51 protein-coding genes (1 of these 51 only partly in view) are annotated in these 57,534 nt (G+C 65.9%); 34 read left to right on the forward strand and 17 right to left on the reverse strand.

Annotation, left to right across the window (positions count from 1 at the left end; translation table 11 throughout):
- On the reverse strand, positions 1–995 hold a 995-nt coding region (locus ACFTZB_RS03820; protein WP_378430167.1), incomplete at its 3' end, for an MFS transporter.
- Positions 996–1,134: 139 nt separating this feature from the next.
- Positions 1,135–2,061 (reverse strand): LysR substrate-binding domain-containing protein, encoded by a 927-nt coding sequence (locus ACFTZB_RS03825; protein ID WP_378430168.1) that lies wholly within the window; start codon positions 2,059–2,061, stop codon positions 1,135–1,137.
- A gap of 122 nt (positions 2,062–2,183) precedes the next feature.
- Between ACFTZB_RS03825 and kdgD the strand changes: the two genes are divergently transcribed.
- Genes kdgD through ACFTZB_RS03840 form a run of 3 tightly spaced genes read left to right on the forward strand, consistent with a single transcriptional unit; the run spans position 2,184 to position 5,964 of the window.
- The gene (gene kdgD, locus ACFTZB_RS03830) at positions 2,184–3,098 is read left to right on the forward strand and encodes a 5-dehydro-4-deoxyglucarate dehydratase (protein ID WP_378430169.1); all 915 of its coding nucleotides are present in this window, start codon (positions 2,184–2,186) and stop codon (positions 3,096–3,098) included.
- A 2-nt stretch (positions 3,099–3,100) separates the two neighbouring features.
- Positions 3,101–4,705, forward strand: a complete 1,605-nt coding sequence (locus ACFTZB_RS03835; RefSeq protein ID WP_378430170.1) for an aldehyde dehydrogenase (NADP(+)) — start codon at positions 3,101–3,103, stop codon at positions 4,703–4,705.
- 50 nt (positions 4,706–4,755) lie between these two features.
- Complete coding sequence (locus ACFTZB_RS03840) at positions 4,756–5,964, forward strand: mandelate racemase/muconate lactonizing enzyme family protein (RefSeq protein ID WP_276137122.1); 1,209 nt, start codon at positions 4,756–4,758, stop codon at positions 5,962–5,964.
- Positions 5,965–6,025: 61 nt separating this feature from the next.
- On the opposite strand, the gene ACFTZB_RS03845 is transcribed toward ACFTZB_RS03840, so the two are convergent.
- The 4 genes from ACFTZB_RS03845 to ACFTZB_RS03860 all read right to left on the reverse strand — a co-directional run bounded on the left by ACFTZB_RS03845 (position 6,026) and on the right by ACFTZB_RS03860 (position 12,194).
- A complete protein-coding gene (locus ACFTZB_RS03845; protein WP_378430171.1) occupies positions 6,026–7,897 on the reverse strand; it encodes a glycosyltransferase in 1,872 nt (623 codons plus the stop codon).
- Complete coding sequence (locus tag ACFTZB_RS03850; RefSeq protein ID WP_378430172.1) at positions 7,894–9,813, reverse strand: hypothetical protein; 1,920 nt, start codon at positions 9,811–9,813, stop codon at positions 7,894–7,896. The genes ACFTZB_RS03845 and ACFTZB_RS03850 overlap by 4 nt, the downstream gene beginning before the upstream one ends.
- Positions 9,810–11,006, reverse strand: coding sequence for an NAD-dependent epimerase/dehydratase family protein (locus tag ACFTZB_RS03855; protein ID WP_378430173.1), 1,197 nt, complete (start codon positions 11,004–11,006; stop codon positions 9,810–9,812). Before ACFTZB_RS03855 ends, ACFTZB_RS03850 begins: the two co-directional genes overlap by 4 nt.
- A 267-nt stretch (positions 11,007–11,273) precedes the next feature.
- Entirely contained in the window at positions 11,274–12,194 is a 921-nt protein-coding gene (locus ACFTZB_RS03860) for a DUF389 domain-containing protein (protein WP_378430221.1), read from the reverse strand.
- 354 nt (positions 12,195–12,548) lie between these two features.
- On the opposite strand from ACFTZB_RS03860, the gene ACFTZB_RS03865 reads away from it, so the two are divergent.
- Complete coding sequence (locus ACFTZB_RS03865; protein ID WP_378430174.1) at positions 12,549–13,007, forward strand: SulP family inorganic anion transporter; 459 nt, start codon at positions 12,549–12,551, stop codon at positions 13,005–13,007.
- A gap of 58 nt (positions 13,008–13,065) precedes the next feature.
- On the opposite strand, the gene ACFTZB_RS03870 is transcribed toward ACFTZB_RS03865, so the two are convergent.
- The 3 genes from ACFTZB_RS03870 to ACFTZB_RS03880 form a co-directional block, all read right to left on the reverse strand.
- A complete protein-coding gene (locus ACFTZB_RS03870; RefSeq protein WP_378430175.1) occupies positions 13,066–13,860 on the reverse strand; it encodes an enoyl-CoA hydratase-related protein in 795 nt (264 codons plus the stop codon).
- 190 nt (positions 13,861–14,050) lie between these two features.
- Positions 14,051–14,362 carry a DUF202 domain-containing protein gene (locus tag ACFTZB_RS03875; RefSeq protein ID WP_378430176.1) on the reverse strand — a complete coding sequence of 104 codons (312 nt, stop codon included), beginning with the start codon at positions 14,360–14,362 and terminating at the stop codon, positions 14,051–14,053.
- On the reverse strand, positions 14,359–14,754 hold the full coding sequence (locus ACFTZB_RS03880) for a YidH family protein (RefSeq protein WP_378430222.1): 396 nt from the start codon (positions 14,752–14,754) through the stop codon (positions 14,359–14,361). The genes ACFTZB_RS03875 and ACFTZB_RS03880 overlap by 4 nt, the downstream gene beginning before the upstream one ends.
- A gap of 83 nt (positions 14,755–14,837) precedes the next feature.
- Here ACFTZB_RS03880 and ACFTZB_RS03885 point away from each other — a divergent pair, with 83 nt between their 5' ends.
- The 5 genes from ACFTZB_RS03885 (at position 14,838) to ACFTZB_RS03905 (ending at position 20,314) form a co-directional block, all read left to right on the forward strand.
- On the forward strand, positions 14,838–15,362 hold the full coding sequence (locus ACFTZB_RS03885; RefSeq protein ID WP_378430177.1) for a MarR family winged helix-turn-helix transcriptional regulator: 525 nt from the start codon (positions 14,838–14,840) through the stop codon (positions 15,360–15,362).
- Positions 15,363–15,512: 150 nt separating this feature from the next.
- The gene (locus ACFTZB_RS03890; protein ID WP_378430178.1) at positions 15,513–16,859 is read left to right on the forward strand and encodes an MFS transporter; all 1,347 of its coding nucleotides are present in this window, start codon (positions 15,513–15,515) and stop codon (positions 16,857–16,859) included.
- Between the two features lie 5 nt (positions 16,860–16,864).
- Complete coding sequence (locus ACFTZB_RS03895; RefSeq protein WP_378430223.1) at positions 16,865–18,082, forward strand: CaiB/BaiF CoA transferase family protein; 1,218 nt, start codon at positions 16,865–16,867, stop codon at positions 18,080–18,082.
- A complete protein-coding gene (locus ACFTZB_RS03900) occupies positions 18,079–19,272 on the forward strand; it encodes an acyl-CoA dehydrogenase family protein (protein WP_378430179.1) in 1,194 nt (397 codons plus the stop codon). Before ACFTZB_RS03895 ends, ACFTZB_RS03900 begins: the two co-directional genes overlap by 4 nt.
- A gap of 52 nt (positions 19,273–19,324) precedes the next feature.
- Positions 19,325–20,314: a LysR family transcriptional regulator gene (locus tag ACFTZB_RS03905; RefSeq protein WP_378430180.1), complete on the forward strand. Its 990-nt coding sequence runs from the start codon at positions 19,325–19,327 to the stop codon at positions 20,312–20,314.
- A gap of 120 nt (positions 20,315–20,434) precedes the next feature.
- Here ACFTZB_RS03905 and ACFTZB_RS03910 read toward each other — a convergent pair whose 3' ends face one another.
- Positions 20,435–21,523 (reverse strand): Lrp/AsnC family transcriptional regulator, encoded by a 1,089-nt coding sequence (locus ACFTZB_RS03910; protein WP_378430181.1) that lies wholly within the window; start codon positions 21,521–21,523, stop codon positions 20,435–20,437.
- Positions 21,524–21,625: 102 nt separating this feature from the next.
- On the opposite strand from ACFTZB_RS03910, the gene ACFTZB_RS03915 reads away from it, so the two are divergent.
- The 3 genes from ACFTZB_RS03915 to ACFTZB_RS03925 all read left to right on the forward strand — a co-directional run bounded on the left by ACFTZB_RS03915 (position 21,626) and on the right by ACFTZB_RS03925 (position 24,570).
- Positions 21,626–22,927 carry an MFS transporter gene (locus ACFTZB_RS03915; RefSeq protein ID WP_378430182.1) on the forward strand — a complete coding sequence of 434 codons (1,302 nt, stop codon included), beginning with the start codon at positions 21,626–21,628 and terminating at the stop codon, positions 22,925–22,927.
- On the forward strand, positions 22,924–24,225 hold the full coding sequence (locus ACFTZB_RS03920) for an amidohydrolase (protein WP_378430183.1): 1,302 nt from the start codon (positions 22,924–22,926) through the stop codon (positions 24,223–24,225). The genes ACFTZB_RS03915 and ACFTZB_RS03920 overlap by 4 nt, the downstream gene beginning before the upstream one ends.
- Positions 24,226–24,366: 141 nt before the next feature.
- Positions 24,367–24,570: a three-helix bundle dimerization domain-containing protein gene (locus tag ACFTZB_RS03925; RefSeq protein WP_378430184.1), complete on the forward strand. Its 204-nt coding sequence runs from the start codon at positions 24,367–24,369 to the stop codon at positions 24,568–24,570.
- Positions 24,571–24,588: 18 nt separating this feature from the next.
- Here the strand turns inward: ACFTZB_RS03925 and ACFTZB_RS03930 are convergent, their stop codons facing one another.
- Positions 24,589–25,254 (reverse strand): zf-HC2 domain-containing protein, encoded by a 666-nt coding sequence (locus ACFTZB_RS03930; RefSeq protein ID WP_378430185.1) that lies wholly within the window; start codon positions 25,252–25,254, stop codon positions 24,589–24,591.
- Positions 25,244–25,801 carry a sigma-70 family RNA polymerase sigma factor gene (locus ACFTZB_RS03935; protein WP_378430186.1) on the reverse strand — a complete coding sequence of 186 codons (558 nt, stop codon included), beginning with the start codon at positions 25,799–25,801 and terminating at the stop codon, positions 25,244–25,246. Before ACFTZB_RS03935 ends, ACFTZB_RS03930 begins: the two co-directional genes overlap by 11 nt.
- 211 nt (positions 25,802–26,012) lie before the next feature.
- On the opposite strand from ACFTZB_RS03935, the gene ACFTZB_RS03940 reads away from it, so the two are divergent.
- Genes ACFTZB_RS03940 through ACFTZB_RS03960 form a run of 5 tightly spaced genes read left to right on the forward strand, consistent with a single transcriptional unit; the run spans position 26,013 to position 29,253 of the window.
- Positions 26,013–26,504: a hypothetical protein gene (locus tag ACFTZB_RS03940; RefSeq protein WP_378430187.1), complete on the forward strand. Its 492-nt coding sequence runs from the start codon at positions 26,013–26,015 to the stop codon at positions 26,502–26,504.
- Positions 26,488–27,609, forward strand: a complete 1,122-nt coding sequence (locus ACFTZB_RS03945; protein ID WP_378430188.1) for a catalase family peroxidase — start codon at positions 26,488–26,490, stop codon at positions 27,607–27,609. The genes ACFTZB_RS03940 and ACFTZB_RS03945 overlap by 17 nt, the downstream gene beginning before the upstream one ends.
- Positions 27,599–28,198 carry a cytochrome b gene (locus ACFTZB_RS03950; protein WP_378430189.1) on the forward strand — a complete coding sequence of 200 codons (600 nt, stop codon included), beginning with the start codon at positions 27,599–27,601 and terminating at the stop codon, positions 28,196–28,198. The genes ACFTZB_RS03945 and ACFTZB_RS03950 overlap by 11 nt, the downstream gene beginning before the upstream one ends.
- A 27-nt stretch (positions 28,199–28,225) precedes the next feature.
- Entirely contained in the window at positions 28,226–28,555 is a 330-nt protein-coding gene (locus tag ACFTZB_RS03955; protein WP_087559871.1) for a helix-turn-helix transcriptional regulator, read from the forward strand.
- Positions 28,555–29,253, forward strand: coding sequence for a cation transporter (locus ACFTZB_RS03960; protein WP_378430190.1), 699 nt, complete (start codon positions 28,555–28,557; stop codon positions 29,251–29,253). Before ACFTZB_RS03955 ends, ACFTZB_RS03960 begins: the two co-directional genes overlap by 1 nt.
- 230 nt (positions 29,254–29,483) lie before the next feature.
- On the opposite strand, the gene ACFTZB_RS03965 is transcribed toward ACFTZB_RS03960, so the two are convergent.
- Together ACFTZB_RS03965 and ACFTZB_RS03970 are read right to left on the reverse strand one after the other, a co-directional pair.
- Positions 29,484–29,765, reverse strand: coding sequence for a helix-turn-helix domain-containing protein (locus tag ACFTZB_RS03965; RefSeq protein ID WP_378430191.1), 282 nt, complete (start codon positions 29,763–29,765; stop codon positions 29,484–29,486).
- A 392-nt stretch (positions 29,766–30,157) separates the two neighbouring features.
- On the reverse strand, positions 30,158–31,843 hold the full coding sequence (locus ACFTZB_RS03970; protein WP_378430192.1) for an FAD-dependent oxidoreductase: 1,686 nt from the start codon (positions 31,841–31,843) through the stop codon (positions 30,158–30,160).
- A gap of 761 nt (positions 31,844–32,604) precedes the next feature.
- Here ACFTZB_RS03970 and ACFTZB_RS03975 point away from each other — a divergent pair.
- The 13 genes from ACFTZB_RS03975 (at position 32,605) to ACFTZB_RS04035 (ending at position 46,363) form a co-directional block, all read left to right on the forward strand.
- On the forward strand, positions 32,605–33,708 hold the full coding sequence (locus ACFTZB_RS03975) for an LLM class flavin-dependent oxidoreductase (RefSeq protein ID WP_378430193.1): 1,104 nt from the start codon (positions 32,605–32,607) through the stop codon (positions 33,706–33,708).
- A gap of 21 nt (positions 33,709–33,729) precedes the next feature.
- Positions 33,730–34,758, forward strand: a complete 1,029-nt coding sequence (locus ACFTZB_RS03980) for a Rieske 2Fe-2S domain-containing protein (RefSeq protein ID WP_378430194.1) — start codon at positions 33,730–33,732, stop codon at positions 34,756–34,758.
- Between the two features lie 57 nt (positions 34,759–34,815).
- Positions 34,816–35,262 (forward strand): RidA family protein, encoded by a 447-nt coding sequence (locus ACFTZB_RS03985; protein WP_378430195.1) that lies wholly within the window; start codon positions 34,816–34,818, stop codon positions 35,260–35,262.
- Positions 35,259–36,137 (forward strand): alpha/beta fold hydrolase, encoded by an 879-nt coding sequence (locus tag ACFTZB_RS03990; protein WP_378430196.1) that lies wholly within the window; start codon positions 35,259–35,261, stop codon positions 36,135–36,137. Before ACFTZB_RS03985 ends, ACFTZB_RS03990 begins: the two co-directional genes overlap by 4 nt.
- Positions 36,130–36,582, forward strand: coding sequence for a Zn-ribbon domain-containing OB-fold protein (locus ACFTZB_RS03995; RefSeq protein WP_378430197.1), 453 nt, complete (start codon positions 36,130–36,132; stop codon positions 36,580–36,582). Before ACFTZB_RS03990 ends, ACFTZB_RS03995 begins: the two co-directional genes overlap by 8 nt.
- Complete coding sequence (locus tag ACFTZB_RS04000; RefSeq protein WP_378430198.1) at positions 36,579–37,712, forward strand: thiolase family protein; 1,134 nt, start codon at positions 36,579–36,581, stop codon at positions 37,710–37,712. The genes ACFTZB_RS03995 and ACFTZB_RS04000 overlap by 4 nt, the downstream gene beginning before the upstream one ends.
- A gap of 10 nt (positions 37,713–37,722) precedes the next feature.
- On the forward strand, positions 37,723–39,459 hold the full coding sequence (locus ACFTZB_RS04005; protein WP_378430199.1) for an AMP-binding protein: 1,737 nt from the start codon (positions 37,723–37,725) through the stop codon (positions 39,457–39,459).
- A 73-nt stretch (positions 39,460–39,532) separates the two neighbouring features.
- Positions 39,533–41,029 (forward strand): aldehyde dehydrogenase family protein, encoded by a 1,497-nt coding sequence (locus ACFTZB_RS04010; RefSeq protein ID WP_378430200.1) that lies wholly within the window; start codon positions 39,533–39,535, stop codon positions 41,027–41,029.
- 237 nt (positions 41,030–41,266) lie between these two features.
- Positions 41,267–42,763: an APC family permease gene (locus ACFTZB_RS04015; RefSeq protein WP_378430201.1), complete on the forward strand. Its 1,497-nt coding sequence runs from the start codon at positions 41,267–41,269 to the stop codon at positions 42,761–42,763.
- A 180-nt stretch (positions 42,764–42,943) separates the two neighbouring features.
- Entirely contained in the window at positions 42,944–43,267 is a 324-nt protein-coding gene (locus ACFTZB_RS04020) for a DMT family transporter (protein WP_378430202.1), read from the forward strand.
- 85 nt (positions 43,268–43,352) lie between these two features.
- Positions 43,353–44,843 (forward strand): APC family permease, encoded by a 1,491-nt coding sequence (locus tag ACFTZB_RS04025; RefSeq protein ID WP_378430203.1) that lies wholly within the window; start codon positions 43,353–43,355, stop codon positions 44,841–44,843.
- Positions 44,844–45,053: 210 nt separating this feature from the next.
- Complete coding sequence (locus ACFTZB_RS04030) at positions 45,054–45,614, forward strand: hypothetical protein (protein WP_378430204.1); 561 nt, start codon at positions 45,054–45,056, stop codon at positions 45,612–45,614.
- On the forward strand, positions 45,614–46,363 hold the full coding sequence (locus tag ACFTZB_RS04035; RefSeq protein WP_378430205.1) for a hypothetical protein: 750 nt from the start codon (positions 45,614–45,616) through the stop codon (positions 46,361–46,363). Before ACFTZB_RS04030 ends, ACFTZB_RS04035 begins: the two co-directional genes overlap by 1 nt.
- Positions 46,364–46,745: 382 nt before the next feature.
- Here the strand turns inward: ACFTZB_RS04035 and ACFTZB_RS04040 are convergent, their stop codons facing one another.
- The 3 genes from ACFTZB_RS04040 to ACFTZB_RS04050 all read right to left on the reverse strand — a co-directional run bounded on the left by ACFTZB_RS04040 (position 46,746) and on the right by ACFTZB_RS04050 (position 50,709).
- Positions 46,746–48,263, reverse strand: a complete 1,518-nt coding sequence (locus ACFTZB_RS04040) for an amidase (RefSeq protein WP_378430206.1) — start codon at positions 48,261–48,263, stop codon at positions 46,746–46,748.
- A gap of 265 nt (positions 48,264–48,528) precedes the next feature.
- Positions 48,529–49,485, reverse strand: a complete 957-nt coding sequence (locus ACFTZB_RS04045) for an SDR family NAD(P)-dependent oxidoreductase (RefSeq protein WP_378430207.1) — start codon at positions 49,483–49,485, stop codon at positions 48,529–48,531.
- Between the two features lie 96 nt (positions 49,486–49,581).
- Positions 49,582–50,709, reverse strand: a complete 1,128-nt coding sequence (locus ACFTZB_RS04050; protein ID WP_378430208.1) for a cytochrome P450 — start codon at positions 50,707–50,709, stop codon at positions 49,582–49,584.
- A gap of 1,945 nt (positions 50,710–52,654) precedes the next feature.
- Here ACFTZB_RS04050 and ACFTZB_RS04055 point away from each other — a divergent pair.
- The 4 genes from ACFTZB_RS04055 to ACFTZB_RS04070 form a co-directional block, all read left to right on the forward strand.
- Positions 52,655–54,004 (forward strand): flavin monoamine oxidase family protein, encoded by a 1,350-nt coding sequence (locus tag ACFTZB_RS04055; RefSeq protein ID WP_378430209.1) that lies wholly within the window; start codon positions 52,655–52,657, stop codon positions 54,002–54,004.
- Positions 54,005–54,122: 118 nt separating this feature from the next.
- Positions 54,123–55,472 (forward strand): flavin monoamine oxidase family protein, encoded by a 1,350-nt coding sequence (locus ACFTZB_RS04060; protein ID WP_378430210.1) that lies wholly within the window; start codon positions 54,123–54,125, stop codon positions 55,470–55,472.
- Positions 55,469–56,806 carry a flavin monoamine oxidase family protein gene (locus tag ACFTZB_RS04065; protein WP_378430211.1) on the forward strand — a complete coding sequence of 446 codons (1,338 nt, stop codon included), beginning with the start codon at positions 55,469–55,471 and terminating at the stop codon, positions 56,804–56,806. Before ACFTZB_RS04060 ends, ACFTZB_RS04065 begins: the two co-directional genes overlap by 4 nt.
- A gap of 112 nt (positions 56,807–56,918) precedes the next feature.
- A protein-coding gene (locus ACFTZB_RS04070) for an FAD-binding oxidoreductase (RefSeq protein WP_378430212.1) crosses the window boundary here: on the forward strand, positions 56,919–57,534 show its start. The gene runs 806 nt beyond the window's last position; the window shows 616 of its 1,422 coding nt (coding positions 1–616); it begins with the start codon at positions 56,919–56,921; its stop codon lies beyond the right edge, outside the window.

Raw genomic sequence — 57,534 nt, forward strand, 5'->3', positions numbered from 1 at the left:
GGGGTTTTGCGAGCCCTGGTCAGGGACCAGCCCAGGCGCAGCAGCGCATCCGAGATCAGGCCACCGCTGATGCCGCCGACGAAACCGCAGATCGCGGGGAGGACGGCGATGAATCCCGCCTCGAGGATGCTCATGCCTCGTTCCTGGACGAGGTAGACCGGGAACCAGGTGAGGAAGAACCAGGTGATGGTGGTGATGAAGAACTGACCGACGAACACGCCGAGCGTCATCCGGTTCGTCAGCAGGAGTTTCATGTAGCGAAGCTGATCGGATCCGGCCTGCTGTTTCTGGCCCGGTTGGTCCATGTCGACCAGCGCGCCACCGGCTTCGATGTACTCGAACTCGGGCTTCTTCAGGCGCGGGTGCCTGCGGGGGCTGTAGACGACCTTCGTCCAGATCAATCCGAGGGCGATGCCGATGCCACCGATGACGGTGAAGACGTGCTCCCAGCCCAGCGCGGTGACGAGCCACCCCATGATCGGGGCGAAGACGACGGTCGAGAAATACTGGGCGGAGTTGAAGATCGAGGCAGCGGTCCCGCGCTCCTTGGCCGGGAACCAGGCGGAGACGATCTTGGAATTGCCGGGGAAGGCAGGGGATTCGGTGAGCCCGACAAGGAAGCGGAGGCCGACCAGCAGACCTACCGCCGTGCCCATGCTGAAGCTGCCGAGGAAGCCTTGCAGGACGGTGAAGGTCGACCAGGTCACGATCGCCCAGCCGTACACCTTCTTCGCGCCGTAGCGGTCGAGAAGCCAGCCGCCCGGAATCTGCCCGATCAGGTACGCCCACCCGAAGGCGGAGAAGATGTACCCGAGGGTGACCGAGCTGATACCGAATTCGTCCTGGATCGAGTCGCCGGCAATCGAGATGGTCGCGCGGTCCGCGTAGTTGATCACGGTCACCGCGAAGATCATCGCCAGGATCGTGTATCGGACCTTGCCGATCTTCAAGGTCGAGGCGATGGTCGACTCGTCGACCGAGCGACTGAGGGTCATGACTGAGGGCTCCTTCGGAGGGGCGTGAAGAATGGTGCCGGCGAATGGACCGTGTCGTGAGTCACATGCGCGAATGAACCGAATGTACAGACGCCGACGTATGCGCGTCCAAGCCCGAAATCGCATCAAGTCATCCAAGTTAGGTATCAGACTCGGCGCCCAGTGGAGCCTGGTCAGCGGGCGTCCCGGCAACTAGCTTCGAGAGCAGGCGCGCCAGGGCCGGATTCTCGTTGTCGATCCGCCACACCAGGTCCAACTCGACCTGGGCGGGACGCGGGGTGGTCAACGGCCGGTATGTGACACCGTCGAAGTGCATCTTGCTCGCCGATTCCGGCACGAGGGCGAGACCCCAGCCGAGATTGACCAGGGCGAGCATGCTGTGGAACTGGTGCATGTACTGGACGACGACGGGGGCAACCGAGGCCTCGTGGAACACCGACGACAGCAGTTCGAAGAAGTACCGCGACTCGATGGGCGTGTACATCACTATCTCGACCCCGTGCAGGTCGGTGACGTCGATCGGCCTGGTCAGGTCGGCCAACTCGTGCCCGACGGGAATGGCGACGACGAGCGGTTCACGCAGCAGCGGGTGCGAGGCCAGGTCGGGCCGCGTCACCGGTGGACGGACCAGCCCCAGGTCCAGCGAGCCCTCCGACAGCGCCTCGAGCTGATCCATGGTCACCAACTCCCGCAGTTCGACCTCGACGTCTTCGATGGTCGCCTGGGCGGAAGTCAGCACGGTCTCGAGGCCCGAGTAGACGCTGCCGCCCGTGAATCCGACCCGGAGAATGCCCGTCCGGCCCTGGGACGTCTTGCGCACCGACAGCGCGACACGTTCGGACTGCTGCAGCAGTCTGCGGGCATCGGCCAGGAACGCCTTGCCTGCCGGAGTGAGTTTGACCGCCCGGCTCGAGCGGTCGAAGAGCAGGACATCGAGGTCCTTCTCGAGGAGCTGGATCTGCCGGCTCAGCGGTGGCTGTGTCATGCGCAGCCGATTCGCGGCCCGCCCGAAGTGCATTTCCTCGGCGACGGCCACGAATTGCGTCAGCTGATTGAGAGAAAACATCCGATACCTTTCCTGTATCAAATGATTCTTAAGAAGTGTTGGACTTGAATAGTACCTAGTTCCTAGCCTTGTGGATCAGTGCACACGAAGCGCACGATTGTCGATGAGGAGACCCAAACGCCATGACCACCGCCTCGCCCCAGGAGATCGCCCGCAAGCTCGGCTCCGGTCTGTTGTCGTTCCCGGTCACGCACCTACGCGAAGACGGGTCGTTCGACGAGGCGGCCTACCGCGAGAACATCGCCTGGCTCAGTCAGTTCGACGCCTCCGGGTTGTTCGCCGCCGGTGGCACCGGCGAGTTCTTCTCCCTCACCCCGGCCGAGGTCGAGCAGGTCGTCACCGCCGCGGTCCGGGAAGCCCCCGAAGGCCTGCCGGTGATCGCCCCCGCCGGCTACGGCACCGCGACCGCGGTCGAGATGGCCCGGTCCGCCGAACGCGCAGGCGCGCACGGAATCCTGCTGCTTCCCCCGTATCTCACCGAGGCCAGCCAGGACGGTTTGGTCGCGCACGTCAAACAGGTCTGCGCCGCCACCGATCTCGGTGTCACCATCTACTCCCGCGCCAACGCCGTCTACACCGAGGCGGCTGTCGCCGAACTCGTCGACAGCTGCCCGAACCTGGTGGGGTTCAAGGACGGGGTCGGCAACATCGAGCAGATGACCCGCATCTACGCGGGTATCGGGGACCGCCTCACGTACGTCGGCGGGTTGCCGACCGCGGAGATGTTCGCTCTGCCGTATCTGGCGCTCGGTGTGACGACGTATTCGTCGGCGATCTACAACTTCGTCCCGCAGTTCGCACTCGACTTCTACAACGCCCTCCGCAGCGGAGACAACGCGTTCGTCGTCAACGCCCTCAACGAGTTCGTGATCCCGTACTGCAACCTGCGCAACCGCAAGGCCGGGTACGCGGTCAGCATCATCAAGGCCGGCATGAAGGTCATCGGCCGGCCCGCCGGCCCCGTCCGCAGCCCGCTCACCGACCTCGATGACGTCGAACTCGCCGAACTCGCCGACCTGATCAAGAAGGTGAGCTGATCGTGACCGCTTCGCACACAATCGAACTCACCGGAGTCTCTCTCATCGGCGCGGACGACATTCCCGGCACCCGGTCCCCGTTCCAGGCCACCGACCCGGCCACGGGCGCCGCACTCGAGCCGATCTACCACGAGGCCGACGAGGCGGCTGTCGCGAGGGCCGCCGAACTTGCCTGGGAGGCCTTCGGCAGCTACCGGCACACCAGCTTCGAGCAGCGAGCCGCGTTCCTCGACACGATCGCGGCCGAACTCGACGACCTGGGTTCGGTGCTGATCGACCGGGTCCATGCCGAAACCGGTATCCCTTCTGCGCGGGTTCAGGGTGAACTCGCCCGCACCACCGGCCAGCTTCGGTTGTTCGCTGCGGTGGTCCGGGAGGGCAGCTGGACCGGCGCCCGACTCGACACCCCGAACCCCGACCGCACGCCGCTGCCGAAGCCGGACCTGCGTCAGCGCAAGGTGCCACTCGGCCCGGTCGCCGTGTTCGCCGCCAGCAACTTCCCGCTCGCATTCTCGGTCGCCGGCGGCGACACCGCCTCCGCACTCGCCGCCGGGGCACCGGTGATCGTGAAGGCGCACTCGGCGCATCCCGGCACCTCCGAACTGGTCGGGCGGGCGATCCGCAACGCGGTCCGTGCTCACAACCTGCCCGAGGGCACCTTCTCCCTCGTGTTCGGCTCGGGTCAGACCATCGGCATTGCGCTCGTCACCGACCCGCGCATCCGTGCAGTGGGATTCACCGGCTCCCAGCAGGCCGGGATCGCCCTCACCGCAGCCGCGGCGGCGCGCCCGGTGCCCATCCCGGTGTACGCCGAGATGTCGAGCATCAACCCGGTCTTCGTCTTGCCCGGTGCCCTCGCCGACCGGGCCGAAGAACTCGGCTCGAGTTTCATCGCGTCGATGACGACCGGTGTCGGTCAGCTCTGCACCAGCCCCGGCCTCGTCTTCCTGGTCGATGCTCCCGGCGCTGACCGGTTCGTCCGGGCGGCTTCCGACGCTGTGCGGGCCGCCACGCCGGCGCCGATGCTCTATCCCGGCATCGCGACGTCGTTCGCCGACGGCGCCCGCCGACTGACGGCGAACGAGAACATCGACACCGTGGCTGTTGCCGACACCGCTCCCGCTCAGGCCGGGTGCTCCGGGGTGCCGCAACTGTTCGTCACGACCGGCGAGCAATTCCTCGACGACCATCAGCTCCAGGACGAGGTCTTCGGCCCGGCTTCGGTGATCGTCCGAGTCGCGGACGTGGCACAACTGACGGCGATCATCGACCGCCTGGAGGGGCAGCTGACCGCCACGATTCAGGCCGCCCCGACCGATCACGCGCACGCGCGCGTCCTGGTCGACCGGCTCGAACTCATCGCCGGCCGGGTGCTGTTCAACGGGTGGCCCACCGGTGTCGAGGTCGGCCACGCCATCGTGCACGGCGGGCCGTTCCCCGCCACCACCGCGCCGTCGACGACCTCCGTCGGCAGCCGTGCCATCGAACGTTTCCTGCGCCCGGTCGCCTACCAGAACGTTCCTGAGGAACTCCTCGCCGACGAACTGCGCACCGGCAATCCACTCGGCATCTGGCGGCGCATCGACGGCGCCGTGACGCAGAGCTGACCGAACGCTCACCACCCCGGCAACGACGCCACCCTGAAGGAGAATGACCGATGTCCACCAATTCCCTCGCGAGCCGCCCGACCAGCGCGCTGGCAGCACCCGACGCCGCGATCAAGGCACTGGCGGCCGGTGCGGCCACGCTCGACCGCATCGAGTCGGTGAAGCTGTCCTCGATCACCCTTCCCTTGAAGAACCCCATCAGCGACGCCAAGGTGCTCACGGGCCGGCAGAAGCCGATGACCGAGGTCGCGTTCCTGTTCGCCGAGATCCGCACCGAGCAGGGCCACGAGGGCATCGGATTCAGCTACTCCAAACGAGCCGGCGGCCCCGCCCAGTTCGCCCACGCGCAGGAGATCGCGCCGGTCCTGATCGGTGAGGACCCCAACGACATCGCCAAGATCTGGACCAAACTGGTCTGGGCCGGAGCGTCCGTCGGTCGCAGCGGCGTCGCCACCCAGGCCATCGCCGCCGTCGACATCGCACTGTGGGACCTCAAGGCCAAACGCGCCGGTCTGCCGATCGCCAAACTGCTCGGCTCCCATCGTGATTCGGTGCAGACCTACAACACGTCCGGCGGTTTCCTCCATACTCCGATCGAGCAGGTCCTCGAGAACGCGTCGGCCTCGCTGGCCAGCGGCATCGGCGGCATCAAGATCAAGGTCGGCCAGCCCGACTGGAAACAGGACATCGCCCGCCTGGAGAAGGTCCGCGAACACCTCGGCGACGAGGTCCCGCTGATGGTGGACGCGAACCAGCAGTGGGACCGCCCCACCGCGATGCGGATGGGTCGAATCTTCGACAAGTTCAACCTGATCTGGATCGAGGAACCCCTCGACGCCTACGACGCCGAAGGCCATGCGCACCTCGCACGCAGCCTCGACACGTCCATCGCCACCGGTGAGATGCTCGCCAGCGTCGGCGAGCACGTGCGCCTGATCGAGGCCGGTGCGGTCGACATCATCCAGCCCGATGCACCGCGTATCGGTGGCATCACCCAGTTCCTGAAGCTGGCCACCCTCGCCGAGCAGAAGCACTTGCAGCTCGCGCCGCACTTCGCGATGGAGATCCACCTGCACCTCGCCGCGGTCTACCCCTACGAGCCCTGGGTCGAGCACTTCGACTGGCTCGATCCGCTGTTCAACGAACACCTCGAAATCCGGGACGGCCGCATGCACCTGTCCGACCGTCCAGGCCTCGGCTTCACCCTCAGCGACCAGGCTCGGGCCTGGACCGTGGGATCAGCCGAGTTCGGCAAGTAAGCACAGACCCGCCGGGCGGCGAAGTGAACCGTCTTCCCTCGCCGTCCGGCGTCGCACCGGATCAACCCCCGGCACGTCGCGGCTGCCGGCGACGGCTGCGGGCAATCGGGATGGTGTCGGGGAGCCGGGGGTGCATGGGTGGGTAGATGAGCGTGAGTACCGCGGCGAGGGTGAAGTAGCTGCGTAGCACGCGGAAGCAGAGGTAGGCGGGGATGTACTTGACCGAACTGGGTTGCCAGATCAGGCAGACGATCACGGTCATGATCATGGACATGCCCAGCAGTGTGGCGACGATCGGCTGCCAGCGCATGGAGGTGAACGTCGAGTGGAACGCGAATCCGGCGATCGCAGCGTAGATGAGCAGCGGCGCGAGCATGGCGCGGCGGGCGGCGTTGACCAGGTTGAAGGGTAGGACGAAGGTGCCGATCATGGTGCGCCGGTCCAGCAGGATCGCCCGATTGCGGGCGGCGAGGTGGTAGATGCTGCGGAACCATCGAGTGCGTTGCTCGCGCAGATGCGCGTAGGAGGCGGGTGTTTCGCTGTAGTACACGGCCTGGTAGTCGGCGACGTTGTGGTACCCGGCGGCCGCGAGTCGCATGCAGATGTCGGTGTCCTCGCCGTTCATCCCCTGCACCATGCCACCGACGCGCAGCACCGGTTTGCGGCGATAGACGGCGAACATGCCGGGGATGCCCATCACGCCTTGGTAGCCGTCCAGGGAAACTTGGAAGAAGCCGTGCCGCATGTAGACCTCGACGAGACGGCACTTGTCGATCCACGTCTCGTGCCTGGCGGGCATCGGGATTCCGCCGACGCAGCCGACATTCGGGTTCGCGAAGTGTCGCATCGCGGTATCCAAGCATCCGGGGCCGATCATGGTGTCGGCATCGATGCGGACGACGAATTCCTCCCTGATGTGTTCGAGCCCCATATTCAGGGCGTGGGCCTTACCCGGGGTGGGGCACTCGAGGACCTCTCCGGTGATGTGGGTGCAGTCGGCGATGGCCGATTCGGCGACGTGGTGGGTTGTGTCGGTGGAGGCGTTGTCGACGACGTAGAGGTGGATGCGATCGGGGTAGGTTTCTGCGCCGGTGTCGACGGAGGCGATGGTGTCGGCGATGCTGTGTGCTTCGTTGTGTGCCGGCACGAGGATGGCGAGGGGCGCGGTGAATTGGTGGCGGCGTGACTTGTTCAGGGCCCGGACCCCCAGCACGGCGGTGGAGGCGGCCAGGATCTGCTGCATGAGGAACACACCGGCGCCGAGGCCGCCGAGGATCGCCCAGTCCTTCAAGACATCGACGACGTGGCCGAAGGCGTGCAGCGCGATGACCGCACCCGCACTTGCGAGCACCAGGCAACCGGCCAGCGCGAAGAAGGCGGCAGGGGGGATGCGGGGGGCGAGGGGAAGCGGACCCTGCGGGGGAAGCTGCGCTTGCCGAAGGACGGTGTGCGGGAATATCGCCAGTGCGAGGAGCCCGGAGATCATTTGCACGCCGAACACGGAGATCGAGATGATGCCGGCGTTGTGGAGCGCCCACGCCACGGTGTCGACCACCACGCAGAACGCGAGGAACTTGCCCAGCAGCGACAGCGCGAGGTAGAGGCGGCGCCACAGGTTCGAGTACGCCCGCAGCGCATAGGTGAGGAAGAAGATCACCAGGAACATCCGGAGCGGGAACTGGACGTCACCGCGGCCCTCGGACAGGAGGACCAGGTCCTTCGGCGCGTCCAGCACATCGGAGTGCGCGAGAAACATCCGCCCGCACATCGCCAGGATGGAGATCCCCACGAACGTGATGAGGAACCCGTTGGTGCCGCTGGCGGGCCGGTCGACGGCGTAATCGGCCGGCGCGCTGTCCACCGACCGGAAGTGGTCGGCGATCGCTTCGGGCTCGTGCACGGGTTCGTGCGCGGGGTGTGCGACATCGGTCATCTCGGCAGGTCCTGGCGCAGCGGTGCACTCGGGGCGACGGTGCCGTCACCGTTGACGGCGAAGCTGCCTTGAGGTGTCACCACCAGCGCGTTCTCCCGACCGAAATCCGGAAGTTGCGTCGTTCCGATGGTGCCGACGTACTGGATCGTCAGTCCGGGGGCGCCGCTGGTGCTCGTGACCGTCCCCACCAGTAGCCCGTCGTCGAAAGCAGGAATGTTCAGCACGGACGCCTCCGGCCCGGAGACGATGCGGCCGTCCTGGATTCGGACGAGGGGGTTCACCTCCGGGCTCTGCCCGACGAGGATGAACGGTGCACCTGGCGCCGGTTGGGTATTCCAGCGAAACTCCGGACTGTATTGCGCGGGAGCGAACTTCGTGAGCGTCGGCACGACGGCGTTGAGCTGAGTGATCGGGTCTACATTCCGGGATTGCGGAAGGTAGATGCCGAAGCCGGGGGCCAAGCCGCGTGGCAGGGCCGTGAAGCCGGCGCCGGGATCGGTCCCGAGTTCGAGGGCCGAGCCTGCCTGCAGCTGGATCGGGTAGCTCGTCACGCGCACATCGCAGCCGCCCAGGTCGCGGTCGCGCTGCACCGACAGTGTCAGGGTGTTCTCGAGCAGTGCGTCCTGCGGTGGTAAAGCGATGGTCACCATGCCCGCCGTCGGGTTCAACGCGCGGCTGTCGACGAGGTGCCCGTTGAGGTCGGCGTTCAAGATCCAAGTGAGGTCGGGCGGCGATGCGGGTAGCTGCATGTCGACGCGGACGGACTGCGGCACACGGCCGGCGGGAAGGTCGGCGAGCGAGTAGCCGATGCGCCACCGCCGGGTCTCGGTGATCTGACCGACCGACATGTCCGCACCCAGCGCCTCAAGGGGCACCTGGTCGCCGGTGAACTGGGCGGGTGTCACCGCCCGCGGATCCTGACCGGCCGAATCGGCGGTGGTCACGGTCGGCTCGGTCAAGTAGGTGGAGATCAGGGAGCCTTCGGGTGAGGTGACGCCCACGACGGCGGTGTCGTCGACGGTGCCGACGGCGACACCGTCGCCGGTGTCCTCCGAGGGCGACCAGCCGACCTGGTCGTTCAATGTGGTGGTGGGGCCGACGAGGATCGCGTTGTCGACATCGGACTCGGGGACGGTGTCCGCGAATCGGATCTGGTGGCCCGCCCTGGTCAACGCCATCCCCAGTTGCGCTGCGGTGGTGCGCCACGGGTCGCCCTGATCGGCGAGGACCACGGTGAGTTGACGGTCCCAGGAGACCACGGCGTCGCGGACGGTGTGGATCGGCTCGTCGAGCGCGGCTTCCACGACGGTGGCCGGGTCGAGGTGGATCTGCATCCCTGCCGAATGGTCGGGTGTGCAGGTCTCATCGTGCCTGGTGCCGTTGGCGCGGATCTGAATACGGACCTGCCCGTCGTCGGCGATCTGGTCGGGGACGTCGACGTAGGCATCGATCCCGGTCTCTCCGGTGGGTAACTCGTTCTCGTACACCTGCTGACCGTCCATGCTCACGCTGAGGAAGACGGTGCTGTCGGCTGCGATCTGCGAGGTGCCGGTCAGATGCAGGCGGGTCTCCTCGCGCGCGGAATCTGCCGGAAGCGTCACCAGATAGCTCGTCGACGGGGAATCGTCGGTCAGCCAGACGCCGTCGGCGTGCCCGGACCCGGCCAGGGTCTTCGTGAAATGCCGATCGGCGGGCACGTCCAGGCTCATGTCGTCCGCGTCCTGGGTGAACCACGACGGCTTGGTAACGAGGAACGCCAGCAAGACCACCAGCGCGATCCCGAGCAGCCACCACGCCGAACGTGGCACCGAACGGCCACGCTCTCCGGCGAAATAGTCCGGCTTGTCCGGCCCCGACTGTTCCGACTGTTCCGACGGCTCCGGGGCGGAGTCGCCGGACGCGTCGTCCTCACTCACGCGCTCTGCTCCTCCGCCGCGGACCTACGACTTTCGTTCCAGTACGACCGGCACGGAATGCGGGAGACGTCGATCCGCCCGGCGTAGGTGCGGGCGATGTCGACCTCGGCCGACAGCAAACCCGAGTCGAGTCTGACCGGGGCCAGACCCAGCCCGAGCAACCGGTCGTTGCGTGCCGCGAGCTGGTTCTCGTCGGCCTCCTGCCGGGGGTTGGTCACGCGGTCCACGTCGGCGCCGACCGTTCGCGCGACCAGCTCCGCGAGATCGGACACCCGATGCGTCTCGGTCATCTGATTCATCACTCGGACCTGGTCGCCGACCTGGGCGCCCGACTCCACCGCCAGCCGTATGCAGCGCACGGTGTCGTGGATGTTGATGAAGGCCCGCGTCTGGCCGCCGGTCCCGTGCACGGTCAGTGGATATCCGATGGCCGCCTCCACGAGAAAGCGGTTCAGCACGGTGCCGTAGTCGCCGTCGTAGTCGAACCGATTGACCAGGCGCGGATCACGTTCGGTCTCAACGGTTTGCGTGCCCCACACGATTCCCTGATGAAGGTCGGTCACGCGCACACCGTCGTTGCGCGCGCAGAACTGGAACAGCAACTGATCCAACGACTTCGACAGGTGGTACACACTGCCCGGCTGCGTCGGATACAAGATGTCACGACTGTGCATCTCCCCGTGACGATCCGGGTAACTGACCGTGAGGTACCCCTCCGGCAGATCCACGGGGACCGTTTCGTAGCCGTACACCCCCATGGTCCCCAAATGGACGACGTGGATGTCGATCCCGGACTGGACGACCGCAGTCAGCAGATTGTGAGTGGCGTTGAGATTGTTGTCGATCGTCTGCCGCTTGTGGGAAGGCGACTTCATCGAGTACGGGGCCGACCGCTGTTCGGCGAAATGCACCACCGCATCCGGGCGCACGGCGGTGAGGAGTTCGATCATCGCGTCGTAGTCGTGGGCGACGTCGAAATCCGCGAAAGCGATTCGGCGGCCGGTGACCTCGTGCCACGCCTCGATACGATCGGAGAGCGAACGGATGGGTGTCAGCGACTGCACTCCGAGTTCGTCGTCGGCTCGCCGGCGAACGAAATTGTCGACGATGGTCACCTCGTGCCCGCTCGCCGACAGGTGCAGCGCACTCGGCCATCCGCAGAACCCGTCCCCACCCAGCACCGCTACCCGCATTGCGCCCCTCCTTCGTCTGCACGACATCTCGGCCCGGCAGCGGCGTCCACTGAAGCCGCACGCCGAGCATTCGCCGAGCATCCGCCCAGCATTCGCCCGGCGTCGTTTCCTCCGCATCACCCGTGAGGGGTGATTCGGGAACCGGAGGCTCGTCGGGACTGGTCACGCACCACGGCCCCGGGCACGACCTCGAACGGGCCGTCGATGTCGCACAGGACCGTGCCGTCCGCGGTCCTGGCGGCATTCGGCTACCGATATGCGAGATCCTCATTCAGCGGTCATCCGCGAACCCACGGTGTGGACGACCGACAGGCGGGGATGCCAGGGCACGAGCGCGTCGACGGACTCCTCGAGTGCGCTGATCGGGGGAAGCTCCTCCGGGCCGAGGACGGCGACGGTCGCGGTATGACCCTGCCAGGACACGTCGGTCACCTGGGCCCCCGGCACGTCCTCGAGCCATTGCTGCGCCGCTGTCGCGATCTGCCCGGCCCACAGCGACGCCAGTGAGTTGACCACCATCGGGATTGCCACGGCCACCAAGGCTGCGGCGAGGACCGTGTAGGCCCGGCCCCGACCGCGGCCTCGATTGTTGCCCGCCGTCGTCTCGACCTCGGCCGCATATCCTGCGGCGACGAACACGACACTGGCGGTGATGATCATCGCCAGGACGTTCGACGCGAACAGTACGGCCGCGCCCGCCGCGAGGGCCGGTGCCCCGGAGCCGAGGCAGACCCCGACCACCGCCAGCGGGGGGACCAGGGAAATCGCGATGGCAACGCCGGGCAGTACGTCGCCGACGTCCCGGCGTGCCGCCGCGATGGCGCCGACCAGGCCCGTGGCGAGGGCGGCCGTCAGATCCATCAATGTCGGTGACGTACGCCCGAGCACCTGCGAGTTGGTGAGCACGTCGGTGGTGTTGGGCACCAGTTGGACGATCCCGGCCCCGAGGGCGACGACGAGCACCGCGCCGAGCACCACGACGAGGAGACTTCGCCCGATCAGCGAGGCCCGCCCGGTGGTGATTCCCAACCCGACACCGAGGATCGGCGTCGAGAGCGGCGCGACGATCATGGCACCGATGACCGTCGCGGTGGAGTCCGCGACGACGCCGGACACCGCGATGAGCGCCGACAGGGTCAACATCACCCAGAACGCGGACCGTTTCGCCGCGTGATCACCGGTGAACATGTTGAAACGCTCGTCGAGCTCAGCCGACGTTCGACGTTGCGTATCCGGAACCAACTTCACGGATCCACTCCTGTCCGGAGCCGTCGCCGTGCGACGGCATGGTGCGACCTGCATGCCCGGCCTTCTTCGATACTGGCGGTCACCGACCGTTCGTGGCCTCACCCGATGCGGATGAAGCGGGCGGCGGCGGAATGTCTCGTGCTGACCGAACCGGAGTTTCCCCACCGCCAGGAGGGTGCTGGGCATGACCACGCCGTCGGTGCTGGTGCTGCTGACCTTCGTCGCCGGGGCGGCCGTGATCCTCGCCGGGGTGCTGCGGCTGGGCCGGTACACCCGTTTCTGTCGCATTCGGTCATGACCGGATTCCTGGTCGCCGTCATCGTTCTGGTCCAGGGTGCGGGAGTCGCGGAGGCTGTTCCGAATCCCGACAGCTCACGATCCGAACCCAACCGGAACTTCACCGGTCAGGTTATCGGCAACGTCCCGGCCGCGGTGTTCCGCGGCATGCCGGTCGGAGGCGCGGTGAGCCAGACCGCGCTCAACAGCGCCGCGGGAGCACGAACGCGCTGGTCCGCCATCTGGAGCAGCGGATTCACATCCCGCATCGCCCTCGCCGTGACGTTCGTTTCCACGCTCCTGCTTCCGGTCACCGGGGCCGAGGGGATCGGCGTCTCGTTCTCGCTGGTTCTGCAACTCGATCAGGAAGCGATGGGCCTCAAAGTGGTACGCCTCCGTGTGCTCGCCCGCTCGCAGGCACCGCTCTCGACATTGATCAGATCGACGGCGCAGCAGCGACGGCAGCTGCCTGCGTGATGGTTTCAGACATGGGACGGGCTTCGAACGGCGAAGGGGGAAGAGAGGGGGCGCCGCGTCAGTGGCCGGTGAACGCGGGCCGGCGCTTGTTCACGAACGCGTCGGCGGCCTCGCGGGCATCATCGGAATGGAAGCACTGCACCATCCGGTCCGTCTCGGCGAGCAGATAGTCGCTCAGCGATGTGGTGGAGGTCTGCAGTAGGTTCTGCTTCATCGCACGCAGGGCGAGAGGCGCCGACGCCGCGAGCCGCTGTGCCAGGGACCGGGCTTCGTCGTGGAGCGCCCCGGCGCCGGTCACCGCGGTGACCAAACCGAGATCCAGTGCCGCCTGCGCGGTGAGTTTGCCTGGAGTCAAGAACAATTCACGGGCTCGGGCGCCACCGAGCATCCGGGTGATCAGCCAGACGCCTCCGAGGTCGCCGGACAGCCCTGCATTCAGGAAGGCTGTATTGAAAACTGCTCGCTCGGAGGCAATTCGGAAGTCCGCGGCGGCCGCGAGTGACAATCCTGCTCCGGCGCAGGCTCCGTCGATCGCAGCGATGGTGACCTGCGGTAGGTGATGGAACCGGTGAAGGGTGGCACAGACCTGCCGCAGTCGGGCGGTGTCGGTTACGGTCGAGTCGCCGCGCAAGGTGCGGGAGCCGGCGGGGGCGGCCAGGTCGGCGCCCACACTGAAATCGATGCCCTGCCCGGACAGAATCACCACGCGCACGTCCGGTGAACACGCCAGATCACTGATTGCCGAGCCCAGTTCCTCGAAGACTGTGAAGGACACCGCGTTACGCCGGTCGGCATTGTCGATTACCACAGTTGCCGTGGCGTTCTCGACTGTCACGTGAACACGACCGGTCATGGAGTCCTCCTCGAATGGTGGCGCCTCTCATCCAGCGCGCTTCCCATTGAAGGATGCCGGAATGACTACGTCAAAGTCCGAAAACCACCCGAACCGACTGCAATCGCTTATTGGTCTGCTCTCGGCGTACTCGCGCACCGGCACGATGCTCCGCACGGCGCCGGAACCACCGGGACCGGCACCCCCACTGTCACGTGTGCAGCATTCCGGCGACGGAGACCCCGGCCCCCAGGACGGCTGTGAAGGCCACGACCGACGCGGTGCGCAGCAGCGTGGGCCAGGTGTCGTCGGCCGAGCACGCCCGTGCGGATCCTTTCGGGAAATGGCGGATGCCGAGATAGCCGACGATCGTGCTGTTGACGAAGGCGCCGAGCGCGAGCACCGGTGCGCCCAGGCGGTACGCCGCGAACCCGATCGCCGCGGACGTCGCGAGCACCGACAGGCCGGTGCGCTGCCACGCCAGTGCGGTGCGCTGTGGTTGGAGACCCGGGTCGGGTGTCATCGCGAGTTGACGGTGGTGACGACGGCGAACACCGCCAATCCGACCGAGAGGACGACAAGTCCTCCTGCCAGCCACGCGAGGGGGATCGGTGCGGGGAGGGGCTGCTGCAGTCGCAGGGCTCGCTCGTTGCGCCTCCACGACCACAGGGCGACTGCCGCGAGAATCCCGCCGGTGCCGCACGCGACGATCGCGACCAGATGGACGACCAGGTCGGCCCCGGTCACGCTGGCCAGGGTGGTGAGGGTGACGCCGCCGGCGACCAGTGCCAGGGCGGTGCGAACCCAGGCCAGTGCGGTGCGTTCGTTGGCCAGCGAGAAGCGGACATCCGGTTCCTCGCCCACGGAGTAGACGGCGACCGGACGGCGTTGGGGAAGGTCTACGTCACTGTTCATGAGTGTTCCCTGCAGGTTGGGGTCGGTGTCGATGAAATAATGTTCTGACACCAGATAGTTCTGTAACAGAAGTAGGTTAACGGATGGATGACAGTCGAGCGATTCCGCTCTCCGCCGAAGGGGCCGGGAGCGGGGAGGGATGGGCCCTCACCGAGGTCATCACGCGCTTGCGGAGGGCCTTGCGGTCGAGCGTCCGCGAGGACTTCGCCTGGGAGTCGTTGCCGATGGCGCAGGTCGAGTTCCTCCAGCGACTCTCCTCCGAATCAGGTTTGCGGATCGTCGAATTGGCGCGGAAACACCGAATGGCCACCAACACCGTCAGTGCCCTCGTGCAGCAGATGGTCGAGGCCGGTCTCGTTGTCCGCTCACCCGATCCCCGGGATCGCCGGGCCGTGCAAGTGGAGCTGACCGGCGCCGGCCGCGAACGCCTCGACGCGTGGATGCGGGCGAACGAGCGGCGCATCTCCTCTGCGTTCGAGCGCCTCGATGCGGACCACCGTACTGCGATCGGCGCCGCGTTACCTGCTCTCGCGGCGCTGGCGGAGCTCCTCGACACCGAGGAATCACTGGCACCGGACGGACCGTCACGTGAAGGTGTGCGCCCGTGACCTGAGGGTATAGGCAAATCCGTACGGTCCGACCGCGTTCTGCTGGTTGATCGGTACCGGGCGAACCGATCTGATGAGGGCATGCACCCTGTGGTTCCAGCCACTACCGGTGGTGCCCCTCAATCAGCCGAGATATTCCCGGAGGTCGTCATGGTGACTACGCAGTCCCGCGAACGCGACATCGGTCAGCGCTCCAAGGGAGCCGCCGATCGGCGCGCCTGGGGCATCGTCCTTTTCCTGTTCCTCTTCTTCACCCTGAATTTCGCCGACAAGGCGGCGGTGGGCCTGGCCAGCAAGCCGATTCGTGAGGATCTCGGTATCTCGGCCGGCCAGTACGGGTTGCTCAGCAGTGCTTTCTTCTGGCTCTTCGCGATCGGCGCGGTGACGTTGTCGGCAGTTCTGCGGAAGATCTCGTACACCTGGGGCGCCGCCCTGTTGATGGTGACGTGGATCGTGAGTATGGCCCCGCTGACTATTCCGACCTCGTTCGGGGTTCTCATCGCCTGCCGAATTGCGTTGGGGTTCTTCGAAGGGCCCGCACATGCACTGTGCCAGTCGATTGTCGCCGATCGGTTCGCCCCGGACAAGCGCGCGACGGCCGGCGCCGTCGTCAATGCCGGTTCCTCGGTCGGCCCGCTGATCGCCGCGCCCACGTTGACGTGGGTGATCCTGACGTGGTCGTGGCATGCTGCGTTCGCAGTCCTCGTGGTGACCGGTGTGGTGTGGCTGATCGGCTGGCTCTGGTTCTCGGACCGGTTGCCGTTCCGCAAGCCCGAGCCGAAAACCGGCGGCGGCACGAAGGTCGATGACCCCAACGCCGACATCGTGGTGCCCTTCCACCGCTTGCTGATGCTGCGAAGCTTCTGGGGTCTGGTGTTGCTGTCGTTCGCCGGGTACCTGATTTCTTCGCTGAAGGTGTCCTGGCTGCCCGCCTACATGAACGAAGGGCTCGGATATTCCGCGAGCACGGTGGGAACGCTGGTGACCATCCCGTACGTCGTCGCCGTCGTGGTTCTGTTGAGCGCGGGCATGCTGTCGGGCCGGCTGCTCCGCGCAGGCCGCTCGTCGCGGGTGGCCCGCGGCTACCTCACGGGCGCGTTCCTGCTGTTCGGCGGCCTGTCGATGATCGTCTTCAGCCAACTCGACCCCGGGCCGGTGCAGTTGGTGTTCGTGATCTGCGCGTTCGCGGTCAACAGCGTGGCCTTCTCGGTGGCCTTCGCCGGGGCATCGGATTTCCTCCCCGCGCACCAGCGGGTGGCATTCTTCGGGTGCATCATCGCTGCGTACAGCGTCGCGGGGATCGTCGCGCCGTATGCCCTCGGGCTCATCGTCGAACACGCGGCCACCGCGGCCGCCGGATACTCGGCCGGCTTCATGTTCGTCGGCGGCGTGGTGTGCGTCCTCGGCATCGTCGGTGGCGTGATGCTGAACCCGGAGAAGGCCCGCACCCAACTCGAGCGCATGACGGCCGAGTACGCAGGCAGGGAAGGGCGGTGAGTGTGATGGGTGGACCGCTTTCAGGCATCCGAGTCCTCGACTTCGGCCAGTACATCGCCGGTCCCAGCGCGGCCCAGACCCTCGCGGATCTCGGTGCGGACGTGATCAAGGTCGAGAGCCTGCGCGGCGATCAGGCCCGCGGTATCGGAACGTTCGGTGAGGCGATGGTCCGCGCCTACAACCGTGACAAGCGGAGCATCGGAATCGATCTCGCGCGACCCGAGGCGAAGACGATCCTGGATCGGCTGCTGGCACAGACCGATGTCTTGGTGCAGAACTTCCGGACCGGGTCCGCCGACCGACTCGGCCTCGGACCCGATGAATTGCGCAGCCGGTATCCGCGCCTGATCTACGCCAACGTGACCGGATTCGGATCCCGCGGACCGTCCCGGCACCGGCCCGGCCTCGACATCGCGGCCCAAGCGGAGTTCGGGTTGATGCACGCTACCGGCGAGATCGACGGTGACCCACAGCGTCTCGGCCTTCCCGCCGCGGACGTCACCGCGGCCAATGCCCTCGCGACCGGGATTCTCGCGGCGCTCTACGAGCGGCAGTCGACCGGTCGGGGCGCGCACGTGGAGACCTCGCTGATGGAAGCGGTGCTGTCGATGCAGGCCGCGTCCTGGGGGGAGTACACGCTCACCGGTCGTGCGCCCCGGCGCAAGGGAAACGGCCAGGCGCACGCCGCACCTGCGGCCGATGTCATCCGGGTCACCGATGGAATGATCGTGCTGTCCGCGTACACGGCCGAAAAATGGTCCGCGCTCTGCAATCTCGTCGGCAGACCCGACATGATCGACGACTCGCGGTTCATCGACAATCCCGCGCGGGTATCGCACCGGGCCGAGATGCTGGCCGCCCTCGACGAGGCGCTGGGGGGTATGACCCGGGACGAGGCGGTCGCTCTGTTGCAGTCCGCGCACATCGTGTGCGGCGCGATCCGTTCGTTCGACGACCTCGCCGAGGACGACGACGTCCTCGCCTCCGAGATCCTCGTCGACGTCGCCGATCCCGGCGGGACTTCGTTCACCAGCCCCGGCCTGGCCTTCACGCTCGACGGCCACCGTCGCACCGTCTCCACGTCCGCGCCCGCGGTCGGGTGGGACACCGTCTCGGTACTTCGCGACCTCGATTTTCAGGAAGACGACATCACCGCGCTGATCGACGGTGGCGTCGTCACCGCCTCCCGCGCCACTCTCACCCCGGAAAGGGTTTCCTCATGATCGACCCGGACATCCTCGGCTACGACTTCCCGACCTACCTGAAGACGATCGCCGAGTTCACCGAGAACGAACTCGTCCCCGCCGAGAACGAGATGGTCGAGGCCGGTGAGGTCCCCGCTCGCCTCCTGAACCGAATGGCAGCGCTCGGACTCTTCGGCATCTCGATTCCGCGCGCGTACGGCGGTCTCGAGTGGACGATGGAGCAGCAGGTGCAGCTCACGTTCGAGTTCACGCGCGCGTCCTGCGTCTACCGGTCACGCTTCTCGACGGTGATCGGACTGTGCTCGCAGGCAATCCTCGACCACGGTACCGAGGAACAGCGCCGACGGATGCTGCCTGCCATGGCGGCGGGCGAACTGGTCACCGCGTTCGCGCTCACCGAGGAACATGCCGGATCGGACGCGGCGCACCTGAATACCACGGCCGAGCGTCGCGGCGACGTCTTCGTGTTGAACGGGAGCAAGCGATACATCACCAACGTGGCGTGGGCCGACGCGTTCATCGTCTTCGCCCGCACCGACACGTCGGATCCCGGTGCGGGCGGGGTGTCGGCGCTCATCGTGGACGCGACGTCGCCGGGGGTGCGGACGGCCTTGCCGGCCATCATGAACGGGCACGCGGAAGCGCCGGTGGGGGAGATCTCCTTCGACGGCGTGGAGGTTCCCGCGGAGAATCTGCTCGGAGGGGTCGAGGGCAGGGGCCTGACGATGGCATTGCGCGGCATCAACCATGCACGTCTGCACGTCGCCGCGACCTGTGTCGGGCAGACGACCCGCATGCTCGAGGACACGGTGGCCCATGTCAACGGCCGCAGGCAGTTCGGTGCTCCTCTCGCCGAACTCGGTGCGGTGCAGGCCACGCTGGGTGAGAGCTTCGCGGAACTCGAGGCGGGGCGCGCCCTCACCGTCGACAGCGCACGGTCCTTCGACAGCGGCGAGATCCCGCGCCACCGCATCGCCGCAGCCAAGCTGTACAACTCCGAGATGGCGAGCCGAGTCGCCGACCGCTGCGTCCAACTGCTCGGCGGCGAGGGAATCGTCGGACCGCACGCTGTCCCGCGGATGTGGCGTGACGTGCGAGCCCTGCGCATCTACGAGGGCTCGTCACCGGTGCACCAGCGAAACCTGGCCAAGGCGATGATCCGCCAGGTGGCGGCCGACGGAACGCTGCCGAACTCGTACCGCGTCTGACTCGAGGACGGAGGCACTCGTACCGGCCGCCCGTCGGGGGAATGATGAGGACATGGACATCCGCCAACTCGAGTATTTCCTCGCCGTCGTCGAGCACGGCGGAGTCAACCGGGCGGCCGGACACCTCCATGTGGCGCAGGCGTCGCTGTCGCAAGGCATCCGTCAGCTCGAACGGGAGCTGAAGCTGACCCTGTTCCATCGAACCGGCCGCAATCTCGTCCTCAACCCGGCCGGGCAGCTGCTTGTCGAACCCGCACGCAAGGTGCTCGACGACCTTCTCGCGGCCCAGGACATCATGCGGGGTGCTCGTGAACTCCACGTCGGGTCGATCACCATCGGAACGATGCCCGAGATGTCGAGTGAGGCGGTGGCGGCGTGGAGCGGAACCTTCACCCGGCTCCACCCCGACATCCGCATCGATCTGTCGGAGTACGCGAGTGCCGCGGACCTGTGCGACGAGGTGCTCACCGGTCAGTGCGAGTTGGGATTCACGACCTTCCCCGTGCCGACCGACAATCTCGAAACCGTCCAACTCGGTGTTCAGCGGTTGCTCCTGGTGCGGCCACCGGGAACGCCGGCCGACGGCGAGACTGCGCCGTTCGATCTCGCGCGTCTCGAAACGATCCCACTGGTGACGAGCAGCTCGGCACTGCGGGAAAACGACATTGTCGCAACGATATTGCGGCGCGAATCGGTGGTTCCCCGGATCAGCGCCCGGGTTCCGGACCGGCACGCACAGCTGACGCTGGTCCTCAACGGTTCGGCCAGCGCATTCCTTCCTTTGCGGATGGCCACCGCAGCGCACCGGTTGGGCGCCCACGTATCGGAGACACGGCCGGCGATCCGCACGCCGTTCGGCATCGTTCACCGGCCCGGAGCGCTGAATCCGGCGGCGAAGAGCTTCGTGATACAGAGCCACGCAGACCTGGCGGAGTGGAACAGGCTGATCGCCGAGCATCAAGAATCCGGCGCCTCGCTACTCGAGGCAGCGCTGCTCGCCGACGACGAAATCCACGCCCGAAGGGACAATCGGGAGGTCTGACGGTCTGCCACCTCGTACGAACTGCGATGTGCTGACGGGTGGATGGCGTTGGCGGCGGTTATGCGGGGTTCTCGCCAGTGGGTCGTGACCTCGGCGGTGCGGCCGAATCCATCGTGGTCCCTACATCTCCAGCGGGATGTGATCGGCGGCGGTGCCGTCCGGGTGGAGCAGCTGACCCATGCGTTTGACGGTGCGCAGGGTCACGGTGCGTGCTGTGATGGTCAGGCCGGGAATCCGCTCACCGAAGTGACCCTCGAGCCGGGCGGTCTCCTCCGCCGAGCGTGACCACACCGACACGAGAAGGTTGCAGTTTCCGGTCACCGCTGCGCACAGGCGCACGTCGGGGAGGGCGGAGAGCTCGCGCGCGGCGTCGTCGAGACGATCGGCAGGCACATTCATCCGGTAGGTGGCGAGCAGCCGCCAGCCCGCGAGCTGTTGGGCGAAGTCGCAGCGGAAGAGGATCTCGCCCTGACGGATCATCCGCTGCAATCGGCGTCGCGCGGTCGGCTCGGCGATGCCGGTGACGGCGGCGAGGTCGGCGTAGCTGCGGCGGCCGTCGCCACCGAGTGCCCGGAGCAGGACGAGGTCCGGGCTCGAGGACGCATCCGGGTGCGTCCACGCCGGACGCGGGCCGAGCTGGGCGCGCTGGTCCCGGTCCAGTGCGCGCACGCGCCAACTGCTGCCCTCCCGGTACCCGCGCAGCGACACCCGGGTGTTCACCGACAGCGCCCCGTCGTGTGCGCCGAGGGTGTGACTCAGGAAGTGCGCGAGCGCGGCAGGCCCGCGCGTCACGACGCTGAGGAACAGATCGAAGTCTCCCGCCACCTGCTCGACGCTGAACACCCGCGGATCGGAGACGAGCTGGTCGGTCAGTGGCTCGATCGCGCCGGGACTGCAGCGGACTTCTACGTATGCGACGCAATGGTCGTCCGACGGCGCCGGATATGCGGTGACCCAGGACAGCCCGAGTTCCGTCAGGCGGTGCCAGCGGCGGGCCGCGGTGGTCGCCCCGATGCCCAGCGCGGTGCCGACCTGCGACCAGGGGGCACGTGGACTGGTCTGGAGGGCGTCGATCACGGCCAGGTCCAGCTCGTCGAACGGTGGACGCCCACCCGTCGACGATGCGTCATCGCCGCGCCGGCTGTCGGATTCCGGCGCATCCGACTGTGTGGTGACGGAATCCTGCGTTTTCGTTGTCGCGACCCTCATGGTTCCTAGTCTTCACCCAGTGCGCGGCGGCCGTGTCGGAGGTGCCGAGGCGTCGACTTGGTCTGTCGGTGATTCGCCGACCCTGTCATCCCGGGAGAAACTGTGAAACATCCACCAGAAGCGCACCGCGCCAACGCCGATCGGACCCCATTGGACCGGGCCGCGCGAATCACGGTGACTCTTCTGTTCGCCGCGTGGGTCGTCGACTACATCGATCGCCTCGCGATCAACCTCGCGCTGCCCTCGATCGGTGCCGAGTTCGGTCTCGGCCACACCCAGCAGGGCATGGTCATCTCCGCGTTCTTCCTCTCCTACGCGCTGTGCCAGATCCCCGGCGGGCTGCTCGCCGACCGGTTCGGCTCCCGGCGAGTGGTCTCGTGGTCACTGCTCATCTGGTCCCTGTTCACCGCTCTGACCGGCACCGCCTGGGCGTTCGCCGTGCTGCTGGCGATTCGGTTCCTGTTCGGGGTAGGGCAGGGGGTGTACCCCGCGGCGGCCATGAAGGCGGTCGCCGAGCGCACCGCGCCGGGCCAGCGCATGACCGCGACCGGGTGGGCGCAGAGTTCCAACGCCTTCGGCGCGGTGCTCGCCCCACTCATCGCGGCACCGATCATCGCCCTGTGGGGCTGGCGGATGTCGTTCTTCGCGGTCGCCGGTCTGGGAGTTCTGGTGTGGGCGGCGATTCAACTGTGGCTGCCCACCACGTTGCCGCAGTCCGGCGACACCGAGACCCGACCGGACCAGCCGGGAGGATTGCGGGCCGTGCTCGCCTCGGGCGTCATGTGGCGCTTCACCCTGATGTTCTTCGGATACGGCATCATCGTATGGGGCCTGAATTCCTGGATCCCGTCCTATCTCCAGACCGAGCGCGGCATCTCGCTCACGGGTTCCGGATTGCTGTCCGCGATCCCCGCCCTGGTCGGTGGCGTCGCGATCATTCTCGGCGGCAAGCTCATCGACCGTCTCGGCGGCCGGCATCGGGTGATCGTCGTCCCCGCGATGACGATCTGCGCGGTGAGCATCCTCTTCCTGAACCGGGTGACGTCGCTGACCGAATTCGTCGCGCTCCTGTCGCTGGCCACCGCGTCCGCCACGCTGTGCTACATGCCGATCTTCGCGATACCCATGCGCACCCTGCCTGCCGGTCTGGTCGGCACCGGGTCGGGGATGATCAACTTCGGCGGTCAGGCCGCCGGATTCGTCACCCCGATGGTGATGGGCGCGTTGGTCGATCGCTATTCCTACACCGCCGCGTTCGCCTTCCTCGTCGTCGGCGCCGTTCTCGCGGGCGCGTTCGCGCTGGGAACACCGCAGCGTCCCCACGCTTTCAGTGCAGCCCTTTCGCCCCGCGAGCCACAACGCCCGAACTCACCCAGCCACGACAACGTAAGGACACCACGATGACCGCATTTTCCCGGACCGTCGTTCTGCCTCCCGGTACTCCGGCCCACGCCGGAGTGTCCGAATTGCTCCCCGCGCTCACCGACCTCTACCGCGATCTGCACGCGCACCCCGAATTGTCCATGCAGGAGAACAGGACCGCGGGCATCGCCGCAGCGGTGCTGCGCGCGCAGGGCTGGGACGTCACCGAGGGCGTCGGCCGGACCGGCGTCGTCGGTGTGCTCCACAACGGCAACGGTCCCGTGGTGCTGCTGCGCGCCGACATGGACGGACTGCCGGTCCGTGAGGACACCGGCCTCGACTACGCCTCCACCGACACCGGGATCGACCCCGACGGGGTGACGGTGCCGGTCATGCACGCGTGCGGTCACGACGTGCACGTCACCTGCCTGCTCGGCGCCGCCGCGCTGTACGCCGCGGACCGCTCCCTGTGGCGCGGCACCCTCGTGGTCGTCTTCCAGCCCGGCGAGGAGACCGCGCAGGGCGCCCGGGCGATGGTCGACGACGGTGTCGTCGAGCGTTTCCCCCGGCCGGACGTGTGCCTGGGCCAGCACGTCGGACCGTTCCCTGCCGGCACGATCGTCACCCGCCCCGGAACGTTGATGGCTGCCGCCGACAGTTTCCGGATCCGGCTCTTCGGCCGCGGCGGACACGGTTCGGCGCCGGAGCACACCGTCGATCCCATCGTCATGGGCTCGGCCGTGGTGGGGAGACTCCAGGCGGTCGTGTCGCGTGAGGTGGCCGCCGGTGATTCGGCGGTGATCACCGTGGGCTCGTTCCACAGCGGCCACAAGGAGAACATCATCCCCGACGAAGCGGAACTCAAGGTCAACGTCCGCACGTTCGACCCGCAGGTGCGTGACCGGGTGCTGCCCGCGATCCGCCGCGTCGTCAACGCCGAGGCCGCCGCATCCGGGGCGCCGAAAGACCCGGAGTTCAGCCCGCTCAACGACTTTCCGCTGACGGTCAACGACGAGGCTGCCACCGAGCGGGTCGTCGCGGCACTCGCGGACGCCTTCGGTTCGGACCGGATGCTGCCGATGCCACGTCCACTCGCCGGCAGCGAGGACTTCGGGGTGTTCGCCACCGCCGCCGGATGTCCCTCCGTCTTCTGGCATTTCGGCGGGGCCGACCCCGCGGCGTTCGCCCACCTGGACCTCACCGCCACGGCGTCCCTGGCACTGCCCGAGGGAGTGCCGACCAACCACTCGCCGCAGTTCGCCCCGGTGATCGACCCGACCCTCGAGACCGGCGTCCGGGCACTGCTCGCCGCGGCGGCAGCCTGGAATGCGGCGAGCTGATCCGCGAAGCGCACCTCGCGCCGGCGGGCGTCGCCTATCTCACACTCACGCAAGTTCAACTTTCAACTTTAGTCGTGTGAAAATCGAGTGACACGGAGGTCGCGAGATGGAGTGGCCCCGGAAATTCTGAGGGGGAGAGGCATGTCCGTTGACGAAGAGCGACGTCAGGTCGAGTTGGTAGTCGACCGGCTCGCCGTGGAGCACGCCGGCGTGCCGCGCCACACGATCGAGCAGATCGTGCACGACGTGCATGCGGACTTCGACGCCGGGGTAGTACGCGATTTCGTTCCGTTGCTGGTCGAACGGTCCGCGAAGCGGAAGATCGCAGCTCTCACCAGCTTCTGACGCTCCATCTCCGCGCTGTCACGAGTGCAGCGGTGCCTGCAGAACGGCGGTGTCGTCGCCGGGTGCGCTGACGCCGAGCATGGTGGCGTCGGACATCGGCAGCGCCACGGCGAGGTTCATCGACATCTTCCGGTCGCCGCCGGCGATGAAACTTCCTGCGTTCATGCGGCTTCCGTCGGGTCGTTGCAGCCAGACGTTGTACGTGCTGCCCTGGGGGAGTCCGGTGACGTCGAGGCTGATCCCGGTTCCCCAGGCGCGGTTCTCCACCCGAGCGGACGCCTCCACGCCCGCGGCGGGCGCGGTGAACGCCACCGGCTGTCCGGGCGGGGTGGTCGGAACGAGGGTGCGGAGAAAAAATCCGCCGGTGAGCAGGCCGAGAGCGGTGACGGCGGCCGCGGCGACGACCGCGATCCGGCGGTGACGTTGCCGGCTGCGTTCGCGGTCGAGCGTCGCGAGGATCGTGCCGGGAAGTGCGGGGGACGGCGCCGGCGGCGGCTCGAGGAGCCGGTCGGGGTCCGCCTGCCCCAGGACCGAGGCCACCGGGGTCAGCTCGATCAACTCGGCCCGGCAGTCCGGGCATCCGTCCAGGTGGGCGCGTACCGCCACGGCTTCGTGGTCGTCGAGGCGCCCGAGCGCGTACATGCCCAGCATGGTGTGCATCTGTCGGCAGCGATCACTGGTCACCCTGCCACCCCATTTCTTCCAGTACGAGTTTCAGCGCCTTCAGCCCGTAGTACACCCGACTGCGCACGGTGCCCACGGGGATGCCGAGTTCCGCCGCGACCTCGCTGGTGGGCCGGTCGCGCAAGTGAATCTCGACGAGGACGACGCGATGCTGTTCGGACAGTCGCCGCAGAGCCTCCTCGACCTGCAGTCCCACCAGCAATTGTTCCAGCGGGCGCTCGGGCACCGGAACGTCGGGCGGCTCGGTGTCGGCGAGCCGGGGCCGGGAAGCCCGCGCCCGGCTCGCGTCGATCACCACGTTGCGGCAGATGGCGTACAGCCAGGTCCGGACGGTGGAACGCTGCGGGTCGTACCGGTCCGCGCCGCGCCAGGCGCGAAGAAACGTCTCCTGGACCACTTCCTCCGCGCGTCCCCGGTCTCCGAGCGAGCGGTAGGCGAGGGCGAACAGTTCGCCGGCGTGATCGTCGTAGACGGTCCGCAGCACCGCATCGTCGGCCAAATTCCCGACCGACTCCTCCGCCCGCTTGCGCGACATGCGTAGCCGCACGACCTCACCTCCTGCAACACCGGAAAATGTCGTCGGCCCGTCCGACGTCCGCCAGGGTGTACGGACGTGGGTGCCGCGGCGTTCACCTCGATTCTCACACCAGCGTCTTCGTGAAAGTTCGCGGCAGCCGTGAACGCGGCCGGGCGGCGGTCCGTACTCCCCGGCGTCGTCCGCGATCGGCGGGCGGCATCAGAGAGAGAACGGAGATCTGATGATCGCGAAGCGCACGATTGTCGCGGTGGCCTGCGCGGGCGCCGCGGTTGCCCTGCTGTCGGGTTGCAGCCAGGCGACCGAGACCCCGGCGGATGCGCCGGCGAGCGCTGTCCCGGACACTGCGTCGACGACCGGCGTATCGGATGCAGCGCCGACGCTCGGCACGCGGGAGACCGCGCTCGGCACCGTGCTGACCGACGGCGACGGCTTCACGCTCTACCGCTTCGACGAGGACACCGCCGACCTGGTGCGGTGCGTGGGCCCGTGCGCGGAGATCTGGCCGCCGACACCCGGCACGCCGTTGCCGCACCCGGATGCCGTCCTGCCGGGCACGGTGGGCACCACGACGCGCCCGGACGGCGTCGAGCAGGCCACCTATGACGGTCATCCCCTCTACCGGTTCGCGAAGGACTCCGCCCCGGGGCTGACGAGCGGCGACGGGGTCAAGGGCACGTGGCACGTGGTGACGGTCGATGCCGCGCAGGGGTGACGGGCACGAACCCTCGGCCGGTGGTCGTTCGGGCACTGCCGTCACCCGGCGCAGCGCCCTGATCGGTCTGGCGGCGGTCGGTGCGATCGCCGCCGTGGACGTCGGCGGGTTCCTGTTCGCCGGCGGCCGGCTCACCCCGCACGCCGTCACGCCGTCGCGGTTCGTCGATCGGTTCGAGCAGGTCTTCGGCCGGCACGAGGGGTTCCGGCGCAACCACGCGAAGGGGGTGAGTGCCGCGGGCTGGTTCACGGCGACCGGTGCCGGGTCCGCGGTGTCCACGGCGAGCGTCTTCCGGGCAGGCGGCCGCTACCCCGTCACCGGACGGTTCTCGTTGTCGGGCGGGCTGCCTACCGCCGTCGATGCCGCCGACACCGTGCGCGGTCTGGGATTGGTGTTCCGGTTGCCCGGGGGAGAGCAGTGGCGGACCGCGATGATCGACAGTCCGGTGTTCCCCGACCGCACCCCGGACGGTTTCCGTGATCGGCTGCTCGCCTCGAAGAAGGTTCCGGACACCGGCAAACCCGATCCGGCCGCGATGGCCGCGTTCCTGGCACGCCGTCCCGAGACGGCGGCGGCGATGGACATCATCCGACGGCAGCCTCGCACCTCCGGATTCGGGGACAGCACGTTTCACGGACTCAATGCGTTCCGGTGTACCGACCGATCGGGCGCCACGGTTCCGGTGCGCTGGAAGCTGGTGCCGGAGCAGCCAGTCCGGCATCCCGGCGCCGAGGAAGGGTCCGGGCGCGACTACCTGTTCGACGCTCTCGTCCGGGACGTCACGCGGGGACCCCTGCGCTGGCGGATGATCCTCACGCTCGGAGAGGCGGGGGACCCGACGGACGATGCCACCAGACCGTGGCCTGCCGATCGGAAGTCCCTCGACGTCGGCACGCTGACCGTCGACGCGATCGACACCGAAGCGCCGGGCAACGCGCGGGACGTCAACTTCGATCCGCTCGTGCTGCCGAACGGTATCGAGCCGTCCGACGATCCACTGCTCAGTGCGCGGTCCGCGGTCTACGCGGAATCGTTCAACCGACGGTCCGGCGAGCCGAAATCGCCGAGTCGAGTCGACGTTTCGGAGGTTCCCGATGAGGGGTAGCACGACAGGCCGGCCGACCCGGTACGCGTTCACGTCCCGGTTGCTGCACTGGGCGATGGCGATCCTGGTGATCGCCCAACTCTTTCTCGGCGTCGCGATGGTGGCGTCATTGGACGCCTACCACCTGTTGCGGACGGTGCATCAACCGCTGGGGTTCGCGATCCTCGTCCTCGCGGTCGTGCGCATCGGCAACCGGATCGTGCACCGGCCGCCGCCGTTGCCCACCGGGATGCGGCCCGCCGAGCGGATGGTCGCGACCGGGTCGGAGTACCTGCTCTACGGACTCCTGGTGCTGCAACCGGTCACCGGGTGGGCGATGCTGTCGGCGGGCGGGTTCCCGATCGTGCTCACCGCGCAGCTGAGTCTGCCCGCGATCGCGCCCCGCGATCCGGATCTGTACTCGGTGTTGCGGCAGTCCCACACCGTGCTCGGGTACCTGCTGTTCGCCGCGTTCACCGCGCACCTGTGCGCCGTCCTGTTCCACACGTTCGTCCTGCGTGACCGGATTCTCGGCCGGATGACGATGGGGCGCCGACCGCGGCCCGCCGAGCAGCCGCAACGACAGGATCAAGAGTTCAGGGTTTCCTGAATACAGAAATCGCTGTATCGTCGGGTCATGGAGATGGTGATCCATCGCGACGCGCTGGCCCGGTTCGGCTACGCCCTGTCGGACACGACGCGCACGCAGATTCTGCTGAGCCTGCGGTCGGGGCCCGGGTATCCGTCCGAGCTGGCCGAACAGATCGGGGTGTCGCGCCAGATCCTGTCGAATCACCTGGCCTGCCTGCGTGGTTGTGGTCTCGTCGTCGCGGCGCCGGAGGGGCGGCGCACGCGGTACGAACTGGCGGATCCGCGGATCGGACGGGCGCTGGACGACCTGATCGGCCTGGTGCTGGCCGTCGATCCGTCCTGCTGCCCGGACGCCGAGACGGACGGATGCTGCTGATGGCGTCGGAACTCGGAATGCCCACCACGCGTCCGGCTCTCACCGCGGGGCGGCGGCAGGTGCTGGGGCGGCGGATCCGGTGGTTCGTGGCCGCGACGATCAGCTACAACGTGCTCGAGGCGATCATCGCGCTGAGCGAGGGCGCGCGGGTGTCGTCGACCGCGCTGATCGGGTTCGGTCTCGACTCGGTCATCGAGGTGTCCTCCGCGGCGGCCGTCGCCTGGCAATTCGCCGGGAAGGACCCGGAATCGCGGGAGCGGGTGACACTGCGGATCATCGCGTTCTCGTTCTTCGCGTTGGCCGTGTATGTCACGGTCGACGCGATCCGATCCCTCTTCGGCATCGGCGAAGCGGAGCACTCGATCGTCGGGATCACCCTGGCGGCGGTCAGTCTCGCGATCATGCCGGTGCTGTCGTGGGCACAGCGTCGCGCGGGACGCGAACTCGGCTCCCTCTCGGCCGTCGCCGATTCCAAACAGACCCTGCTGTGCACCTACCTGTCCGCCGTCCTGCTGGTCGGCCTGCTGCTCAACTCCCTGCTCGGGTGGTCCTGGGCCGACCCGATCGCCGCCCTGGTCATCGCCGCGATCGCCGTGAAGGAGGGAACCAACGCGTGGCACGGCGACACCTGTTGCCCGGCACCGGTCACCACCTCCGGCGCCGGCGCCGGTCCTTCCTGCGACTGCTGCGACGACTGAAAAGCTCACGAGATAGTAGCCGTCGACAGGTCGGCGCCAGCTGCATCATTCTGTTCCTGGGGGCGAACCGGCAGCCGGTGCAGACCGGTCCCTGCACGAGCTCGACACCGTCACCCTGGCACTGGCCTTCGCCGACGGCGGGCGAGGCTACATCTCCCACGCCCGTGCACGTGACCGCGAGACCCCCGCGACCGCGGACACCATCGCAACCGCCGAGTGGGGACTGGCGTTCATCCGCAGCCAGGCGCTGCGCCGCGACCTCGAAGACGGCGTGACCGAGGCCCGGCGGACCGGCGTGCCGGTTCGGTGACAGCTCCGCGGCGGCCGCCGGCGACGTTTCCGATGCCGAGCTTGCGAGTGCGCTCGATCGGCGTCTGATTCTCGTTGTCGCCGGCGCACATGTATCGACGCAACTCCCGTGAGATCGTCGACGGCGCCCGATTCAGGCGTCGTGCAAGCTCATGTACACCGAATCGCTGTGCATGCAGGACGACGATGCGCTCGTGGTTCACCGGGACGGCCGCGGATGAGGTGTGACAAAACGAACCTGATCACGTGGGGCCGCGGATGCACCGATGTTAGTTCTGCCGCAACATGTTTGACCCTTGGTCTGAGTTTCTTGTCGGAGCGAGTCCGGTTTGGCACGCGAGACAATTGCTCGTTCTGGACAGGCTTGCGACGGAGCGCTATCGCTGCATCCGTGGTGAGGATGCCCTGGGGCTGCTCGTCCCGTCGCCCTGACCCCAGGGCGTAAGGGTGTGTCCGCGACCTTCGGCTCCGATACCCCACCCCGCGAGGCACACGGTTCGTGTACCTCGCGGGGTGGTTGGTCGGCGATCTGCGTTCATGGTTCGGAGCCGCGGCGCGACCGCCGATCATGGATTCCGCCGCGCGCATTTCGTCCCTAGCGCTGTTTGGCGATGTCAACCATGGCTGCGACGTCGGTGATCTTGGAGCGAGAGCGGCCGCTCGCGGCGCCACGTGCGAGCTCGGCTGCGTCGATGGCTTCCCATCCGCGGAAATCCACGACGTCGGGCTGACGCTGCCGTATCAGCTCGCTGAGCGCATCGTGGTTGCCGGCTGTCGGTGACAGCCTGCCCGCATCGAGGTCTTCGAGGAGCCGATTGACCGTGTCATGCGCACAGCGTTTGTTGGTGCCGATGACGCCCGACGGCCCTCGCTTGATCCAGCCGGTCGTATACACGCCGGGCAGTGGTTCACCCGTCTTGTCGACGACACGGCCGTCGTCGTTGGGGATCACGCCGCTGGCGTTGATCTGCGGCAGTCCCGGTACCCCGAGCCCTCGGTAGCCGATCGATCGCAGGACGAGTCCGGTCTCGATGGTTTCGGTTCTATTGCCGGCCCGCGCAACGAGGCGACCGTTCTCATCTTCGACAAGGTCGTTGTGAACGACCTGAAGACCGGTGACATTCTCGGTGCCGAGAACCTCGGTCGGAGAAGTGAGATAGCGAAGCACTATCCGCTTGTTTGCCGGGTTGTGGGACCGTGCCGCGAATTCCTCGGCAACCGCGACCTTGAGGGCTGTCGCCGGTGCATCCCCGCCGTCAATCACCGTTCGGCTGTGTTCGTCGAGCTCCAGCTCGCACGGGTCGATGACCACGTCGACGCCGGCGAGGTGGCCGAGTGCCAGCAGTTCCGGGTTGGTGTAAGCGGCCTGCGCCGGTCCACGTCGGCCCAGCACCACTACCTCGCGAATATTGCTCTGTCGCAAAGCATCTAGTGCGTGCTCCGCGATATCGGTATCCGCAAGCGAGTCCGGGTCGGAAACCAGGATGCGAGCAACGTCGAGGGCGACGTTGCCATTTCCGACGATCACAGCGCGCTCACTCGACAGGTCGAACGTCAGGTCGGCATAGTCGGGGTGGCCGTTGTACCAGGCGACGAACGCGGTCGCAGCATGACTTCCGGGCAGGAACTCCCCTGGCACGTCGAGTCGACGATCCCCGGCAGCACCCACCGCATAGATCACTGCGTGGTGGTAGGAGGCTAATTCTTCGTGGGTGAGGTGCTTACCGATCTCGACGTTGAGATGCAGTTGAACCGGCGGCTTGGAGAGGACGGAGCGAAACGTCTCGGTGACGTTCTTGGTGCCCGGGTGATCCGGCGCGACACCGGCACGGACCAATCCCCACAGGGTGGGCAGCCGGTCGAACATCTCGACCTCGACGGAGCGTCCGAGCCGCATCGTCAGATCTGTAGCGGCGTAGCACGCGGAGGGTCCCGCGCCAACAATCGCCACCCGTAGCGGTTCGTCTTCCCCTAACGGCGTCACAGGTACGGGGGCGTCGAATCCCTCCCAGCTGGACTCGAGTGGAAAGGCTTCGAAGTAGTTGGCATTGATGCTCTGATACCGGGCTGTCTGCTCGGTCAACTCCTCAGCAGGGAAGATCGCCTCGACTGGGCACGCATCTGCACACGCCCCGCACTCGATGCAGGTGTCGGGTTCGATATAGAGCATCTCGGTCGTCGTAAAGGAGGGATCGTCCGGTGTCGGACGAATGCAATCGACCGGACAAACATCGAGGCAGGTGGCGTCGTTGCAGCACGGCTGGGTGATGACGTAAGGCATTGCGCGGTCCTTGGGTTGATCATCGGGAGCACCTCGACAGGTATCACGGAGGACGGCCACGCCGGAATTGTGCTGGCGAGAAGCCCGGTGCAGCAGTCAGTGGTGCGACTGTGTGGCGGCGGGCTGCAGAGCGCCATGCCCTTAGGTACACAACACCCATGCAGCCAGTGGGGGTGATGCTGCCACCACGCTGGTCACAAGCGCAACCTGCACTGATACCAACGGACTAATCGACATCCGCCGGATGGATCGGGAGGCGGGCCGTGAATGGAGAAGACGTAGGTGAATCGAGAATGGGCCTGGCATCCCGCTCCGAGCGGTCCGGCCGTGTGCCGGCGATGCGATAGCGACACGGCAGGCAGAGCAATCGACATCACCAACTGTGCACGGACGGCGCGAGGGGAACCTCTCGACCCCAGCGCCGTTCGAACCGGCGACGGGAAGGTCGCCGGCAGGCCACTGCAGGACCGCGGGCGAGAGTCAGCTCGAACAACGTGGTGCGTTCCCGCCCGGGAGGACATCGTCGCAGGATGGGTATCGGACTGCGCCCTGACCTCGATGTCCGCCTCGATAGCCCGAAGGGCTAGTCGACGGGCCGCTTTGCTTGACGGTGATGCGCACCGCGAGCAGCATCATGGCGAAACCCGCTCCAGACCAAGAGGAAATGTCCTCGCACTCGTGCCATCGCGAGTCGATTGATTGAGTCTGAAACATCTATTGGCGGTATTCAAAACGTTGGAGGTCCAGTGCGATTCGGATACGTGACCGAGGCGACCATGTTCGGGGAAACCGACACCGCCCGTCGTTACCATGAAACTATCGACCAGATGCTGCTCGCCGAGGAGTTGGGATTCGACTCCGTCGGCGCGTCTGACCAGCATTTCTTCGCTCCTTCGGCGATGATTTCTGCGCCGGACCTTCTGCATGCGGTGGTGGCCCGCAACACGAGCCACATCACGATCCGGACGACCACCGCGACGCTTCCGCTCTACCACCCGTTGCAGGTCGCCGAGCGGGTCGCCACGTTGGACATTCTTTCCAACGGGCGGGTGGAATTCGGTACCGGCCGCGGCAACTCGATGCTCGCCTTCGATGCGTTCGAGGTTCCGCTGACCGAGGCGTACGAGCGGTACGTGGAGTCGCTCGCGATCATCACCGGTGCATGGTGCGCCGAGGGCGAATTTTCCTACAAGGGCAAGTTCTACAATATCCCGCCCCGTGTGCTGTGCCCCAAGCCCGTTCAGAAGCCGCATCCACCGATCTTCTATGCAGCGATCAGCCCGGAATCGCACGTCAACGCCGGCCGGCTCGGAGTGGGGCTGATGACCGGCCCGACCGGAGTGTCGTACGAGAAGTTCGCCGAGCGGATCCGGCTCTACCGCGACGCCGCCGCGAACCCGCAGCCTGTCGGTCCCTACGAATCCAACAACCGTGTGGTGCTGGGACTGCGGGGATTCTGCGGAACCACGAACGAGGAAGCCCGCAAGATCGCCGGCCCGCCGTTCATCGATTGGATTCGCGATGCGGACACCATGTATCAGGCCAAGCTCAGTAAGGAGCAGCCCGACCTCGAGCGGGTCAGCGAGCGTGAGGGGCGGTACGAGTACGAGTCCCTGCGGTCGAAGAGCGTCATCATCTCTGGAGATCCTGACCACTGGATCGAGATGGTGCGCATGTGGGAGTCGCTAGGTGTCGACGAGATCAACATCAACCACGCCGGCATTCCCCACGCCGACATCGTCCGGTCCATGAAGATGCTGGGCAATTATGTGTTCCCGGAGTTCCGGCGGCCGGCCAAGAGCGCGCAGGCAAACGTGGCTGGGCAGATTCCGGCGACGTCGGAATTCGCCGCCAGCGATGTGTGAGAGATGACGAGAGGAAGCGACGTGTCAGTCCAGTCCATCACCAAGCGGCCGTTCGGCGAGCAGATTGCCGGGGCCTCGCTCGAGGATTTCTGGCATCCGGTGGCGCATGTCAGCGAGGTCGGGGACCAGCCGAAAGCCTTTACCCTGCTGGGTGAGCGTCTGGTGTTGCTGCGCGATGCCGAGGGTGTCGTGGCCTTCCAGGATCTGTGCATCCATCGGGGTGTCGCGCTCTCGCTCGGTAGCGTGGAGAATGGGCGCCTGAGCTGCGCCTATCACGGCTGGACGTACGACCGCACCGGAGCATGCGTGCACATTCCTCAGCTCGGGGAGGGTGCGCCCATCCCGCGAAAGGCGAGGATCGTCAAGTATCAGGCGGTCGAGAAGTACGACCTGGTCTGGGTGGCCCTCAACGAGCCCAAATGGGATATCCCGCAATGGCCCGATGGCATGTGGGAGGACCCCAGTTTCCGCAGCCACGCCATTCTTCCCAAGGTGTGGAAGGCAAACGCTGGACGCGCCGCCGAGAACGCGGCTGACCTCTCGCATTTGAATCATGTCCACAAGGATTACATTCCGTTGCATGATGGCCCGGTGATCCACCGGCACGAGGTTGCCCCTACCGAGTACGGACTGACCTCCGTTTACCAGGACGCCGGCGTCATCTGGGAATGGCAGATCCACGCGCCGTTCACGGTCATCGCGAAGAAGACTGGCCTACCGGCCGCCGACCCGGCGGGCTCGGCAGCAGACGGCCAGCCGGTTCCGGTCATGTGCTGGGCGGCGTTTCACTCTCCGATCGACGAGCATCACACGCGGATCTTCTATGCGTCGAGCCGGAATCATTCACTCGACATGTCCGACGCGGACTTCGACGGTGAGCTGATCCAGCTGGTGTTCGACCAGGATCAGGTGATTGTGGAAAGTCAACGTCCTGAACATATTCCGGTCGAGCTTCGCGAAGAATTGCACTTGAAGGTGCCGGATGCGATTGCGATGGGATACCGGCAGCTGCTCGGCAAGCTGAGCAAGGTCGGGCCGTACCTCCCGTAATCATCGATTCGTTCGGTGACACCTGTAAATCCATCCGCCTGCATCGGCACGACAGAGATGTCCTCCGGTACCGGTCGTGGGCAACGAGTTAGGAACAAAGTGAGCCAATTGACGACCGTCCGACCTGAGGGATGGGCGCGCGCCGGCGGATACTCCTACGTGGTCGTGGAGTCCGTCGGGCGGCGCATTAACATTGCCGGCCAGCTACCGTGGGATCCCGTCACGCAAACGTGCGTCGACGGGGACTTCGCGGCGCAGTGGGATCAGGCGCTCGCCAACCTGGCGGCCGTGGTGAGGGCGGCCGGCGGGGAAGCGACGGACATCTGTGAGCTGGTGATGTACATCACCAGCATGCAGGAGTACCTCGATTCCCGCGACCAGCTCGGTGCCTCGTGGATGCGCCATATCGGCAAGCACTTCCCGGCCATGACCATCGTCGAAATCACCAGGCTGATCGATCCGCAGGCGAAGCTCGAGGTTCGAGGAACGGCGGCCATTGCATGACCGCCGTGCACACCGACGAGGTGATCAACGCCGACGTCGAGCTCGACACCGGGGTTCGTCTCAGCTACGCGCGGTGCGGTGCCGGTGAGCCACTGGTGCTCCTTCCCGGGACCGGGTCTGATCGTCGGTTCTGGGATAGGCAGCTCCCGGTCTTCGCGCAGCGGTACGACGTCATCGTGGTGGACAACCGCGGGTCCGGGGAGTCCGACGTTCCCGGCGACACTTCGCTCTACAGCTCGGAGATCATGGCCGACGACGCGGCCGCACTGATCCGCGCCCTCGGATTCGATCGCGCACACGTCGCCGGTCATTCCCTCGGCGCGAGCATCGGTCAGCAGCTCGCCATTCGGCACCCCGACGTCGTGCACAGTCTCCAGTTGCACGCGACGAAAGCCCGCAACGACGAGTGGCTGCGCCGTGCGTTCGGCTACACCAGCCGCTACGCTCTCGAACGCGGCGACCGCAAAGTTGCGTTCCGGATCACGATGATGTGGATGCTCAGTGCCGAGTATCTCGACACGCGGCAGCCGGCCGAGGTCGCCGACATGGTGAACCGGTGCTACATCGAGAATCCGAACGTTGAGCGCAACGCGACCGGGATGCTCGGGCATTTGGAGGCGAACGCCAAACACGATTCGCTCGCCGGCCTCGCGCTGATTGCGGCTCCGACGCTCGTCACCGCCGGGGCCAACGATGCCATGATCCCGGCCCGGTACTCCGAACTCGTGGCCCGCAGCATCTCGACCGCCTCGTACAAGCTGTTCACCGGCCCACGGTCCTCCCACGCGTACCCGTGGGAGATGAGCGAGGAGTTCAACGCGGCCACGCTGGCCTTCTTGCGAGAACACCCGATGAACGGAGACCGTCATGTCTGACACCCTCGATGAGGCCAACGCGGTCGACGGTGCACAGCATGACCCTGCCAGAGTCTGGTTCCTCGGCGCAGAGGGACGGCTACAGGCACGCGGATGGCGCTGCGATGAGTGCGGCGCGGTCCGGTTGCCGAGCCGTCACCCGATATGCCCCGACTGCCTGAGCGATCGGGCATCGAGAACGGACCTCTCGGGTCACGCAACGATCTTCAGCAAGACCGTCGTGCACCGCGGTTTTCCCGGAATCCCGGTGCCCTACACCGTGGCACTGGTGGATCTGGTCGAAGGAATACGGCTCCGCACGGTCGTCGTCGGCGAAGGCGCCGAACGGGTCGCGATCGGCGACAACGTGACCCTCGTGCCCACCCCCCGGGCCGAAGAGTTCGAGCAGGCCGGCCTTGCGGTCAGTCCTGTTCTCCCGTCGACTCGGAAAGAGGTGCAGCCATGACCGCGTTCGTCATCGGGGTCGGGATGACCCGGTTCACCAAATGGAACGGCATCGCTCCCGAAACGCTGGGTGGCAGGGCGGTGCTGGCCGCTCTCGACGATGCCGGGATCGAGCGCCCCTCGGTCGAGGCCGCGTTCTGCGGTTCGGTCCAAGGGGGTGTCGGGATCGGCCAGCGAGTACTGGCCGGCCTCAACATGACTGGCATCCCGATCACGAACGTCGAGGCCGCCTGTGCGAGCGGCGGCTCCGCCCTCCGCGAGGCCATGATGTGGGTCGACGCCGGTGCCATCGACGTGGGATTGGTGCTCGGCATCGATATCCTCACCGCCACCACGACGGGCCCGATCAAACCGGTCCACCACGACCCCAGGAAGGTCGCGGTGCCGATTCCCGGCATCTACGCGCTGACGGCGGCTCGATACCTGCACGACACCGAGGTAACGGCGCGCGACCTCGCCGCGGTCGCGGTCAAGAACCGCGCCAACGGCGCAGAGAACAAGTTCGCCCACTTCCGCACTCGTGTGACATTGGAGGAGGTCCTGGCCTCTCCGCTGGTCGCCGAACCATTCACCCGACTGCAGTGCTGCCCCAATGTCGACGGTGCCGCGGCAGCAATCGTGTGCAGTGAAGCCGCAGTTCGGCGGCTGGGTAGCAGCCGGGCCATCCGTATCGCGGGTGGCGCGCTGCTCTCCGGCCGCCGCGCCGACCGAACCGACGCGATCCGAGAGACCACCAAGCGGACAGCGAAACTGGCGTACGAGGCGGCTGGCGTCGGACCCGAGGATCTCGACCTCTGCGAAGTGCACGAACCGTTCACCATCTCCGAGCCGCTGCACGCGGAGAGCCTGGGCCTCTGTGCCGCCGGCGAGGGCGGGCGCTACATCAGTGACGGCCACGCCGACATCCACGGCGACGGTGTCGCAGTGAACACCAGCGGCGGCCTCATCGCCCGTGGACACCCGCTCGGCGCATCGGGGCTGGCCCAGATCCACGAGGTCGTCACTCAGCTTCGGGGTGACGCCGGAGCCCGCCAAGTTCCGGGCGCGCGTGTTGGCCTCACCCACATCTTCGGCGGCTCGTTCCCCGAGATCGAGGGCGACGCATGCTCCGTACACATCTTGACAACGTGAGGCGACGACTATGACTGACCTGAAGCATTCGCACGTGCTGGGAGACCCGGTCAGCGGGGCGACAATGTTCCAGAATGTGCCGAAGCGGTTCCTGCCGCCCGCCGACTGCGCCGCAACATACTACTTTCCCATTCCCTGGATGCAGGCGGCGATCCGGTCTCCGCAACTCAATGCCGGATACGAATTGCTGGGACGTCCGCTGTCGAATACCCCAGAGGCGGCCGACCGCGTCGGAATTCATGACGAAACGCGGGGGCTGACGTTCACCTTCGGTGAGATCTGGACCAGCGCGAATCGACTCGCCAATAGCCTGCGGGGCCTGGGTCTTCGGCCCGGAGACCGGGTGCTCTACCGATTCGGTGAGGTCGCCGACGCGGCGATCACCAAACTGGCGATCCTGATCGCCGGTGGCATCGCCATTCCATCGGGTTTGCAGGACGGCCCCACCGAGCTTGCCTACGTCATTGCCGACGGTGAAGTGTCGTTCATCCTGGCTCAGGACGCCCGCCTCGAGATCGTCGATGAGGCGCTCGCGCAGCCTGGTTCGAGCAGCGTCACGGCGGTCATTGTCTCACCTGTGGCCCCGGCAGGGTCGGGGTATCACTCGTTCACCGACCTCGTCGACACCGGCAGCCCGACCGTCGAGATAACACCGACGGCGCCGCTCGACGCGGCGAGTATCTACTACACCGGTGGCACCACCGGGCGGCCGAAAGGCGTCATCTATACGCACTTCCACGAGGCACACCAGCCGACCGATATGGCCATCTGGACCACGCGGCGTCCCCGCAGCGATGACGTCTGGATGGTTCATGCGCCGCTCGGACACGCCTACGGAAGCTTCGAGAAGATCAACTACCCGCTGCGGGCTCTGGTGCCGTCGGTGTACAAGGAACGCGCGACCGGTGCCGACTGCCTCGAGCTGCTGATTCGCCACCAAGTGACCTACTTCGCCGGCATCTCGGTGATGTACGCGCGGATACTCGATGCCATCGGCGACTCGAAGCCGCAACTCAACCTTCGGTTGGCCAAGTCCGGGGGCGAAGGCATGACCGAAGAGCTCTGCGCCCGCTGGCTGGAGGTCTGTCCGGCCGCACCCCTGGCGAACTCCTACGGCTGTGTCACGACGCAGAGCACGATCGTCACCTCGCTGCTCGCGGGACGCAAGGTCGGGCCTCCCACCTCGATCGGTCTGCCCATACCCGGGATCGAAGTCGCCATCCTGACCGCCGATGGGGAGCTGGTGCCCGAAGCGCCGGGACTCGAGGGCCGCTTCGCGTTCCGCGGACCCGTCGGACCGACGTACTGGACGAACCTCAACCCGAAGATCGCGGAGATCATGCGTGCCGACCAGCGCGGCGACTGGCATCTGAGCGACGACGAGATGACCATCGACGCCGACGGGTGGTTCTATTTCCGCTCCCGGGTCCACGACATGCTGCGCATCAGCGGAAGAAATGTCGCCGCAGTGGAAGTCGAAGAGGTCTTGAAACTGCACCCCGCCATCGACGACGTCGCGGTGACCGGATTGCAGACACCGGACAACACCACCGTCATCAAGGCCACGATCGCCGTTCGCGCGGGCGCCGAGCCCGGCGACGAACTCGCTCAGGCGATCAAGGACTTCGCGAAATCGAAAATGTCGCTGTACAAGGCGCCGCGCGTCATCGAGTTCGTCGACGAACTTCCCCGCGACCACCTGGGCAAGTTGCGGCGCCGGGCGCTGGGACAGACCCCGAGCAAGTAAATGACCGCGCGCCGAACCGAGCTTCGCGGCGCCGCCTGATTCGACATTCCGAGCTTCAACCAAGGAGAACCTCATGAGCATCGCTACGGCTTTGCACGACAGCGTCACACCGGAGGCGCGCGCCTTCCTCGCCGCTGAGCAGCACCACATCATCGACGGCCAGTCGACGCCGTCGCAGGACGGTTCGACCTTCGAGACCATCGATCCGTCCAGCGAGGAAGTTCTCACCAGAGTTGCCTACGGCCGTGAAGCCGACGTCGACAACGCAGTGCAGGCCGCCCGGAACGCGTTCGCCGTCGGATCACCCTGGCGACGCATGGCGGCCGCGGATCGCGGTCTCGCACTGGCAAAGTTGGCCGACCTGCTCGAGCGTCACGCGGACGAGTTGGCGGACCTGGAATCGCTCGACAACGGTAAGCCTCGTCGATTCGCTCGGCAAGGTGACATCCCCAGCTCGATAGCCATCCTCCGGTATCACTCCGGTTCCCCAGCACGGATTCAGGGCCGCACGGTGCCCGTGCGGGGCAGGGACGTCTTCGCCTACACCACCCGTGAGCCGGTGGGCGTGTGTGCCCTCATCGTTCCCTGGAACTTTCCGCTGGGCATGGCGGTATGGAAGATCGCCCCGGCGCTCGCTGCCGGCTGCACCATGGTCCTCAAACCCGCCGAACAGACTCCCTTGACGGCGATTCGGCTGGCTCAGCTCGCGCTGGAAGCCGGGATCCCGCCCGGAGTCCTCAACGTGGTCACCGGAGACGGCGAAACAGGTAAGGCGCTCGTCGCGCACCCCGGCGTGGACAAGGTCGCCTTCACCGGCTCGACCGCGGTCGGCCGAGCGATCGGCGAGCGTGCCGGCCGGGATCTCAAGTCCGTGACCCTCGAGCTCGGCGGCAAGTCTCCGCTGATCGTCATGCCGGATGCGGACCTCGAACAGGTGATCAAACGCGCCTTCGCCGGCATCTACTACAACTCGGGTCAGGTGTGCTCGGCATCATCGCGATTGCTGGCCCACAAGAGCATCTTCGACGACGTTGTCGCCGGTATCGCGGAGAAGGCCCGCACCAGCATCATCGGCAGTGGGTTCGAAGACAATGTCTACCTCGGACCGCTCGTCAGCCGCGAGCAGCACACCCGGGTCGCCGGCTATATTGAAGGCGGCAGGGGACAAGCCGAACTGGTCGCCGGAGGAGAAACACGCCTCGACAGGCCCGGCTACTTCGTTGAGCCGACCCTCTTCACCACCACGGACGACGATGCCCCCCTCGTGCGCGATGAAATTTTCGGACCCGTACTGGTCGCGCAGCCGTTCGAATCGCTCGAAGAAGTGGCACATCGAGCCAGCGACACCGAATACGGTCTCGCAGCAGGAGTGTTCACACGCGACCTGTCGACCGCACACAAGGTAGCTGGGCTGCTACGGGCCGGTTCGGTATACGTGAACTGCTGGGGTTTGGCGGACCCGGCGGCACCATTCGGAGGATTCGGCGCGTCCGGCATCGGCCGTGAACACGGTGAGGAGGGCCTGGCGGCCTATCTGGAACCGAAGTCCACATTCGTCCAACTCGGCTAGCCGGAACCCGCGCGCCAGCGCCCACCTGCCCGCCGAGTAACTCACCGATTCGGCGGATACCACCGAACGGACGCCAGAATCGGCGCCCGAACCGCTGAAACAGAGCCGCACGGACGCATCACCGATGCGGCACAGAGTCTTCGTCATCGCGACCGACCCCCTGACGCAAGGCTCAAAACCCAATCAGGGGCGCGTCCTTGTCGAGCGCCACCAACCTCCAGATAAGGAAGTAAAGGCGTGACCACACCACCAGTTTCGACTCGCGAAGAGAGCGACGACTTCGACGACGCGGCAGGCACCCTCGTAACACCCCATCCCACGGAAGCGACGTCCGGGTTGCGGGGGCGCCTCGGCGTCCCGGGGCTGGTTTTCGCGGTGTTGGCCCTCGCGTCACCGCTGGCCGGTGTCGCTGGCTACCTCGCCTTCGTCATCGCCAGCGGAAACGGCCTCGGCGCACCCGTCGCCATCCTGGCAATGGGCCTGGTAGTGCTCATCTTCTCGATCGGCTACGTCAAAATGGCGGAACTCGTTCCCAACCCGGGCGGTTTCTACGCGTACGTCACAGCCGGCCTCGGCAGGGCGGCGGGCCTGGGCATGGGCATGCTGATCACCCTGGGATACACCGCGGGCACCGTCGGGTTCTACACCTTCGGCGGACTGATCGCCAACGGCACTGTGAATGCGCTCGGCGGCCCCGACATTCCCTGGTGGGTATATACGGTGGCGTTCATTGCCATCGTCTCAGCCTTGACCTATCGCGGCCTCGACGCGTCCGTCCGCGTCATGTCGTTCCTGCTGGCGCTGGAAGTGGGAATCGTCCTGATCGTCGACCAGGTGGTCACCTTTCGCGGCGGACCGAGTGGCCGCCCGCTCGAACCCTTCACCATGCACGCAATCACCTCCGGTTCGGTGCCGATGGCGGCGCTGTTCGCCCTCCTGCTGTTCACCGGATTCGAAGTGACGACATTGTTCCGCGAGGAGGTCAAGGACCCGGCAAAGACCATCCGGCGCAGCACCTACATCGCGGTCGCTGTGATCGCGGTGCTGTTTGCCTACTCGGCCTGGTGTCTGATCACGGCGTTCGGTGTCGACAACGTCGTTGCGGAGGCGCAAGCGGACCCCACGGGAATCTTCTCGGTCGCGGTGCAGAGTTATCTGGGCAGCACCATGATGACCCTCACCAGCCTCCTGTTGATCACCAGTGTGTTCGCCTCTCAGCTGGGGGTCAGCAACTCCGTGTGCCGGTACCTGTATTCGATGGGCAAGGACGGCGTCCTCGCGTCGGCGCTCGGCAGGGCCCACGACACCCGTCATTCACCGCACCGGGCCGCTGTGACCCTGGGGTTCCTCAACGCTGGCGTCACGATTATTGTGGTCGCGTTTCGTTACTCGCCGATTGAAATGTTCACCTGGTCCGCGTTCACGATCGCCCTGGCTATCCTTGCCAGCTACTTCCTGGTCAGCGTAACCGTATTCGTCTTCCTCCTGCGCAAGCGCGAAGCGGCGACGCCGAGGACACTACTGCTGTCGGGTATCGCCGTTGTCGCATTCGGGGTGATGCTTCTGCTGGCCTTGCTCAACCCCGCGGGGATCGCTGGTCAAGAGTCGGTGCTCAACTACCTGATTCCGATCGTGTTGCTCGCCGTCTTCGTCGGCGGTGCCCTGTACGCCGTGTACTTGCGCAACAGCAGGCCCGACGTCTATCGCCGGATCGGTCGTCAAGAGACGCTGTAGGAGTTGGCCTGGGTGTTGTTCGGGACGGAACCTACCGAACAACAGTCGCCAGGCGAGGCGCGGCGCAGTTGCGGCTCGATATCGGCAACCGTCGTAGGACGGAAGGAAACTGGGCCGATCCGTTTCGGATGACGGACACCGCCGCCGTTGCAACAACCGACGAGGTCGAAAGGGGAGCCCATGGTCTGGATTCTGCTGGGCGCAGCCATCCTGTGCGAGGTCGCCGCGACCGTGTCACTGCGCCTGTCCAACGGGCTGACAAACATCGTGCCCACCATCGTGGTTGTCCTTGGATACCTCGCCTCGTTCGGCTTGCTCGCGTATGTCCTCAAGCACGGAATGCCACTTGGTGTGGCCTACGGCATCTGGGCGGGGGTGGGGGTCGCATTGATCGCGCTGATCGGCACGGCCTTCCTCGGCGACAGACTCACCTGGATCCAGGTCATCGGACTGGTACTGGTAGTCGCCGGCGTGATCGCCATCAAGATGGGCGAGGCACGGTGACCCGACACATTCCAGCGCCCGGCGGCCACCGCGATGACCCGACGCCTTCTCACACGTATGACCAGTCCGGAAAAGGAAGCAATGAATGATCACCTCATCTTCGCCTGACGATGCGAGAGTCGGTCTCGCCGATCAAACAAGTACCGCCATCGCCCCAGACCCAGCGGCGGCCGGGCTACAGGGCAGGCTCGGCGTCCCGGGACTCATTGCTGCGGTATTGGCCTTTACGGCGCCGTTGGGCGGCGTCGCCGGCTATGTCGCCCTCGTCATCGCCAGCGGCAATGGCTTGGGTGCACCGGTAACCTTTCTGGTTGTGGGACTTATGGTCCTGGTGTTCTCGGTCGGATACATCAAGATGACCCGACTCGTACCCAACCCGGGAGGGTTCTACTCATACGTCGCGGCCGGCCTCGGCCGCGAGATAGGCCTGGGCACGGGCCTCCTGACCGCCTTCGGATACACGGTGGGCGTGTTCGGGTTCGCAGTTTTTGGCGGAAATATCGCGAGCAGCACCGTGCATGTTCAGTTCGGTGGCCCTGAATTTCCGTGGTGGGTATACACCTTTGGCTTCGTGCTCGTGGGCACGACGCTGACGTACCGCAGTATTGAAGCGTCCGTTCGGGTGATGATGGTGGTCATGGCGTTGGAAGTCGGGATCGTTCTGGTCTTCGACCTAGCGGTCAGCGTACGCGGCGGGCCGACCGGCCGATCGCTCGAACCGTTTGCCCTGCATTCGGTAACGTCCGGCTCCGTTCCAATCGCCGCACTCTTTGCGTTTCTGTTGTTCGTCGGCTTCGAGGTGACCACGCTATACCGCGAGGAAGTCAAGGACCCCGTGCGGACCATCCGGCGTAGCACCTATCTTTCCGTCATCTTCATTGCCGTGTTCTACGCATTCTCGGCGTGGTGCATGATCACCGCATTCGGCGTGAACGACGCTGTCGACCAGGCTCAAGCCGATCCTTCGGGCTTCTTCTTCACCGGGGTGCAAACCTATCTGGGATCGACAATGCTGACCATCACGAGTCTGCTGCTGATCACCAGCGTATTCGCTTGCCTGCTGTCCTACGGCAACTCCGTGTGCCGCTACCTGTATTCGATGGGCAAGGACGGCGTCCTCCCCCGCCGGCTCGGTGAAGCTCACCCGAGGCGGCATTCCCCACACCGTGCGGCACTGACGTTGGGGGCCGTCAGCGCTACCCTCACGGCAGTGGCCGCCCTGTGCGGCTTTCCGCCGAACGAGGTATTTACCTGGGCGCTGTTCGTGGCCGGTGTACCCCTGCTCAGCAGCTACGTCCTCGCCAGCGCGAGTGTGGTCGTCTACTTTCTGCGCAAGCGCGGTAGCGCAGACGTGACGAGAGGCAACGTGGTGCTCGCGGTCGCCGCGTTCTTAGCATTGAGCACGATGCTGGTCCTCGCTCTGCTGAATCCCGCAGCACTCGTCGGCCAGGAGTCCGTTGTCAATTCTCTGATTCCCATTGTGCTGTTGGCCATCCTGATGCTCGGCATCATGTACGGCTTCTACTTGCGCAACCGCAAACCGGACGTCTACCGCAGTATCGGTCGTCAATCGTGAACAATGCCAAACCGTCCTCGTTCGCAAACCGCCGATGACGAGGGTGAGAGCGCCTCGTCGGGACCAGCGTCGGACACCCTCTCAACAGGTTCGCCGAGGAGATACTCCTGCGTGTTTCTCGTACTCGTGGTGCGTATCTGTTTCCTAGTGGTTCGTACTCTGTGGCGCTGGTACCAGACCCCCTACCTCGAAATCTGATGGGTCCAATCGATGGAGCACACTGCGACAACGCTTCCGGGCGTCGTGTTCTGCCCAATAGGGCACACGCTCTATCTCGGTGATGCTGCGATCATCGATACCCACGCTGAGGCTGATGACGATCGCTCGCTGGCGAGCGGCCTCGTAATGTCGTCCGGTGAGCGCGTATTTGTGAACACTGGCATCGAAAGTGGTCTCGTTTCGCTCATGATTGCCGCGCACCGCGGCTGGCCGGGACCCGCAGAGCGGCAAGGCTGGGAAGACGTCGCCGAAATCTCGTTCGTCAGCTCATCGTCGCTGCTCTCGGTGCTGTACTTCACCAGCTTGGACAACGGGCCGAAGTCCCGTCACACGGTGCCCCTTGCCCGCGCAGTCGGGGGAGAATACCGGGCTCGTGTCTGCGCCCGCGGGCGTGACCTGTTCTTCGGGCTGAAGGTCGACGACCCGGTCGAGAAGTATGTCATCTACGTGTGGCCGGAGCCTTGGTCCGAACCCCTTTTGATCAAGCGATCGACCAACTTCCGATTCTTTGGGCGTGCGGAAGGGATTCCATGGGCAGAGGGAGGCACGTGATGGCGGACTATTCGATTACGGGCGAACTTCGTCGACTTCCCGCACGTGCCGCCCAGTTCATTCGCCGGTACCCCGTACCGAAACGGGGTACCTATGGACCGGAATCGCGGATCTCGGTGCAAGACGTTCTCCTGCACTGCGCCACCGTCCGCGGCGACGCCTTCGTGGCGTTCCAGTTGATGCGCCGGCAGGGACTTCCTGGCGCATATTTCCTTCATCTGGATGTGCTCGACGACGCACTGCGCACTCTCGACGGTTTCGAGGTAACCGAGCACGAGTGTGAGCAGACTTTCGGGCCGAGTTGGCGTCAGGTCGTCCTGCACGCCATCGATGCTGCTGACGTTGTTCATGCCCACTTCGGGCAGCTCGACACGGCGGACAGCATTGCGGGAAATCGACGTCGACTGAACGCATGGCTTGCGGCACGTGATGCTGCCTGGGAGGCCGGCCTGATCAAGGCATGGTACCGCGCCCAAGAGGCAGCCGGGGAGAGCCGATACATGGACGATGTGAGCCTTCATATTGACGACCGGCGTTGCGGTGACCTCACGACCATGGTGCGCGATGCTGCAGCCGCGGTTGCCCTCTCAGACAGTCTGGGACAGTTCGGCTTCACGCGAGAACACTTCGAGACTCTACTGGAACCGTGGCAGGCGGCGTCGCAAGTTTCTCCGCGCGTCCTCCCTCGAGAGTCCGCCCTCAGGACGCACCCATCACCTCCAGTGGCCCTTGCGCGAAACAGTCGGTGACGTCAGGGGCGACGGACCCGATGCGGGCAGACCATTCTGCTCGCCCGCGACAGAGTAGGGCCGCAGTCGGGCTTTCATCGTCGTCGTCTGGCCGGATGTTCGTGCAGGGCGACCTCCGCGGTTCCAGCCGAGTCTCATTGGCGCGCCGCGGCTGGTGCTCACCGATGAAATCGCCCAGCCTCGCAACCAACTGGTCGCACTGGCCTGTCAATCCTCGTGGCGATGCCGGGTGCGGTGAGGCCTTGGCTGACCGGTCACGGTCGCTCGTCGTCGGGTCGATCCTGGCACGCGGTTGCGTGACCGACGCGAGTGTCAGCTTGCGGCAATCCAGAGCGGGTCAACGCCACGTTGTTCGAGAGAGGGAAACGAAGCGGAGATGGACTCAAGCCCACCGCGCCCCGTCACCCGCTCCGGTCTCGGTGAAGAGATTATTCGGCCGGCGATCCGCCCATGGACACGTCTGCTCGAGTGCGCGCGCAGCGCGCAGCACCAGATCCTCGCGGCCGACCCGTGCCACGAGCAGCAACCCGACAGGAAGCCCACGTGCCGTGGGACGGCAGGGGACCGATGCCACTGGGTTGTCTCCCATGTTCCAGGCCGCTGCGAATGGCATGTAGGTCATCCAGTCGGGCTCCACCGGCCGGCCGCCGATCCGCGTCGGCGGCTGCCCGATGGGAAAGGCGGTCGTCGCGGTGGCGGGGAGAGCAAGGATGTCGTAGTCCAAGAAGAAGTCGTCGATTTCTCGCTTCAGGACAGTGAGCTGGTTCAACGCGTGGATGTATGCGCCGGTGCTCACCTCCCGGGAGGGGAGGATTCCGGCGAGTACCTCTGGGTGCAGGTGCTCAGGAGAGCGTTCCGCGAGAGGGCCGAGCTCTAACCAGGCATCTGCCATGAACAGCGGCAGGTAGGTCGGGAAGGGGTTGGCGATGGCCGGACAGTCCTCGGTCACTGGCCAACCGAGTGTGGCGAGCGCGTCAACTGCCTCTTTGCATGCGGCGGTGATGTCGGCGTCAACCGGAAAATGGCCCAGGTCGAGGGTCCACGCTACCCGTAGTGGCGTGGACTGCTCCTCACACAGTGATCCGGGAATTGGTTCACGTAGTGAAATCGGGTCGCGCTGATCGTGGCCGCTGATCACGGACAGCATCAGCTCTGCATCGGCCACTGATCGGGTCATAGGACCCATTGCCACGAACAAACGGGATCCCGGCGGCGCAGGAGAGATTGGAACGCGCCCGGTGGTCGGTTTGAGACCGACCACACCGCACATGGCCGACGGTGCGGTGATGGATCCCACGCCGTCGTTGCCGAGGGCGAGTGGTCCGAGGCCTGCGGCGACCGCGGCTGCGGCGCCGCCGCTCGATCCTGCCGGGGTCCGGGTGAGATCCCACGGGTTGCGCCCGTCCTCGCCGAGCAGATTTTGTGTCTCGCTGAGCATCCCGAACTCCGGCGTGTTCGTCTTGCCGATGAGGATCGCACCCGCATCTCGCAGTCGAGCCACCGCGAGGGCATCCTCAGTCGGCACGTTGTCCTCGTATAGCCGGGATCCGAAGGTGGTTCGGACGTCCTTCGTGTCGATAAGGTCTTTCACGGAGAAGGGGACGCCGTGGAGCGGACCTAGTTCGCGGTGACCGGACACCACGACTGCCTCAGCGCGCCGCGCCTCCTGCAGCGCCCGCTCGGCACACACGGTGAGGAAGGCGTGCAGTGATCCGTTGACCGCTTCGATTCGCCGCAACGTATGTTCGACCAACTCCACGGGTGAGAGTTCGCGCGCACGGATGAGCCGGGCGAGCTCGCCGGCGCTCAAGTAGGCGAAATCATCCGCGACCGCCGCGGCGGCGGTCGGTCCGACAGCCTCGGGCTGTCGGCTCGGCTCGGGCTCGATATCGGTGCTCATTTCGGCAGCCGTTCAACGACGGTGTTCTTGAAACCCGCACCCTGCCATGACCGTAAGGTCCCGCTCGCAGGGATTGCCGGCGCATGGTTTCTTACCAATCTGGTGTTGCAATTGGACACGTTCCGTCAACTTTCCGAATGTTCGCGAGATGTGTGCCGGGTTCTCTGCGCGCCACCGCTCTGGCCGAAGCCCTCCTTGGAAGACTGCGGCCAGTTCTATCGACTCGGCGTCGGACAGATCGGGGGCCGTGTCATGCAGCCGCGATTCACGAAGTCGAACAGGCCGCCGAGGTGCGGGCCGCCGTACGCTGCGAGTCGGCGTCAGCGAGCCAGTCGGGAATATGCGCGATCAGATCACCGGTGGTCCAGGTGTCCGCCGGCGGTGCCAGGAAGGTCAGGTCCGACCGAGTCGTCGCCAGGCCGATCTCCACGCCGTCCATGATGAACGATCGGCCGGTGATGGACCGGCCCTCGTCGGTGCACAGATAGACCCCGATGGGGGGGACGGTGGCAGGCGGAGCGGGGCTGCCGCCATCGGAATCGACCCGGGCATATTCCGCGGCATCGGCGAGGAAGCTTTCGGTCTTGTCACCGAGGCTCTCGAAGTATGCCTGGGCCATGCGAGTCGACGTCGAACCAGGAAAGACCGAGTTAACGTTGATGTTGAACTCTTGCAGCTCAGCTGCGGCATAGTTGCTCAGGACGAGAATCGCGGCCTTGGCGGCGCGGTAGGCGGCGAGCCGGGGGTAGTGGAGCCCCTGCGTGATGTCGCCGACCGTCACGATCGTGCCCCCACCCTGCTGCTTCATCAGCGGCGAGGCGTGTCGAATGCAGTTGAACGTGCCGTTGGTGTGAGTACCCAGTACATCGCCCCAGTCCGCCTCGGTGGCCTCGTCCAACATTGCCATGCGGATGTTGCCGGAATTGGCAATGAGGATGTCCAAACGCCCGAAGTTGGCTGTGGCCGTCTGCATGACCTGTTCGGCGCCGCGGAAATCTGCGATATTGCTGTAGTCGGCGACTGCCTCCCCGCCTAGCTCGGTGATTTCCCGCGCCACCGCATCGGCCGGTGATTGCGAATGGCCGGTGCCGTCGACTTCGCCCCCGGTGTCGTTGACGACGATCTTGGCGCCTTCGGCCGCCAAGGCATGGGCGTAGGCCCGTCCGATCCCACGGCCCGACCCGGTTACCACGGCAACCTTGCCTTCGAGTCGTCTGCTCATGTGTCAATCCTTCATCTCGGGTACTGCTCGATCGGTTGCGCGGCAAAGTGCGCACCTCGAGGCAGATAGGTTCTTGGTCGGCCGCGCACCGAAGACTTAACTACTGGTCGTGATGGGGGAGACGAGCTGGAGGTGCTCGATCGTGTCGATGCGGATGTCGGGCTTCCACTCGATCTGCTGCTCAGGGCACAGCTGTAGGTCCGGGAACCGCTCCCGCATCACCTCCAGCGTCACTTTCATCTCGAGGCGTGCCAGCGGCGCGCCCACGCAGAAGTGTTTGCCTTTGCCGAAGGCGAGATGGATCGGTCGCCGCTGGATGTCGAAGCGGTCGGGCTCGGCGTAGACGTCGTCGTCGCGATCGGCGGACGCGAGGACCAGCGAGACGAGAGCGCCCTCGGGGATGGTGACGCCGGCGATGTCAACGCTGCGCTTGGCGACTCGGAAGATCCGCTTGACCAGCGTGCGGTAGCGCAATGCTTCCTCGACGGCAGGCAGGACCAGCGTCGGGTCGGCCTGCAGCAATTCCCACTGGTCGCGGTGGGTCATGAGGGCCCGAAGACCGTGCGCCATCATCTGTGCCGCGGTCTCGAATCCGGCCATGAGGAGGTCGTACAGGCCGGTGATGATGTTCCTGTCCGGCTCCGGCGTCCCGTCCCGCCTACGGCGCTGAGCCATGACCGAGGTGTAGTCGTCACGCGGGTTGGCGCGTCGATCCGCGACCAGTTCACCGAGATACTCGTAGAGATCGGCCACGTCGGTGGAGGCGGCGAGGGTGGCCTCGGCGTCGGCCGGAGCAAAGCTCGACAACAGGAATTCGGACTCGACCGCCCGCAACATCAGTTCGGACTTGTCCTCGGGGACACCGGTGATGTTCGCGATAGCCCCGAGAGAGAACGGCACCGCATACTCTTTGACGAAATCGATTCGTCCGTTCTCTGCCAAGGGCTCGAGGAGCCGGTTGGCGAGGTCCCGGAGGAACGGCTCGTGCGCTTTGAGGCTCTTCGGAGTGAAGGGGGCCTGCACCAGGGCGCGCTGCGGCTTGTGCTCCGGGTCGTCCAGAATCAGAACTGTTTCCGCCCACGGGTACCCCTGCATGCGTTCTTGCAATTGCGGCGGCACGGGATAGCTTTCCAATGCCCCGCTCGCCGAGAAGTTCTCGTCGTCCTTCAGCACTTCCAGGACGTCGGCTTGTCGGCTGACCTCCCAGATGTCGAAATCCTCCAAGTAGTAGACGGGATTTTCCCGCCGAGCGATTGCATGACTTGGGTATGGGTCACGCAACTCGTCGCTGTCGAGCGGGTTGTACCCCGCAAAATGTGGGCAGCTGTCGATAGCTGACACTTTTTGAGCCTCCAACACGGTTGACTCTCCTCTCACGGTTTCCCGCCACGTTTGTACGGATGCGACGGACTCCCCTGCCAACGGCGTCAGCGGCGCGATGCAAAGCCGACGACGACCCTGCCTGCTAGCTCCTCGATCAGTCGGATGTTCGAGGTGTTGCCGATGATCGCCAGCTCACTGGGGTCGACAGTCTCCACGGTCCCTATCGGCTCGAGCGGGGTTTGGCCATGATGCTTCTCATGGCGCTCAACGCCGTCAAGCGATCCGGTCCGTCGACTAGCCCTTCGGGCTATTGAGCCGGCCGTCTCGATAAATAAATGGCACAGGATCAACACACATCGCGGACCTACCCTTCGCGGCATCGTCGTCGCCACTCCGCAGCTGTTCGCCGTTCTATGAGAGGGGTGAAGACCTAGCCGCCGTAGGAACCGTGTCGCCGAAGCCCTTCGCGCGACCCGCAGTACCCGCTCCCACACATAGATAGCTCCCACGCATAGAGATATAGGCGAGCGGGAAGTCGGCGCTGGCACCGGCGGCACCGACGACGTCGATGGCGCCGGCCGATCACCGTCAGCCACGACAGCGGTTACTGCCGGCGATCAGGGCCATCGCACCGCTGGCGCCGTGGGTGTTGATCAGCCACGGCGTGTCCACACACGCAGGTGGGCCTGGTCGATGCCGATTCGGGACCGTGCAAGATTCGTGACCGTGCAATCAGATGGCGAAGCACGCCCTGCTACGCGAGAGGGCTCCCGAACGCCTCACGGCTCTGGGCCCCCGCGACCAACACTGCCAGTGTCCGTTCGACCATGACGAACGCCCGCATCGCGTGGTGGATCCGGTCGGGCCCGAGGCGGCCCTGCGATGGTGAACTCCTCGCCGCGCGCGTGACATCCTTGTGGCGAGCACGCGGACCTCGCCGAAGCCGATCTCTGAAAGCTCCTGCTGATCTGCGTATCCCAAGATCAACAGGTCCCCGACGATGTGGAGGCCGGACGGCTCGCCCGGAACCAGCACCATCGTCTGCTGTCGGTGGATCAGGCCGTCCACGGCTGCATTGCATCACAAATGAAGATCTTGCAAAACTCGCTGGCCGGGGGAGCCATCCGCCAGTTGTGGCCATCGATACTCAGTCGTCCTTGTCGCGCAGGAGAACGTCAGAGCCGAGCTTCGGCCACTGCCAGTACCACTGCTGCGCAGCAGGCAGCAGGGAGCCGGGATTTCCTCGTTGGATGGTGCAGGAGTCCGCTCGCTATCCTCAGCGAAGCGAAAACGCTTCGGCAGGGTAAGGCGGGTCGATCACTACGCCCGTGCCGCCCAGGAGCGAAGATACGTACCGACACGCAGCCAAGAACCGACGTAAAAGTCTGTATGGCAAGAATATTAATGCGGCAACCGTGTGCGAAGAACGCCGAGTGCAGTCTCGGGCCAGCGCGTATGCCAGGTATGCCGGGCGGATTCGGAATCTATAGCCCGAAGGGCTAATCGACGCACTCCTACTCTTGACGGTTTCGGAGCTCACGAGAAACATGTGGCGGACACCACTCGATGACGCGGCGAAGGCACTCGGCCCTCTGTCGCCATGAGCCCGATGGTGCCAGTAGCCGGTCAACGTGATACGGAGCAGCAATGTTCGCATTCGCACAGGTGTTCCCATTCGTCCTGCGGGCACCCGCTCATCCACGACGTGACGCTACTGAAAGCCGGCCACTACCTAGCGATCGTGCTCTGCGCCCGATCGCGGTGACGCGCCGTGCCCACGAAACTTCCTGAGGCCCAGCAGTATCCATTCGCTTACGACAACGATGACCGGTGAAAGTGAGATCAAATGCAGTCGAAGGATGAGCAGCACGAGGACACGTACGACGCCGACGTAGTGATTATCGGCGCTGGGTTCGCCGGCGCCACGGTCGCGCGTGAGTGCGCGCACCGCGGTTTGCGAACGCTGATACTCGAGGGCAACGACCGTGTGGGTGGGCGGACCCACACCACCCATCTGTCCGATGGTGAGCCGTTCGATATCGGCGGAACCTACATCCACTGGTCCCAGCCGCACACCTGGTCCGAGCTCAGCCGTTACGGACTGACCGGCGATGTAATTGATGCCGTCCACGAGCCGCATGACTGGGTCCGCGCACCGCGCGGCGACGGCGACGAGTGGTGCAGCGCGGAGGAGCACTATGAGCGTGAGAAGCCGCTGGTGGAGCGTTTCTTCGAGCCGTCTCTGGCCGTGTTCCCGCGCCCGTATGACCCGCTGTTCTGCGCCGATGCGGTGGCCGAGTGGGATCAGTTGACGGTCCGCGACCGGCTGGATCAGCTCGACTTGGCGCCCGATGATGACGCGCTCTTGAGTGCGCTGCTCAGTACCTTGTCCACCGATGCGCCGGAGACGAGTAGTTTCGTCGGGATGCTGCGGTGGTGGGCAGCCGCCGGCCACACCTACGACGCACTATTCACTGCACTGTTGGGTTCGAAGCTCAAGCACGGCACCGTCGCGCTGATCGACGCGATTCTCGCCGACGGCGGGGCGGAGCTGCGGCTGTCCTCCCCGGTGGCCAGGATCGCATCCGAGAAGGACTGTGTCGAGGTCACCTTGGCCAGTGGCGAGGTTGTTACCGGTGCCGTCGCTGTGGTGGCTACGCCGAGTGGGGTCTGGCCAGACCTGGACTTCTCGCCGTCGCTGTCGGCGGAGCGCCTCGACGCCGCGAAAGTTGGTATGCAGACCCCGCGCGGTTCGAAGGGTGCCGCGGTGATCCGAGGTGAGGCTCGTCGGTTCTTCATCCAGCCGCGACTGGGCCACAAGATCGCCATCATGTGGACGACCCACCAGCACTCTGACGACGAGCAGTTCATAACCTTCATGAGCAGCGAGGCAATGAAGAACCCCGACGACCTCGACGAAGTCAGTGCAGCGCTCCGCGACCTGTTGCCGAACGTCGAGGTCTCCGAGGTACACACCGACAGTTGGGGCCCCGAAGATCAGTTCGCACGTGGCGGCTGGCCGCTGCTGGCGCCCGGACAGTTGTCAGGCTCCGCACCGCACGAAACCCTGACCAAACCCGAGGGACGCGTTGTCTTCGCGACCGCCGACATCGCCACACTCTGGAGCTCGTTCATCGACGGCGCCATCGAGTCCGGCCTGCGTGCGGCGCGGGACGTACGGGAGATTCTCCGATGACGTTCGACGTCGACTGAGTCGCGCCGCCTGGCCATATGACTTTCCGGGACCGGCGAAACATGCAGACGCCCAATAGGTCCCGTTCGCAAGACGAGAATGAAAACGAAAGTGAGAACACATGCCTTCCAAGGAAGAGCAGCACGAGGACACGTACGACGCGGACGTGGTGATTGTCGGCGCGGGGTTCGCCGGCGCTACGGTCGCACGGGAGTGTGCGCTGCGTGGTTTGCGAACGTTGGTGCTGGAGGGGCGCGATCGGGTGGGCGGACGAACCCACACGGTGCAGATGTCGAACGGTGACATCGCGGATATCGGTGGGACCTTTATCCACTGGACTCAGCCACACTTCTGGTCCGAAATCACACGCTACGGTCTGACGGGCGATGTGGTCGATGCGGCCGAGGTGGAGACCGAGTGGGTGTTGGCGCCGATTGGCGAGGGCCTGGAGTGGCGCAGCGCCGAGGAGCACTATGAGCGCGAGAAGGCGCTGGTAGAGCGTTTCTTCGAGTCGGCATCGAGTGTGTTCCCGCGCCCGTACGACCCGCTCGCGTGTGCGGATGCGGTGGCGGAGCTGGACAGTCTGACGGTCCGCGATCGGCTCGATGAACTGAACCTGTCGCCGGAGGACGATGCGCACCTGAGCGCGCTGCTGTCCACCTTCGCTAGCAGCACGCCGGAGAAGATCAGCTATGTCAACTTGCTGCGGTGGGCCGGTCTGACGGGCCAGACCTATGATGCGATGCTGGGAACGCTGATGGGCTCCAAGCTCAAGCACGGCACCGGCCCCCTCCTCGACGCGATCCTCGCCGACGGTGGCGCGACAGTCCGTCTGTCCTCGCGGGTGGAGAAGGTGGCGACCGTTGACGACCACGTCGAACTGACGTTGACCGGTGGCGAGGTTGTGTCCGGAGCGGTGGTGGTCATTGCGACGCCGAGTGGGGTGTGGCCGCACCTGCAGTTCTCGCCTCCATTGTCACCGGAGCGGCTCGATGCCGCGCGGACCGGCATGCAAACGCCTACCGCGTCGAAGTCCATCGCTGTCATCAAGGGCGAGCCGCGGAGCTTCTTCATCCAACCGCGTCTCGGCCACCCGATCGCCCTCATGTGGACGACGCACCAGCGCCCCAACGGTGAACAGGTCGTCACGCTGATGAACAGCGCGGCGATGAAGGATGCCAACGACCCGCAAGAGGTCGGCGCGGCCATCCGGGAACTGCTTCCGGATGCTGAGCTGGTCGACGTTCGCGGTAGCAACTTCGACGACCGGGACGAGTTCGCGCAAGGCGGCTGGCCGATTCTGGCACCGGGGCTACTGACCCGATACGCGCCGCACGAGCGCCTGAGCAAGCCCGAAGGTCGTGTCGTGTATGCGACCGCTGACATCGCAACCACCTGGAACTCGTTCATCGACGGAGCCATCGAGTCCGGTCTGCGCGCCGCCCGTGACGTGCAGGGGATCCTCCGATGACCCCGCATGCGACCGAGTTCGACTACGACGTAATTGTCGTCGGCGCGGGATTCGCAGGTGCCACCGTGGCGCGTGAATGCGCGACCCGCGGTCTGCGAACGGTGGTACTGGAAGGTCGGGACCGCATTGGCGGGCGGGTCTGGAACTCACAGCTATCCAACGGTGACCCGATCGATCTGGGTGGGACGTTCGTCCACTGGTCCCAAGCCCACACATGGGCCGAGATTTCGCGCTACGGGCTCACCGGCGACGTGGTCGAAGCCAATGCTGCGCCAGCCGACTGGGTGCTTGCATCGCGCGGCGATGGCCTCGAATGGTACAGCGCCCAAGAGCATTACGATCGCGAGAAGCCGCTGCTGGAGAAATTCTTCGAGCCATCGATACAGGCACTGCCGCGGCCGTATGACCCGCTCTATGCCGCCGATGCGGTGGCCGAGCTGGACCAGATGACCGTCCGCGACCGACTAGACCAGCTCGACCTGGCTCCGGATGACGAAGCGCACCTGAGTGCACTGCTGTCCACCCTGACAGCCGACGCGCCGGAGAAGAGCAGCTTCATGTCGCTGCTGCGATGGTGGGCTGCAGTCGGTCACGGCTATGACGAACTGTGGTCGGTCTTGGCGACCTACAAACTCAAGCACGGCATGACCAGCCTCCTCGGCGCGATCCTCGGGGACGGCGGAGCGGAAGTCCGTCTGTCCTCACCGGTGCAGCGGATCATCTCCGAGGCCGAGAGCGTTGAGGTGACCTTGACAAACGGTGAGACGGTGACAGGGAAGGCCGTGGTTGTCGCGACGCCCAGCGGTGTGTGGCCGTACCTCGAGTTCAGCCCGCCGCTTTCCTCGGACCGACTCGACGGGGTGCGGGCAGGGATGCAGTCACCGCGAGGCTCGAAGGGCGTCGTCGTTCTCAAGGGTGAGTCTCGGCGCTTTTCGATCACGTCCCGGCCCGGCGACAAGATCGCACTGATGTGGACGAGTCACCACATCGCGGACGACGAGCAGGTCGCATTGTTCTATTGCAGCCCGGCGATGCACGATCCTGACGACGCAGAGGAGATCAGTGCCGCAATCCGCGATCTGCTGCCGGGCGTCGTAGTAGGCGAAGTGCACAGCGGTAGCTGGGGCGCCGGCGACGAATTCACCCGTGGTGGCTGGGCAATGTTGCCGCCGGGACAGCTGACAGCCCGCGCGCCGCACGAGACACTGACCAAGCCCGAGGGACGGGTTGTGTTCGCCAGCGGTGAGATCGCGTCGTTCTGGACCGCCTTCATTGACGGCGCCATCGAGTCCGGTCTGCGCGCTGCCCGTGACGTGCAGGGGATCCTCCGGTGACTCGGCGTGCGGCCGAGGTCGATTTCGGCATTGTTGTGGTCGGCCCGGATGGCGGCGTCGGCGTCCGGGCGGCCTTTGAGTGCGCGGTTCGTGGACGGAGGCAGCGGAATACATGACACCTACAACGACCCCGGACTTGCAGATTCGGGGTGAGGTTCTATCGGCGGGCGATCCGGGCTTCGATGAGACCGCCGCGATCTGGGATGGACGCCATGGGCAACGTCCCGCGCTGATCGCCCGCTGTCTGGGCGCAGCCGATGTACGCAGGGCCATCCGGTATGCACGCCAGAACAATCTCGAGATCTCGGTCCGTTGTGGGGGTCACAACCCCAACGATTACGCGATCAACGATGGCGGAATCGTCCTCGACCTCAGGTTGATGAACAGTGTGCAGGTCGATCCCGTCGCCCGGCGTGCCCGGGTCGCGGGTGGGGCCTTGGCCGGCGATGTGGTCCGCGAGGCCGCGGAATTCGGACTCGTGCCGGTCACGGGGATGCTGCCGGCCATCGGCTTCTGCGGGATCGCCCTCAATGGGGGTGAGGGGTTCTTCTCCCACAGGTACGGGATGGTATGCGACAGCATCGTCGGAGCGACCCTCGTCACCGCGGACGGCGAGCTGATCCGCTGTTCACCTGACGAGCGGCCAGAGCTGCTCTGGGGCATGCGGGGCGCCGGGCCGAACTTCGGTGTGGTGACCGAGATCGAGATAGCCCTGTACGACCTCCCGG

This window comes from Rhodococcus sp. NPDC057014, assembly GCF_042673295.1.
Taxonomy (GTDB): domain Bacteria; phylum Actinomycetota; class Actinomycetes; order Mycobacteriales; family Mycobacteriaceae; genus Rhodococcus_F.

Excerpts from the sequence above, each read along its gene's own strand:
- ACFTZB_RS03940 (WP_378430187.1), top strand. The coding sequence starts at position 26,013 with ATGATCGCGAAGCGCACGATTGTCGCGGTGGCCTGCGCGGGCGCCGCG.
- ACFTZB_RS04055 (WP_378430209.1), top strand. The coding sequence starts at position 52,655 with ATGCAGTCGAAGGATGAGCAGCACGAGGACACGTACGACGCCGACGTA.
- ACFTZB_RS03950 (WP_378430189.1), top strand. The coding sequence starts at position 27,599 with ATGAGGGGTAGCACGACAGGCCGGCCGACCCGGTACGCGTTCACGTCC.
- ACFTZB_RS03995 (WP_378430197.1), top strand. The coding sequence starts at position 36,130 with ATGTCTGACACCCTCGATGAGGCCAACGCGGTCGACGGTGCACAGCAT.
- ACFTZB_RS03840 (WP_276137122.1), top strand. The coding sequence starts at position 4,756 with ATGTCCACCAATTCCCTCGCGAGCCGCCCGACCAGCGCGCTGGCAGCA.
- ACFTZB_RS04030 (WP_378430204.1), top strand. The coding sequence starts at position 45,054 with ATGGAGCACACTGCGACAACGCTTCCGGGCGTCGTGTTCTGCCCAATA.
- ACFTZB_RS03875 (WP_378430176.1), bottom strand. The coding sequence starts at position 14,362 with ATGACACCCGACCCGGGTCTCCAACCACAGCGCACCGCACTGGCGTGG.
- ACFTZB_RS03860 (WP_378430221.1), bottom strand. The coding sequence starts at position 12,194 with ATGTTCACCGGTGATCACGCGGCGAAACGGTCCGCGTTCTGGGTGATG.
- ACFTZB_RS03955 (WP_087559871.1), top strand. The coding sequence starts at position 28,226 with ATGGAGATGGTGATCCATCGCGACGCGCTGGCCCGGTTCGGCTACGCC.
- ACFTZB_RS04065 (WP_378430211.1), top strand. The coding sequence starts at position 55,469 with ATGACCCCGCATGCGACCGAGTTCGACTACGACGTAATTGTCGTCGGC.
- ACFTZB_RS04035 (WP_378430205.1), top strand. The coding sequence starts at position 45,614 with ATGGCGGACTATTCGATTACGGGCGAACTTCGTCGACTTCCCGCACGT.
- ACFTZB_RS04010 (WP_378430200.1), top strand. The coding sequence starts at position 39,533 with ATGAGCATCGCTACGGCTTTGCACGACAGCGTCACACCGGAGGCGCGC.
- ACFTZB_RS03925 (WP_378430184.1), top strand. The coding sequence starts at position 24,367 with ATGTCCGTTGACGAAGAGCGACGTCAGGTCGAGTTGGTAGTCGACCGG.
- ACFTZB_RS03895 (WP_378430223.1), top strand. The coding sequence starts at position 16,865 with ATGGGTGGACCGCTTTCAGGCATCCGAGTCCTCGACTTCGGCCAGTAC.
- ACFTZB_RS03855 (WP_378430173.1), bottom strand. The coding sequence starts at position 11,006 with ATGCGGGTAGCGGTGCTGGGTGGGGACGGGTTCTGCGGATGGCCGAGT.
- ACFTZB_RS03865 (WP_378430174.1), top strand. The coding sequence starts at position 12,549 with ATGACCGGATTCCTGGTCGCCGTCATCGTTCTGGTCCAGGGTGCGGGA.
- ACFTZB_RS03870 (WP_378430175.1), bottom strand. The coding sequence starts at position 13,860 with ATGACCGGTCGTGTTCACGTGACAGTCGAGAACGCCACGGCAACTGTG.
- ACFTZB_RS03825 (WP_378430168.1), bottom strand. The coding sequence starts at position 2,061 with ATGTTTTCTCTCAATCAGCTGACGCAATTCGTGGCCGTCGCCGAGGAA.
- ACFTZB_RS03990 (WP_378430196.1), top strand. The coding sequence starts at position 35,259 with ATGACCGCCGTGCACACCGACGAGGTGATCAACGCCGACGTCGAGCTC.
- ACFTZB_RS03880 (WP_378430222.1), bottom strand. The coding sequence starts at position 14,754 with ATGAACAGTGACGTAGACCTTCCCCAACGCCGTCCGGTCGCCGTCTAC.
- ACFTZB_RS03845 (WP_378430171.1), bottom strand. The coding sequence starts at position 7,897 with ATGACCGATGTCGCACACCCCGCGCACGAACCCGTGCACGAGCCCGAA.
- kdgD (WP_378430169.1), top strand. The coding sequence starts at position 2,184 with ATGACCACCGCCTCGCCCCAGGAGATCGCCCGCAAGCTCGGCTCCGGT.
- ACFTZB_RS04020 (WP_378430202.1), top strand. The coding sequence starts at position 42,944 with ATGGTCTGGATTCTGCTGGGCGCAGCCATCCTGTGCGAGGTCGCCGCG.
- ACFTZB_RS03960 (WP_378430190.1), top strand. The coding sequence starts at position 28,555 with ATGGCGTCGGAACTCGGAATGCCCACCACGCGTCCGGCTCTCACCGCG.
- ACFTZB_RS03970 (WP_378430192.1), bottom strand. The coding sequence starts at position 31,843 with ATGCCTTACGTCATCACCCAGCCGTGCTGCAACGACGCCACCTGCCTC.
- ACFTZB_RS03920 (WP_378430183.1), top strand. The coding sequence starts at position 22,924 with ATGACCGCATTTTCCCGGACCGTCGTTCTGCCTCCCGGTACTCCGGCC.
- ACFTZB_RS04000 (WP_378430198.1), top strand. The coding sequence starts at position 36,579 with ATGACCGCGTTCGTCATCGGGGTCGGGATGACCCGGTTCACCAAATGG.
- ACFTZB_RS03905 (WP_378430180.1), top strand. The coding sequence starts at position 19,325 with ATGGACATCCGCCAACTCGAGTATTTCCTCGCCGTCGTCGAGCACGGC.
- ACFTZB_RS04040 (WP_378430206.1), bottom strand. The coding sequence starts at position 48,263 with ATGAGCACCGATATCGAGCCCGAGCCGAGCCGACAGCCCGAGGCTGTC.
- ACFTZB_RS03945 (WP_378430188.1), top strand. The coding sequence starts at position 26,488 with ATGCCGCGCAGGGGTGACGGGCACGAACCCTCGGCCGGTGGTCGTTCG.
- ACFTZB_RS04005 (WP_378430199.1), top strand. The coding sequence starts at position 37,723 with ATGACTGACCTGAAGCATTCGCACGTGCTGGGAGACCCGGTCAGCGGG.
- ACFTZB_RS04060 (WP_378430210.1), top strand. The coding sequence starts at position 54,123 with ATGCCTTCCAAGGAAGAGCAGCACGAGGACACGTACGACGCGGACGTG.
- ACFTZB_RS03890 (WP_378430178.1), top strand. The coding sequence starts at position 15,513 with ATGGTGACTACGCAGTCCCGCGAACGCGACATCGGTCAGCGCTCCAAG.
- ACFTZB_RS04025 (WP_378430203.1), top strand. The coding sequence starts at position 43,353 with ATGATCACCTCATCTTCGCCTGACGATGCGAGAGTCGGTCTCGCCGAT.
- ACFTZB_RS03900 (WP_378430179.1), top strand. The coding sequence starts at position 18,079 with ATGATCGACCCGGACATCCTCGGCTACGACTTCCCGACCTACCTGAAG.
- ACFTZB_RS04045 (WP_378430207.1), bottom strand. The coding sequence starts at position 49,485 with ATGAGCAGACGACTCGAAGGCAAGGTTGCCGTGGTAACCGGGTCGGGC.
- ACFTZB_RS03885 (WP_378430177.1), top strand. The coding sequence starts at position 14,838 with ATGGATGACAGTCGAGCGATTCCGCTCTCCGCCGAAGGGGCCGGGAGC.
- ACFTZB_RS03910 (WP_378430181.1), bottom strand. The coding sequence starts at position 21,523 with ATGAGGGTCGCGACAACGAAAACGCAGGATTCCGTCACCACACAGTCG.
- ACFTZB_RS03985 (WP_378430195.1), top strand. The coding sequence starts at position 34,816 with ATGTCCTCCGGTACCGGTCGTGGGCAACGAGTTAGGAACAAAGTGAGC.